This window comes from Pelagicoccus sp. SDUM812003 (assembly GCF_031127815.1).
Classification (GTDB): domain Bacteria; phylum Verrucomicrobiota; class Verrucomicrobiia; order Opitutales; family Opitutaceae; genus Pelagicoccus.
This window is the reverse complement of record NZ_JARXHY010000007.1, coordinates 115,343-173,013: the sequence shown is the minus strand read 5'-3', so window position 1 is coordinate 173,013 and position 57,671 is coordinate 115,343. Positions and strand designations below refer to the sequence as shown.

The following is a 57,671-nucleotide window of genomic DNA, read 5'->3' as shown; positions in this document are numbered from 1 at the left end:
CGAAAGCCCCGTTTTGAACCCTTGGTCGCGAAACACCTGCTCCAACATGGCGCAGGTCGACCCCTTCCCGTTGGTGCCAGCGACGTGGATTGACGGAAAGCTGCGCTGCGGCTGCCCAAGCGCATCCGCGAAACGTTCCATACGGTCGATTCCGTATTTCGACCCCGCATTCTTGAGCGAATACAACCATTCGCGGGCTGCCTCGTAGGAGCTGAGATCAGGCATGGCGTTCGACGGGAGGGCCGCGGCGCTCCCGCTTCCTTACGTTATGCGGACTCTGGCTCTTTTTTCAGGTAAAGAGCAGCCAGCAGCTCGTGCAGTCGGGCCCGCATCTCGGTGCGAGGCACGATCTGATCGATGAGTCCACGCTGAAACAGGAATTCCGCGGACTGGAAGCCTTCCGGCAGCTCCGCGTTGGTGGTCTCCTTGATCACCCGAGCCCCTGCGAAACAGATGCGAGCGCCCGGCTCGGCCAAGATGACGTCGCCCAACGTAGCGAAACTCGCCGTCACTCCACCCGCGGTCGGATCGGTGAGGATCGATATGAATGGCAGCCGGGCCGCCGAAAGCCGACTGAGCGCCGCGCTGGTCTTGGCCATCTGCATCAGACTGAGGATGCCCTCCTGCATGCGAGCGCCGCCAGAGGCGGAAATCACAATGCACGGGATCTTGTTTTTGATGGCCCGCTCGATGGCTCGCGTGATCTTCTCCCCGGCGACCGAACCCAGAGAACCGCCGCTGAACTGGAAATCGAACACCGCGATGGAAACCGGGATCCCCTGGATCTTGCCCAGACCGCTGATGAGCGACTCCTTTTCGCCGGTCTTCTTCTGATACTGAGCCACGCGCTCCGGATAGGGCTTGGAATCCACGAACTCCAGAGCATCGCCCGGCATGAGATCGCGGTCCTCCTCCTTGAAGCTATTCTCGTCAAGCAGACTCTGGATGCGCTTGCGGGCAGTGATGGGAAAATGGTAGCCGCTCTTGGGCACCACGTTCTGGTTCTGCTCCAGTTCCTTGTTGTAGATGATCTCGCCGGAAACCGGGCACTTCTTCCACATCCCCTGCGGAATGTCCTTCTTTTTGACGATTACGGTCGAGTACTTCGGTTTTTGAAAGAGTGCCATTGTCAGAGCCTTCTAGTTGAAAAATCGCTTGGGATCAGGTCTAGCCATGCCCGATAGTCAAGACATCTATGCGACCGGCCCCCGCCTGCTCCAGCGCGTGAGCGCAGGCATTGAGCGTCGAGCCTGTCGTAAAAACGTCATCGACGATAACATAGCGTCGGCCGGGCTGTATGGCACGGTTTCGGCGCAATGAAAAGGCATTTTTCAGGTTGCGCACCCGCTCGCGCCGGTTGAACCGCGTCTGCGAAACGGTATCCACGCGCCGCTCCAAGACGTCCCCCATCTCGCTGTCCGGAAACACCTTCGCCAGCTCGCGAACGATCAACTCGCTCTGGTTGTAGCCCCGCTCCCTCATTTTACGAGCGTGCAACGGCACCGGCAGCAGAATCGCGTCGCCGACGAACTCCCGCAATCCTGGCCCCAGGCGGGCCATGGCAGCGATGTCGCGCAAGGCCCAGAATCCCCGCTCATACTTCAACTCGTGAATCAGATGCCGCACCGGGCCGCGAAACAGCGACACCGACCAGCCTTGCCCAAAGACCGGGCTCAGGTGCTCGCAATGCATGCAGCCCGCCTTCGACTCCGTCTCGCCGAAAAACGGAAATCCGCAGGTCAGGCACTTCGGCTCCCGCACCAACTGGACGCGATCGCAGCACGCGACGCAGACGCTGGCAAAGTCGCTCCGCGCCTCCACCAATCCGCCGCATTCCACGCACTGGGACGGAAAGGCGGCCGCGGTGAAGGCTTCGAAACAACGGCTGAACAAACGAGGCAACATAAGGGTAACCTCTTAAACCTAAGCCCACTCGCCCCAGGCGCCACCCCAAAAAGGCGATCGCCTCCAGAGCAACTGTTATTTGCAACGTCGCAATCAACAGTTGCGGCCGTCGGCGCTCGGAGACGCCCCGGCGCGCCCGTGGGTCGATACAAATGAAAAGGGGCCTCCCCGGCGAAGGGAGGCCCGCTAAAAAACGGTCGATCAGCTGGAGATCGCTCGGCCCGAACGCTAAGCGGTTGCTCCGGTCGTTTCGGCTCGGGCCTTTTCGCCCAATGGAGTGCTGATGTAGCGCTCGCCGCAGCTGCAGGCCACCGTGACGATGGTCTTGCCAGCCATTTCCGGACGCTTGGCCAGCTGCAAGGCCGCCCATACGTTGGCTCCGGAGGAGATGCCGCCACAGATGCCTTCCTTGAGGGCGAGGTCCTGAGCGGTTTGGAACGCGTCTTCGTTGGTCACGGTGATGACGTCGTCGATGATATCCTTGTTGCAGTTCTTGGGGATGAAACCGGCCCCGATGCCTTGGATCTTGTGCGGACCTGGCTGACCACCAGAAATCACCGGGCTGTTAGTCGGCTCGACTGCGACGGTGAACAATTCCTTGCGGCTCTTGATGACCTCGGAGACCCCAGTGATGGTGCCACCTGTGCCCACGCCAGCCACGAAGGCGTCGATCTTGCCTTCAGTCGCTTCCCAGATCTCCTCCGCGGTGGTCTGGCGATGCACCTCCGGATTGGCCGGATTCTCGAACTGCTGCGGCATGAACGCCTTCTCGCCATACTCTTCGAGCAGCTCCTGGGCGCGAGCGATGGCGCCCGGCATACCCTTAGGGCCCGGGGTGAGCACCAGTTCGGCTCCCAACATGCGAAGCAGCACCCGACGCTCCATGGACATGGTTTCCGGCATGGTCAGCACCAAGCGATAGCCCTTGGCGGCAGCCACGAAAGCCAGCGCGATGCCCGTGTTTCCGGAAGTCGGCTCCACGATGATGCTGTCCGGACCGAGCTTTCCTTCCTTCTCGGCGGCCTCGATCATGGCGCGACCGATACGATCCTTCACGCTGGAGAGCGGGTTGAAGAACTCGCACTTCACGTAAACGTCAGCAGCCAAACCCTCTGTGAGACGGTTCAGCTTGATGAGCGGGGTGTTGCCGATCGCGGCGATTATGTTAGGGAATGCTTTTGCCATAGTGAGCGTATATTTGGGTTTCTTACTCTACTTAGTCAAGATTAGTTGAAGACGGGATTAAACGCTAAGCGATCCGCCTCGCAGGGTCGACTACGGAATGCGTTAATCTAATAGACGACTGGCCTGGGAAAACGGAGGCAGCGATTCCTCAGGCCAGGGAAAACGCTAGGGCGTCGTCGAGCTTGGGCAGCTGGAAAGGGTACTTGCTGTTTTCCAAGGCGCGCGGATAGATCTGCAAATCGCTCAGCAGAAGCTCATCGGCCATTTGGCCAAGGGCGCCGCGCAGGGCGAACTGCGGTGCGGGCAGGATCGCGGGTCGCCTGAGACGCGCCCCGAGCTTGCGAGCGAACGCCCCTTGGCTCAGCGTTTCCGGGGCGGTCAGGTTGACCGGGCCATGGAGTTTCGGCTGCAACAAAGTCCACGTCACGCCTTTCACCCAATCTTCCAATGCGATCCAAGGGAACCCTTGCTGGCCATCGCCCAGCGGCCCGCCAAGTCCGAGTCGAAAGGCTGGCAACATCTGAGCGAGGGCTCCACCGCGGGGATCGAGCACCACTCCGGTGCGCAGCAAGGCGACCCGACAGCCCAAGCTTTCGGCCCGGTAGGCGGCAGCTTCCCACGCGTCGCAGAGGTCGGCCAAGAAACCGGCACCCCGTTTCGCAGACTCATCCACCAGGCCATCGCTTTTCTGGCCGTAGAAACCGACGGCCGACCCGCCGAGGAAGCGATTGGGCGGACTTTCCAAGCGGGTGAGCGCAGTGATCAGAAACTGGGTGGCGTCCACGCGGCTCTTCCAAAGCCCCTGCTTTCGCTCCTCCGACCAACGTCCCGAAAAAAGCGACTGCCCCATCAAGGAAATCACCGCGTCGAAGCCTTCCAGCCGCGCCAGCTCGATCTCCCCTTTCGCCGGATCCCAACGGATATCGCCCGGCTTTTTCGGATGGCGCGTCAGCGTCTGCACCCGATGGCCTTGCGTGCCGAGGAAGGCGATCAGCTGCTGCCCGAGAAAGCCGCTGCCGCCGGCGACCAGCACGCGAAGCGACCCGGTGGCCGGCGCGGCTTTGCGAAAGGCGACATCGGAAGCGATCAGCTGATGGCGGTATTCGAACATCCGCTCCAGCTTTTCGCGAACCATCGAACCAGCGACGCCACGGCCCAAGCCTCCAAGCGGCAGTTCGTATTCAATCTCGTCCGACATGCGACAACGGGTATCGTTGATCCATTCGAATCGGTGCCGGTGGTTCCAGGAACGAAACGGACCTTGAACCTGCGTATCGACAAAATGGCTACCGTTTTCGCATTCGACGTGCTCCCCTTTCCAAGACCGCCTGCCAAAAGGCGTCTTTAAGGAGATCTCGATACGCTTGCCCACCCCCAGACCTTCGTCCTCGCGCAGCAGCTCCACCTTTTCCCAGGGCGGGCTCAGGCGCAAGAAGGCTCCGGGACGCCCATGCCAGGCGAAGAGCTCCTTGGCCGACAGAGCGACCTCGCTTTGCTTGCGAAACGTTTGAACCCCAGAGCTCATCCTAGGAAGCCTCCTCCTTCTTTTCCTTCATGCGCTGATAGGCATCGAGCGCGGCCTGGCGCCCCTCCGCATGTCCGACGATGGGACGTGGATAGGTTTCGCCTAACGTCACGTTCGCAGATTCCAACTCTTCCTCCGAAGCTTCCCATGGAGCAAACAGATACTTGTTCGGCAGTTTCGCAAGTTCGGGAACCCATCTTCGAACGTATTCGCCTTCCGAGTCGAATCGCTGCCCCTGCGTAATGGGATTGAAAATACGAAAGTACGGGGCAGCGTCCGCCCCGCAGCCACCGATCCATTGCCAGCCCATAGTGTTGTTAGCCAAGTCCGCGTCGACCAAAGTGTCCCAAAACCACGCAGCGCCCTCCTGCCACGGGATGAGCAGGTGCTTCACCAAAAACGAGGACGCGATCATGCGCACGCGATTGTGCATCCAGCCAGTGGTCCACAGCTGCCGCATGCCGGCGTCCACGATCGGGTAGCCGGTTTGCCCCTTTTTCCAAGCCCGCAGGGCCTTCTGGTTCTTTTTCCACGGGAAGTCCTCGAACTCCGGCCGCAGCGGCTTGCTCGGCGTATCCGGAAAATGGAACAGCAGATGGTGAGCGAACTCCCGCCAGACGATCTGTCGCAGGTAGGGCTCAGCCTCGTCGCTTTCCAGCTCGCGCCAAAGCTGCACCGGCGAGATCTCGCCGAAATGCAAATGCGGCGAGAGTCGCGACACTCCGTCCTCCGCAGGCAGATCGCGTTGGTCGTCGTAACGCGCCAGTCCTTGCTTCGCAAACATCGACAAGCGCTCGCGAGCTCCCTTCTCTCCAGGCGTCCAATGATCGTAAAAGGCTTCGTCCCAAGGGATTTCCGGCAGGAGATCGAAGGCCTCCAACGGATCGGATTGGGGCCATTTCTGCGGCGCCTCGAGCGTCTTCGGGGCATCCGAGAGCTGGCGCACCGAGCGCGGCTTCAAATGCTTCCAGAACGGGGTGAAGACCTTGAAGGGAGAGCCGGACTTGTTGGCGATCTGGGGAGGCGAATGCAGCAGGCTTCCATTGAAGCTCCGACCTTGCGCCCCGATGTCGGCCAAACGTTTCTTGATTTCGGTATCGCGATCCACAATGGCTGGCTCGTAGCGACGATTCCAATACACTTCCACCGCAGCTTCGCTCTCGACCAGGTCACTCAGAACCTGCCAAGAGGAACCGCGGCGCAGAATCAAGCGCGAGCCAAGCGACTCCAGCTGCTCGCCTAGGCGAGCCAGCGAATGATGCAGCCACCAACGGCTCGCTGCGCCGTCCGGCCATTCGCCCTCGCCTTCCTCATCGAGAATGAAGAGCGGCAGCACCGGGAGCCCGGATTCCCCTGCCTTGGCGAGCGCTGGATTGTCGGACAGGCGCAGGTCCTTACGGAACCAGACGATCACGCAACTTGGATTCGGCATGAGGCGAGCTTCACGGATTCGCCCGCGTCAAACAAGCGAATTCGAAAAGCAACACCCTGCCAGCCAGCAGCTTACGAAGTACTTCAACGGCAAGCCACACGTGCCCGGCCAAGCGATGGGCCTCAAATGGAATCCCTATAAAGCGCTTCGTACTCGGCGGTTACACGCTTCCAGGAGAAGTCGCGCCCCATGCCGTTCGCGATCACCTTGGCCATGCGTTTCTTGTCAGCAAAAAGCTTGAGGGCCGCTCTCAAGGCCCCGCGAAACGCCACGTCGTTTGGCTCGAAAACGATGCCGGTGCCGGACTCCGGATCCTCGACGATGTCGATCACCGTATCCTTGAGGCCTCCCACACCGGAGACCAGAGGGACCGTGCCGTAGCGCTGGCTGTACATCTGGTTGAGGCCGCAGGGTTCGAAGATGGACGGCATCAGGAAGAAATCGCTGCCCGCCTCCACCAAGTGCGACATCGCCTCGTCCAACTGGATGCTTAAGCCGACCTTGTTCGGGTGGGCCTTGGCCCAGCGCTTGAGAGCCTTTTCGTAGTCGGGATCCCCCTTTCCGAGCAGCACCAGCTTGCAGTCCTCCTTGGCGAAGAAATTCAGCTGCCGCAGCAGCAGGTCCAAGCCTTTCTGCTCGGTCAAACGGCAAACCATGCCGAAGACCGGGGACGCGTCGACCGGCAGGCCGAGCTTTTCCAGCAGGGCTGCCTTGCACTTGGCTTTTCCGCTCAAGTCCTTGGCGCTGTAGTGAAACGGAAGACACGGATCGGTTTTCGGGTTCCAGACCTCGGTGTCGATGCCGTTAGCGATGCCCACCAGGTCGTCCTCCCGCACCTTGAGCGCTCCCTCCAGCCCGCATCCGAAGCGCGGAGTGAGGATCTCGCGAGCGTAGTTCTGGCTCACCGTCATGATCTTGTCGGCGAAGAAGATGCCGCCCTTGATCATGCTGATCTGCTTGTAGAACTCCAGCCCATCGATGGCGTTGAACTCGTCCGGCAAGTTGGTGAGCTCGAAGGACGGCTGCGGGAAGAGTCCCTGAAACGCCAGGTTGTGGATGGAGAAAAAGGTTTTGAGAGCGAGGGAAATGCTATTGGCCTGCTCCTCCATTCTCAGGAAAAGCGGCAGCAGCCCCGCTTGCCAGTCGTGGCAGTGCAGGATGTCGGCCTTGATCCCCAGCAAGCGCATGGCCTGAACTACAGCCTTGCAAAAGTAGATGTAGCGCCGATCGTTGTCGTCATAGTCACGCTCCCGCGTACCGTAAAGGTTGGTACGATCGAAGAACTCGTCGCGGCGGATGATGTATAGCGTCTGGCGCCGCCCCAGGGAAAGCTCCCACACCTCGCCTCGCAGGTACTGTTCTCCCAGTTCCACCTGCAGCACGACCTTGAGCTTCGCCTTTTCGAACTCTTTGGATTCCAGAATCTTTCGATATCCAGGAAGGAAAAACGAGACTTCGTGACCTACACTAGCCAACGACTTGAATAACGACCCGCAAACATCCGCTAATCCTCCGGTCTTCACGAAGGGGAACATCTCGCTTGCTGCATGAACGACTTTCATAGATCACTCTGGTCTAGGGATTAGAAAATCAAATCCAACAACATTCTCCCGCCCTTGCAAGTTATCGGGCGGTTTATCACATGAAGAAACTCAGGGAACGAATTATCGCCCTCATGCAGACGCCGGACTACGCCGCGCTCGACAAGCATGGACTCTCCACCGAACTGAAACTCGGCAAAAAAGAACGCCGCAAACTCGACTACGAAATGCGTCTCCTTCTCGCCGAAGGGGACATCATCCGCATCAAGGGCGACCGCTTCTGCCTGCCCAAGGACGTGGATCTAGTGACCGGCGTCATCAAGTTTCGCCAGACCGGATCCGCCATCCTCATCCCCGACCCCAAGCCCACCAGCGACGAACAGCAGAAAGCCATCGAGGTGCGGGCCGAAGATACCGGCGTGGCCATGCATGGCGATCGCGTAGTGGTGCGCCTCGACGATCGCATCCCGCCCAAGCGCACGGTCTGGGATCGCAAAAAAGCCTCCCAGCCGCGCAATCGCAGCGACGCCCCGCAAGGCCGCGTGATCCGAATCCAGGAGAGAGCCCGAGAGACCATCGTGGGCACGCTCTGCAAGACGCGCTTCTTCCATTACGTCGCGCCTGACGATCCGCGCATCATCCACGACATCTACGTCCCGGATCCCGAACAGGCGAAAGTCGACCCGACGCCGGAAGTCGGCAGCAAGGTCGTGGTCAAGCTGCACGAATGGGAGCAGCGGCACGTCAATCCGGAGGGCGAGATCATCCTCAACCTAGGCAAGACCCACGAGCCGCAAGCCGAGCTCATGGCCATCCTGCACAAATACAATCTCGATCCGGAATTCCCGCCTAAGGTCATCGAGGAAGCGAAAGCGATTTCTCCGAAAGTCACCAAAAACCAACTACGCGGACGCCACGATCTTCGCGAGGTCTTCACCTTCACCATCGACCCGGACGACGCCAAGGATTTCGACGACGCCCTGTCCCTCGAATATCCGAGCAAGGACACCATACGCATCGGCATCCATATCGCGGACGTCGCTAGCTACGTGAAGCCCGGCACCGCCCTCGACAAGGAAGCCCACAATCGCGGCAACTCCACCTATCTGGTCGGCACCGTCATTCCCATGCTGCCGCACGCCCTCTCCAACGGCATCTGCAGCTTGGTGGAGGATGAGGACCGCCTCACCAAATCGGTTTTCGTGACCTTCGACAGGAAGAAGGCCGTCACCCAGATCGACTACGCCAACTCCGTCATCCGCAGCGACAAACGCCTGACCTACAAGCAAGCCTATTGCCTGCTGAAAAACGACGATTTGCAAGCGGCCCGAGACCTCAAACTTCCGCCCGCCCACCAAACCGGAGCGACCGGACGCGCCCTGAATTCGCTGAGCAACAAGGAGCTGTTGAAACTGCAGAAAAGCGTGCGCGACCTCTGGAGCATCGCCTCCAAGCTGCGAGAGGACCGCTTCAAGAAAGGCAGCCTCAACCTCGATATGGAAGAGACCAAGATCTTCGTAGACGAAAATGGATACGCGGATCGCTTGGAGAAAATCGTCAACGACGAGAGCCACCAGCTGATCGAGGAGTTCATGCTGCTGGCCAACGAATGCGTGGCTCGCGATATGAAGCGTAACAATCTGCCCTGCATCTATCGCGTGCATGAGGATCCGGACGAAGAGCGCCTCAACGAGCTACGCCAGTACATGGGAACCTGGGGCATCGAGACGGCCGACCTCAACAACCGAAACGATCTCATCAAGCTGCTGGAAGTCCTCAAAGACCATCCGCAAGGTCGCCTGCTGCGCACCCAGGTGCTGCGCTCCCTGAAGAAGGCTTGCTACAAGTCGTCTCCAGACGGCCACTACGGACTGTGCAAGAACGACTACACGCATTTCACGTCTCCAATCCGTCGATACTCCGACCTCGTGGTGCATCGCGTCTTCGAAACCTTCCTCGTGAAGGTCGGCGGCCAGAAACCGCTCGAAGGCAAAGCCGCGCGCTACAACGCATCCGCCGCCGCCTCGGTCGCCGAACACCTCAGCCACACCGAGGTCAACAGCACCGAGGCCGAACGCGAGTCCATCAAGGTGAAGCTGTTGGAGTTCTTCGAACGCGAGCTGGAAAAGAAGCAGCCCACCGTCTTCGACGCCATCATCACCGAAGTGCGCAACCACGGCATGTTCATCGAACTGACCGAGTCCAACGCCTTCGGCATGGTGCACATCTCGACGCTCAAGGACGACCTCTACCGCATCAACCCGAGCGGCTCAGCCCTCGTAGGCCGACGAAACAAGCGGGTCTACGGCCTCGGGCATAGCATTCCGGTGATGGTGCACCGAGTGGACCGATTCAAGCGTCAAGTGGACTTCCGTATTTCGGAAAAGGACTTGAAACCGCGCGACAAGGAATCGCCATTGGTGAGCGCTCGCTTCGAATCGCGGGTTGCGCCGCGAGACGCCAAAAGCGCCTCCAGCAAAGCGCCCTCTCGCAGGTCAGTCTCACGAAAGAAGCCGGCCAAAAAGGCCGCTAAAAAGGCCCGCGAGGCACCGCCCAAGCGGAAGCCAACCCCCACCAAGAAAGCCCGCCGCAACCGCCGCTCCCAAAAGCAAGGTAGGGCGTGACCGCCGGGCAGAGGTAGGGCGTGACCGCCGGGCAGAGGTAGGGCGTGACCGCCGGGCACGCCGCAGCGATTCGAACCGGCTCGCCCGGCGGTCGAGCCCAACCTTCGACGACTCACGAAGAGTGAGCTCTCAGTCCCTGATTCCACAGGCTGAGAGTTTTTTGCCCGCAGCGAGACTCTGGAAATTCGACTTTCAACAAAAGCCTGCAAAAGCTCGTAAAAAACGAGATTTCGCAGAGTGTTTAGCCTCTATGACCCACTACCACTACCAAGACCGCTTCAAGAAACTGTACCAGAAATCAGTCGAGCTCTACCGCTCGGGAAACACCAACAAAGCAAGCTGGTTCGACGCCGAGGAGTTGGCCTTCATCAAAGCGAATGGCTGGCGCGTGCAGGACTTCTTCGACTACGGAGAGGATCAGGCCACCGGGGGCGAGCCTTCCTACGAAATCGCCCAGTCCATCGAGCAGGCTCGCCGAGACTACTTCCTGCACATGCAAAACGGGAAGCGCTCGGGAAAAACCATCGATGCGTCGGAGCTGCCACCCAAGGACGCGGAAATGGACGGGATCGTCTGGCTTCCGCGCATCATTCAAAAGGCCATCGGCAAACTGCGCGGGGAGCTTTGCGAGGACATCATGTACTGCTGCGGCGGCGACCGCCATTTCCTGCAAACCCATGACATCCACCCGGCCGAATTTCTGCGTCTGGTTTGGGCCAAGGTCGACGAACCGGAAGCCATCGTCGACTTCGTCAAAACCCGCAGCCCGGAAACGGCGCCCGCTTAAACGCTCGAGAAAGCGATCCGACCTACCAAAGCCGTGGCTCTCGCAAGTCGCGGCTTTTTTCGCGCCCCTTTTCGCGCGGCGCAGTGGAGCAGAGCCTCACTGCCCTTCGGAGACTTCGACGCCGATCCAGCGATAGACTCCCAGGTACGCGACCAAAAGGCTGTTTTTCCCATCCCTCTTCAGGGCGAAAGAGACGTCTTCCGGAGTCGCCACTTTACGGCCGTTCACCTTTTGGATCACCATCCCCTCCGGCAAGGCTTCCGCGAAGGGACTGTTCGGGTCAACAGAGAAAACCACCACTCCCTCCAAGTGCTCGTCTAAGTCGAAACGCTTGCGCGCTTCATCGTCCAACTCTCCAAGCGACACGCCCTCCAGCTCGACCGGCACCTCCGGCTCGACCGTTTCGATGCGCGGAGCGCGCGGCTCCTCTCGCGACGCGATCTCGCCGTCTCGTTGAACGAGGCGCGCGAGCAAGCTCAGTCTCTCGCCATCTCGTATCACGATCACCGATACCTCGTCGCCCGGCTTCTTCTGGGCGATGGTCACCCGCAGATCGCTAGGCGATAGGATTTCGGCGCCGTCCACGGACACGATCAAATCGCCCACTTCGATCCCGGCAGCTTCCGCGGGGGTGCCTCGATTGACCTGATTCACCAAAGCGCCCTTCAGGCTCTCCACGCCGATCAGGTCCGCTTGCAGTTCGCTCAAAGGCTCGATGCCCACCCCGAGAAATCCGCGCATCACCGAGCCGACCTCGATCAGATCCGTCATCACGGAGTAGGCCAGATTCGCTGGTACCGCAAATCCGATGCCGATGCTTCCACCAGAAAGCCCATCGGTCTGAATCAAGGTATTGATGCCGACCACCCGACCGTAAGCATCCACCAATGCCCCACCGGAGTTTCCAGTGTTGATGGGAGCGTCGGTTTGGATGAAGCTCTCGAAACCGCCCTGGATGACGCCCATCTGCTGTCGTTTCAAAGCGGATACAATACCCATGGTGACGGTTTTCCCCACGCCTAGCGGATTGCCAATGGCGAACACCACATCTCCCACTTCCAGCAAGTCGCTATCGGCCAAGGTCGCATGCGGCAGATCGTCCTCATCGATCTTGAGGACCGCGATATCGGTGCGGGGATCCGCTCCTACCAAAGTCGCTTCGAACACGCGAAGATCATCCAGCTGCACTCGAATCTCGTCAGCTCGGCTGATCACATGCTCGTTGGTTATAATGTATCCGTTTTTTGAAACAATCACTCCTGAGCCGATGCCAAGTCGCGGCAGCGCCTCGACCTCCGGAGCGTTTCCGAACAACTGCTCCAAGAGGGATTCCTGATCAACGCTTTGGTCCCGAAGCGACTCCGCGTAAACGCTCACCACGGAGGGACGCGCCGTTCGCAAGGCCGCAGCGTAGCTGACGACAAACTCGGACTGGTCCCGATCCAGTGGGGTTGGATCGATCCGCACCAGCTCGTCCACCTTCGACGGGCTCGACGGCTCAGCCAGTAGAGCCATCGGAACGAAAATGAACGTGAAGCGAAACAGTCGGATGGTGGGGCTGAGAAACATGATAGGAGTAACGCTTCAACCCTAACCCTTGATCGCGCCGGGACAAGAAACCAAAGCCCGGAGTGAGAGTTTCAAACGCGCCCGGAGGTCGCGTTCCACCTCTCAAACGCTTTAGCCGCGACCGTTGCTCGCAGGCCCAAACGACTTTGTAGAAGGTGGAGCGGGACCTCCGGGCACGCTTTCGGCCGCGGTCAGCGACTGCGGCAATGGCTTTCCAGACAAAAGAAAGGGCGCTTAGAAGCCCTTCACGCGAAAGAGGCTGGTCACGCTCTCGTTGTTGTTGATGCGGATGATGGCTTCGCCGAGCAGCTTGGCCACGCTCAACACCTTGATGGGCAGACCGCGAGTATCCACCGGGATCGTGTCGGTGACGATCAGCTCGTCGATCGGGCCGTCCTTCAGGCGCTCGTAGGCCATGTCCTGCAGATTCGCATGCGTCACCGCGGCGAAAATGCGGCTAGCGCCCTGGCGTTTGATCAGTTTCGCGGCAGCGCAAATCGTGCCCGCGGTCTCCGTCATGTCATCGATCAGCAGCACGTCGCAGTCCTTGACATCGCCCACGATGCTCGTGGCCTCGACCTGGGTAGCGCTGTGCCGTTTCTTGGCCACGAAGCCCAGACCGCTCTTAAGCATGCGGGCGTAGGCGTCGGCCATCTTCACGCCGCCCACGTCGGGCGACATGACCACCAGATTCTTCAAATCCAACTTGGAGATGTATTCGTAGAGCACCGGGAAGGCCAGCAGATGATCGACCGGGATATCGAAGAAGCCCTGGATCTGTCCGGCGTGGAGGTCGACGGCCAGCACGCGGTTGGCGCCCGCAGAAGTCAGAAGGTTCGCCACCAGCTTGGCAGTGATGGGAACGCGCGGCTGGTCCTTTCGATCCTGCCGAGCGTACCCATAGAAGGGGATCACCGCCGTGATGCGAGCCGCAGAGGCCCGACGAGCCGCGTCGATCATGATGAGCAGCTCGATCAGGTTGTTGTTCACCGGTGGGCAGCTGGACTGGATGAGAAAGACGTCCTGTCCGCGCACGTTCTCGTTGATCCTGACAAAGGATTCTCCGTCGGGGAAACTCGTTACGGTGGCGTCGGTGAGAGGGACCCCCACGAATTGGCAAATGTCGTCGGCGAGCTGCCGATTCGAATTTCCAGCTATGATCTTCAGGTTATCCGCTCGCATGGCGTTTTGGTAAGTGTGTGGATTGGAGAGAAGAGGAAGGAAGCGCGTTTGTAGCAGAGCCACGCCGCATGCACAGAACGAAATGGCCTAATCCTGGAGCAGTTGGGCTTCCACTCGCTTGAGGCGCCTGAACAAATCGGGCAGGCGACGCCTCAACACTGTGATGCGCTGATGGGCGATGAGCGACACTGCCGGCGAGCCGCCGTATTTGCCGCCCCCCTGCACATCCGCGTAGGCCACGCATTCGCCCGACAGCTGAGCCCCGTCGCCTATGGTGAGGTGTCCTGCCGCTCCCGAGCGGGCGCCCATGACCACGTAGTTGCCCAACGTGGTGCTGCCAGCGAGCCCTACCTGGGCGCAGAGGATGCAGTGCTTGCCGATGTCGCAGTTGTGGCCGACCTGCACCAGATTGTCGATCTTGGTGCCCTCCCCGATTCGCGTCGGACCAAAGCGGCCGCGATCGATGGTGGTGTTTGCTCCGATCTCTACGTCGTCTCCGATCAGCACCGATCCGATCTGCGGCACCTTGCGATGGCGCCCGGCCTCGAACTCGTACCCGAAACCGTCCGCTCCAATCACGGTAGACGCATGGATTCGTACTCGTTTTCCCAATACGGAATCGCGTTCGATCGAGACGTTGGCTCCCAGCCAGCAATCCTCGCCGAGCCGACAGTTCTCGCCGATGCGAGATCCGGATCCGATGACGCATCTCGGGCCCACCACGGCCCCCTCGCCGATGGTCACAAACGCGGCGATGCTGGCGCTCGGATCGATCTCCGCCGAGTCCGCGATCTCCGCCATGCGGTGTATTCCCGGAGCCGGCTTCACCCACATAGCACGTTCGATGAGCTCGCAAAGCTTGGCGATTTCGATGGAGGGATGCTCCACTCGCAGAAACAGCTGCCCCTCCTTGGGGCTGGCTTCGACATCCTCGCCTAGGATGACCAAGGAGGCCTTGCTGGCTTCCAATTCCCGGGCGTACTTGTTGGAGGAGACGAAACAGGCCTCGCCCGTCTGGGCTTCCGTGAGCGAGGAAACTCCCGTGATGGCTCGCACCCCGAGCTCGCCTTCGTAGGAGCTGTAGGTGACGCGATCCAAGATGGTGTTGAGAGACAGAGAAACGTCCATGCGTGTGACTTTGAAAAGGAGATTGAGCGTGAGCGCCAAGGCTTCCGGAGGCAATCCGCTTGAAAATAGAAAAGCCCCGCCAGAAAGGCAGGGCTAGAAAGTGTAATCTACATGGAAAGGAACGCCCTATTCGGCGGCTTCCTCTTCCATGCCCTTGGTCGCGTTGATGCGAGTGATCACTTCAGGAGTGATGTCGTAGGAACCGTCGGTGTAGAGAACCGGGGCGCGGCCATCTCCAGCGCGAGCGGTGATGTCGATGACCAAGGTAGCGCTACGCTCCTCGGAGATCTCGTTCACCACTTCGGCGATGTCCTGGTAGAAGAGGTTGAGCTGCTGCTGGCGGCGAGCCGCGAACTGACGCTGCGTCTCGGATAGGAACTTGCGCAGCTCCTGATCCTTGGCCTGGATCTCCTGAGCTTTCGCCTGACCATCCTGCATGGCTTCCTTGCGAGCCTCCTCGGTCAAGATGTCGCTTTGAGCCTGCTCGCGCAGCTCTTCGAAAACGGTCACCTGAGCGTTGATTTCGGTTTCCATGGCGGTGGCCTTTTCGCGAGCCTTCGTTTCACTCTCTTCCATCTCGGAGAGGAACTGCTCAACCTTGTAGTACTTGTTCAGCGCCTCGTCGACCTTGACGGTTAGGATGACGTCTTCGGCAGCGTTCGCTGTTGCGGCAGCCATAGCGATGGCACTGAAAAGGCATAGGAGGGACTTGAAACGGGTCATAAATCGTAAGGGTTCGTGTTGGGGAGAGGAATTAGAATCTGCTTCCAAATGTAAAGTTGAATTGTCCGCCATTGTCGTTGCCGCCCTGCTCGGAAGGTCCGTCCGTAGTGAGCGGGATGGCGTAGTCGAGGCGTAGCGGAGTACCCATCATGGACATACGGATGCCGAATCCGTAGTTGTCATTCCAACCGCTTCGGTTGTTTCCAGCCAAGTAGGTTTCGCCTCCGTATTCGTAGTAAATGTTCTCGCGATCGATACCGAAATCGCCCGCTTCCTTATTAACGAAACCACCATCGTAGAAGGCCGCGATTCGGAAGTCCTCGGTCAAGCCGAAGGAATACTCGGCGCCAAACATTCCGTAGGTCTTGCCACCGATGTAGACTGGCGGCGTTTTCAACAACGACTTGGCTCCCGTGAAGGGGTTGGTGCGGATCTGGCCGCCGTACTCCCGCGGGCTGACGTCACGGTACTCGAAACCGCGCAAGGTGTTCGGGCCGCCTAGGAAGAAGCGCTCGTTCCAAGGCACTACGGACGTCGGATCGTCTTCGTCAAGTTCGTCAACGATGCCGAAGCGAACGAGAAACTCGAGCGTCTGAGTAAGTCGCTCGGAAAGCGGCAGGTAGAGGGCGTTGCGCGACTCGAGCTTGTAGAACTCGAAATCCCCCCCGAGGAAGTCGCCGGCGTAATGCATGTCGAGTTCCAGACGCATGCCGCGGTGGGAGTTAATGATGCGGTCGCGGGTATCGCGAATAAGCAGGAGATTGAGGCGAGATGTGGTGCCGATGCTGTTCAGCAGCTGGCGGCGAATCTGTTCCGGAGTGCCAGTGTTCGAATCGACCGCGGAACCGTAGTCCTGTTTGGAAAGTCCGTAGGATACGCGACCTTCGATCAGTTCGATCAATCGCTTGCGAAGGGAGATTTCAAAACCGCGGCGTTCGGAGTCATAGTAGTCAGACTCGTAGTCGGTCGTGGTGTTGAAAAGTTGGATACCAAGCGCCAAGCGCTTTTCAAACAGCCAAGGCTCCTCGAACGCTAGAATGGTGGAGGTGGAGCGGCCGCCGAGCTGAGCCTTGAGGCGGAACTTCTGACCATCGCCCTGGAAGGCGCCGCGCCAGTTGAGAATATCGAAGTTCGACTGCGTGAGCTCGATAAAGAAGACGCCCTTTTCCAGGGAGCTGAAGCCAGCGCCGAAGGAGAAGTTTCCGGTACGGCCTTCGCGGAACGTGATGCGCAAATCCTTGCGGCCGGGGATGTTTGTGGACTGGGAGGTGACGTTTGTGTCTTCGAAGTATCGCGTATTGTCCAAACGCATACGGCTGGACTCCATGCGCACGCTGTCGAAGGTGCTGCCTGGGCTGAGAGCCAGCTCGCGAAGCACCACCACGCTCTTGGTCTTAGTGTTCCCTTCGATGTCGATGGATTCGACGAGGAATTTCTCGCTCTCGCGCACCACGTACTGGATATCGATGTCGCCGGTCTGCACGTTGGGCACGCGAACCAGACGAACTCGCGTTTCCATGTATCCGAACTGGCCGTAGAAATCCTCCAGTCGGTTCACGTCCTCGTCCAGCTTTTCGGGTTTGTAGACCGATCCGGGCACTGAACGCAGCATCAGACGCAGCACGGAATCCTCGTAAATGTCGTTGCCCACGAACTCGATATTCCCGATGCGGTACTGCTTGCCCTCGTCCACTTGGATATCGATGCGCATGCGGTTGTCGCTCGGATAGGAGAACTGCACGTCGGTCGGATCGATTTCCACATCGAGGTAGCCCTCCTTGCGGTAGGCGTCCTTGAGCGACTCCAGGTCATCCTCGAACTGGTCGCGGTCGAAGCGGCCGCTGCCGGTAAAGATCGAGAGAAGGCCCCACTTGCGGGTCTCCATGGACTTCTTGAGCTTGCGGTCCTTGATGTTCTCGTTGCCCTCGAAAGCGACTTTGCCGATCTTGAACTTGCGCCCTTCCTTGATCTGGAAGGTCACGGTGGCGAAACCCGTGACGGCGCTGCGATCGATCTGGTAGTCCACGCGAGCCTGGGAGAACCCTTTTTTCAGATATAGCTCCTGCAGCGTTTCGGAAGCGGCCTTCACGCGCGGCTCGTTGAGGGTCTGGTTTTCCACCAGCTCGATCTCCCGCTTGAGCTTGCCGTCCTTGAGCTTCTCGTTGCCTTCGAAGATGATGGCGGAGATGCGAAACTTTGGGCGAATGTCGAAGATGACATCGATCTCGTCCTCGTCCACCGGAGCGACGCGAGCTTCGATGTATTCGAAAAGGTTGGACCGGTAGAGGGAGCGGATGTCGCGATCGACCATCACCGGGTCGTAGGGCTCGCCTTCGCGCAACGACATGTTGGCTCGAGCGACCTCAGCGTTCACGTTGGACAAGCCGGTGAAGTTGATGATCAGCTTTCGTATCGTGGGAGGCTCTGGCTCTTCGGTTTGAGCGGAAAGCGTCAGGATGCTGAGTGGGAGGAGGAACAGCGCGAAGGATAAGCGCGCCATATGGGAGAGGCTATTCCGTGTAGTCTTCAAAACGAGTGATGTCTTTGATGAATTTGAGCTTAACTTCGCCTACGGGTCCGGCACGTTGCTTGGCGATGATTAGGTCGGCCTCGTCAGCTGCAACGGAAAAATCGTCACCTGCGTCCTTAGGTCGAGCTAAAAGAAGGACCACGTCAGCGTCTTGCTCGATCGAGCCTGATTCGCGCAGGTCGGAAAGCTTGGGCTGACGCTTCTCCTTCTCGGAGTCGCGGTTGAGCTGACTTAGAACAATCACCGGCACCTTGAGTTCCTTCGCAAGCCCCTTAATTCCTCGCGAGATTTCCGCGATCTGCTGTTCTCGAGGCACGCGCGGATCGGTGCCGGCGAGCAGCTGCAGGTAGTCGACCACGATCAGTCCCATGCCTGGATTGCGGGCGAAAACGCGGCGCGACTTGGCTCGCAGCTGGTTGATGGTGACCTGCGAAGCGTCGTCGATCCAGAGCGGAGCCTGCTTGAGCTCGATGGCCGCGGCGGCCAGGCGCTGCTGCTCCTCCTTGTTGACGAAACCTTCGCGCAAGCGCTGCGAACTGACGCGAGCCCGGCCGGTAAGCATTCGCATGGCGAGCTGCTCGGCGCCCATTTCCAGGCTGAAGACCAGCACGCCGGCCTTTTTCGCCTTCGGGTCGCGGGGCATGGCGATCGCTTCGGCGATATTGAGAGCCAAACTGGTCTTGCCCATGGAGGGACGAGCCGCCAGCACGATCATTTCGGTGGACTTGATGCCGTTGGTCATCTTGTCCAAGTCGCGATAGCCGGTGGAGAGCCCGGTGAGCTGGCCCTTTCCCTCCAGCATGCGCTTCACCAAGTTCACCGCCTCGTCGACGGATTCGCGAATGGAGCGCGAGGTGTCGGCAACCTGCTCGTCGGAGATGGCGTAAATCTCCTTTTCCACTTCGTCGATGAGCATCTCGATGGAGCCGTCCCCGTTTTCGAAGCATTTCTCCAAGCTCTTGGTCGCGGTGGAGATCAAACGGCGACGCGTGAAGTGCTCGCGGACCTTGTCGAGAAAGTAGTTGGCGTGGGCAGTGGTCTCGATGTGGGAGGTGAGCTCCGCCACGTACAGCGGTCCGCCGACTTCGTCCAGCTTTCCTCGGCTGCGCAGTTCCTCCGCCAGGATCTGGGCGTCGAGCATGCTCTTCCCTTCGAAGAGCTCGCAGCAAACCTGGAAGATGACCTGGTTGGCCGGATTGTAGAAAGCCTCCGGCGGCAGCTTCTGGGCCATGCAGCGCGAGATGATCTCGGCCGGGTCCAGCAAACATGCGGCGAGGAGGCCTTTCTCCGCATTTGGACTATGCGGCAAGGTTCGCCCGGCGATCGTGGAGAGCGCCGGGCTAGAATTCATTGCAGGGGCGTCGCGCCCCGAAAACGGCTTGTTCGACATGCGGGATCGTCAAGCCTGATAAGGATTACTCTGCGGAAGCTTCTTCTTCCTTGGCTTCGGCTTCTTCAGCGTCCGCTTCGACGATCGGATTTTCCGAAACCACGTCGATCTTCATCTCGACCTCCACTTCAGGATGGATCTTCACGATGAAGACGTGCTGACCGAGCTCCTTGATGGGCTGGTCGAGGTGGATCTTCTTGCGGTCGATCTCGTAGCCCGCTTCGGAAAGCTTCTCGTGGATGTGGATGGAGGTGACGGCGCCGAACATGCGGCCCGCTTCGCCAGTCTTGACCGCGATGCCGATCTGAGTCTCGGCGAGCTTGGCCGCCTGAGCCTTCGCGTCTTCGAGGTTCTTGGCTTCGCGCTCGGCCCGACGGGCCTTGAGGGCTTCGATCTGCTTGCGATTGGAACGGTTGACGGGGATCGCCTTCTTGGTAGGAAGGAGGAAGTTGCGAGCGAAGCCCGCTTTTACTTTTACTTGATCGCCTTCGCCGCCGAGACCTTCAACGGGCTCGATGAGTAGTACTTCGCTGGTTGCCATGATATGCGAGTGGTTAAGTGTATGCTAAATTGTTGTTGCGAATCGCCGGCCGTTTCAGAATGGCACGTCTTCTTCGATGTCGTCGCTTGGAGCGGGTTTGTTTGATGAGGAAGGAGCGTTGGAGCGCTGAGCCGGAGCGTAACTGCCGGAGGACTGACCGCCCTCGCCGCCGCTGCGGCCGCCCATGAGCTGCATGTTTTCAACGATGACCTTCAGCTTGCTGCGCTTCTCGCCTTCCTTCGACTCCCAGGAATCGAACTTCAAGCGACCTTCCACAAAGAGCGGGTTGCCCTTGGTAACGTACTTGGAAATGATTTCCGCCTGCTTGCCCCATGCTTCCAGATCGACAAAGGTGGTTTCCTCCTGGGTCTCGCCACTATCGCTGGTGCGGTAGGTGCGATTGACCGCCATGCCGAACTGGCACACCGCGGTGCCTCTCGGAGTGGTGCGCAACTCGGGGTCGCGGGTCAGGTTGCCTAGGAGGATTACTCTATTGAAGTTAGCCATGGATCAAACGGTGGGGATAAGGGTTCAGTTGAGGCGTTACGCCTTCTGAATCATCTTGTGCGACACCAGTTTGTTCAAGCGAAGTTTTTCCAGAACGGCTGCCGGGGTCTCTGCGGATCCCGAGAACTCGTACTGCACGTAAACGCCACTCTCGTACTTGACGTCGGGAATCCGAGCGAAGTCCTTGCGGCCGAGGTCTTCCACCTTGGTCACTTCCGCGCCGGCTTCCGAAAGCTCGGCCTTCAGGCCTTCGATCAGGTCTTCGACGCTCTCCTCACGACCACGGGTGTCGAGGATGAAGGTTGCTCTGTAGTTAGATGCTGTTGCTGTCATCGTTTTTCTTTTTTCGATTGATATGATTCATGGCCATCTCCGGTCCATCCCGCAGCAGTCGTACCAGACTGTCCACGTAACGCTCCATCGAGGCTGCGACGATGGTTTCCTCGTCGCTGGAAAATTTGCTTAGAACGTAGTCCGCCAAGGCCATTTCCTTGAGCGGCTTTTGGCCGATGCCCACCCTCACCCGGGCGAAACGCGGGGCGATGCGGCTTAGAATGTCAGCTACGCCATTGTGCCCTCCGGCGCTGCCAGCAAGGCTGATCTTCACCTCGCCGAGCTCCAGGTTGAGCTCGTCGTAGACCACCGCCATCTCCTCGGGCGGAATCTTGTAGTAGCTGCAGACCTTTTGCACGCAGCGTCCGCTATCGTTCATGTAGGTCTGGGGCTTGAGAAGAATCACTTTGCCGAAGGCGTCGTCCACCATCGAGGTCAGCTCGCCTTTGAAGGATCGCTCCTTCTTCCAGGGCTCGGCCCCGCGATTGTCCGCGAAAGCGTCGAGCACGCGAAAGCCAATGTTGTGGCGTGTGCTGACATACTCGCTACCGGGATTGCCTAGACCGACTACCAACCGGAAGCTCATCTGCCGTTCTAAAAGTTGTGGAAAGAACAAAAAAGGCGAACCGCTGCGAGGCGTCGGTCCGCCGGGAAAAAGGTCAGCCCTACTTTACGACCGCGAACACCGGCTGGGCGGGAGCGTCGAGGTACTTGACGCCGTCGATGGCCGGGAGCTCGCTGACGTGCAAACTGTCGCCCACCTTGAGAGCGGTGACGTCGGCGTTGATGGACTCGGGAATGTCCTTGGGCAAGCAACGCACCAGCACGGTCTGGGAAACGGTTTCGATAGTGGCGTTCTCGTTCTTCACGCCCCATGCCTCGCCGACCGGGTGCACAGGCACTTCGATTTCGACCAGCTCGTCGTCAGCGACTTCCTGAAAATCGATGTGCGTGTAGCTGTCCTTGATCGGGTGACGCTGCACTTCCTTGATGATCGAGGTGCGCGCCGCGCTTTCGCCGGACTTGAGCTGCACAACAGGTGTGTTGTTTCCGATGGTACGGAGGAGACTGCGCAGCTCGCGAGCGTCGACGGAAAGGTTTTCCGGCTCCTTGCTCTTGCCGTAAACGACGGCTGGCACGCGGCCTTCAGCGCGAAGACGGCCAGAAGCGGCAGAACCCGCCTGGTTGCGATTGGAAGCGTTGATTGTGAGCGTTTTCATGGTTAGAAATTCGTTTTCTCTAGAGGGGATCTCCCGGGAAAAGGCGGAGAACCGTAAGTGCGCGCTGCCGGAAATCAATCAAAACATGAGCCATTCGCGTCTTTTTTTGCGAATAGCGAAAGCCAGCCTAGTTGAGCTGACGTTTTCCGATGCCGGAGCAGCTGCCTAGTTTTCGTTCGCGCCCTGGTCGATGCGGCGCCGATGAAGCTCGACAAACGAGCGTCTGAAACGTCCGTCGCGTTCCCGCAGCGGACACGGAAAAGCAGCAATCCATCGCGGGGGCTTTGTCAACAGACAAAACGGCTCCGGCCCGGCATAGCAGCATTCGAAATCGTTACCCTCGAACCAAGCTCTCCTTATAATGGCGGGCAAGCGCCCCCTCCACTTGCCAGTCTGGCTCCGCCGACGCATCTTCTTACGGCGCTGAAGCGAGAATCGCCGGCAAACTCCTCCGATGAAGACCGATATCACCACGCCCCCTAGCCTCCCCCCGGAGAGCATCTGGTTCGGCCATTGCGAGATCCCGCCCTGGAAGATCGCCTCCTTCGAGTTCAACGAGGACCCGAGGCCGCTTTCCCTGATTGGCGTACGGGCTACCAATCAGAGGCTCTTTCGCGAGCTCGACAAACTGAGCACCCGATCGGAGCGGGGAACGTTCTTCCACGATTACGTCTCGGTAAAATTCGGCCTGCACAACTGGAAACAATATTCGGGCCGCAGCGGCCAGTGCATCCGTAATAGCTACCTGCGCTACTTGACCAAGTGGGGCGTAGATAGCAGCTCGGTCGAGGGGGCCGTGCTCAAGTACTGGGTCCAGAGTCGTTTCGGGCTCTACCCGACCTTCCACCGCAAAAAGCTACGCATCGACCGCGAGGACGAGGACTACGCCTTCGCCCGCGACCGAGTGAAGGGGGCGGCGTTCACCAACGCCATCGAAGCCCAGCTCGATCTGGTGTATGAGTATTGCCAATACGAGTTGAAGCGAGCTCATCCGGACAAGCAGCACCTGCAGCTCTTTCGCGGCACCTACGACCCGGAAGAGCATCCGGTGATCAGCGTCGGCGACAAACGCCAGTCCTGCATTCGCCTCAACAACCTCTGTTCCTTCACCTCCGATCGGGAGCGGGCCTGGGAGTTCGGGTCGACCGTGTGGGGAGCCAAAGTACCCCTCGTAAAAATCCTCTTTTTCAGCGGCCTTCTACCAAACGATCTCCTGTGCGGGGAAGATGAATACCTCGTCATCGGCGGAGAATACTGGGTCAAGGAACACTTGTATTAGCGCAGCTCACCGCCCAGACCCACAGCGCATTTCATCGGTAGGTCGCCGCGCCGAGGCGACGATCCCATCCCCGCATGTAGGTCGCCGCGCCGAGGCGACTCCCCCACTAGCTCCACCACACAAAAGCCGACCTTCGGAACGGGAGAGAACCAAAGATCGGCCAGTTTGTATGGAGCGAGAAAACGTTTTCAGCGTCCGCTAACGCTTTATAAATCAACCCCAGCCATCGTCATCGTCGTCATCTTCCAGACCGGCGGAGGCTAGGGCCTCTAGCTCCGACCAGCGGGTGTCGACATGCTTCTGGGCCGATACTGCCAAGGCAGCCGCGCGTTCCGGATCGCTGCGCTGCAAGGAACGGAATCGATTCTCCTGCGACATGAAGTCCGATACGGGCAGACTCGGCTCGAAGGAATCCAGGCGGAAGGCCGGAGCATCGCCCGCGACGTTTCGCGGATCGTAGCGGTACAGCGGCCAATACCCGCTGGACACCGCATCCTTCTGGCGCTTCGGGCCATTGACCAGATCGATGCCATGAGCGGCGCAGGGGCTGTAGCAAATGACCAGCGACGGTCCGTCATAGGCTTCCGCTTCGCGCAGAGCGTCGAGGGCTTGCTGCTCGTTAGCGCCCAAAGCGATCTGCGCCACATAGACCTGGCCATAGCTGATAGCCAATCGTCCGAGATCCTTCTTAGGAGCGTCCTTGCCCGCTGCGGCGAACTTCGCGATGGCCCCTATCGGGGTCGCCTTGGAAGCCTGGCCTCCAGTATTTGAATACACCTCCGTATCAAGAACGAGAACGTTGATGTTATGCCCGCTGGCCAGAACGTGGTCCAGTCCGCCAAAGCCGATATCATAGGCCCAGCCATCACCACCCACGATCCACGTGGCCTTCTTCATCAAGGAATCGGAGAGCTTCAGCAGTCGTTTCGCCTTCGGCGAGTCCAGGCTTGAGAGGATCTCCTTCAGGGCTTCGATACGCCGTCCCTGAGCGCTTCGCTCAGCGAGGGACCTTGTATCCGCAGAAAGGATATCGCTGGTCAAGGCGTGCCCGACTTCGTCGGAAAGCTCAGTCAACAGGCGAAGCGCGGAACTGCGTTTCTGCTCCGCCGCGAGATGCAAGCCGAGTCCAAACTCCGCGTTGTCTTCGAAGAGCGAATTCGCCCAAGCCGGCCCTTTGCCTTGCTTGTTGGTGCAGTACGGCGTGGTCGGCAGATTGCCTCCGTAAATCGACGAGCAACCAGTGGCATTGGCGATTTGCATTCTGTCTCCAAAAAGCTGGGTCAGCATGCGCACATAAGGAGTTTGCGTACAGCCGGAGCAAGCTCCGGAAAACTCGAACAACGGCTCCACGTAGCTGAGGTTCTTGGCGGAGACCTTCGAAGGATCGAATTCCTGGTGCTCGATACTTTCGAAGAAGGCCAAGCTAAGCTTCTCCTCCTCGATCACCGCTTCGATCGGAGTCATCTCGATGGCTCGGCGTCCCTCAGCGTTCTTGGCTGGACAGAGCTCCACGCAAGCGGAGCAGCCGGTACAATCTTCTGGATACACCTGCAGTGTCAGTTTCTTGCCCGTGCCGCCTGGTCCCTTGTAATCGACTGACTTGAACCCTTCCGGAGCTCCTTCCAAAGACCCTTCTTCGTAGACCTTGGGACGAATGGCCGCATGGGGACAGAAGAGGCTGCACTTGTTGCACTGAGTGCAGGTTTCCGCATCCCAAACCGGAATCGCCGTCGCGATGCGACGTTTTTCGAAGCGCGAGGTTCCGGTGGGCCACACGCCATCAGCTGGAAACGCGCTTACTGGCAGCAAGTCACCATCCCCCGCCAAGAGAGAGGCCGTAACTCGATGAGCGAAATCGGGAGCATCCTCTGGCACCCAACGTACCGGAGCAAACTCCGCCGTCGCTTCGCTTGGCAAGGTCACTTTCTCGAGCTTCGCCGCTGCGGCATCCACTGCGCTGCAGTTCAAGTCGACGATCTTCTGGCCCTTCTTGCCGTAAGTCTTCTTGATGGCGGTCTTCACCCGATCGATCGCCTCCCCTACCGGAAGCAATCCGCTCAAGGCGAAAAATCCGACCTGCATGATGGTATTGATGCGTCGCCCTAGACCGAGCTCGCCAGCGAGCTTGAAGGCGTCGATCACATAAAACTTGAGCTCCTTCTCCAGAATCAGTTCCTGCACGTCACGAGGAAGATGATCCCAAACTGTATCCGCGGAATAAGGACTGTTCAGCAGGAACACCGCGCCTTTGCTCGCGTGCTCCAACATCTTGACACGACCGAGAAACTGGAACTGGTGGCAGCCGACGAAATTAGCTTCGTTGATCAAATAAGGGGCCTTGATGGCTTGTGGGCCAAATCGCAGGTGGGAAGTGGTCAACCCACCGGATTTCTTCGAATCGTAGACGAAATACGCCTGGGCGTAGAGATCAGTCGCCTCACCGATAATCTTGATGGTATTCTTGTTCGCGCCAACCGTTCCGTCAGAGCCAAGCCCATAGAATACAGCAGCTGAGTTGTCAGCGGGTTCGATATCGAAACTGGAATCGTACTCCAGCGAAGTCTCTGTCACATCATCTTGGATACCAATGGTGAAATGATCCTTGGGCTTCTCCGAATTCAACTGATCGAAAACGGCTTTCACCATGGCGGGCGTGAACTCCTTCGATCCCAATCCGTAACGCCCGCCGATAGTAACCGAAGGCGTGGCGAATTCGCCTGGGAAACAGCTAGCGCTCTTGCTCAAAGCCATCACCACATCGAGATACAGGGGCTCGCCTATGGAACCGGGCTCTTTGGTGCGATCCAGAACCGCCACACGCTCTACCGATTTAGGCAAGCATTCCAAGAAGGCCTTAGTGAAGAAGGGACGGTACAAGTGCACCGCGACCACCCCATACTTGGTTCCGAAATTGGCGTTGAGGTATTCGACCGTCTCGACCGCGGTTTCCACGCCTGACCCCATGGCGACAATCACGGAGGTAGCATCGGGCGCTCCATAGTAGTCGAAAATCCGATACTCGCGTCCGGTCAGCTTCGCCATTTCATCCATGCAATCCTGGACGATGCCTGGAACTTTCTTGTAGTAGCTGTTAACCGCTTCGCGACTCTGGAAATAGGTGTCCGGATTGTGAGCCGTGCCGCGGGTCGAAGGATGATCAGGCGTCAGAGCGCCTTCGTAGAAAGCCTCAAGAGCCTGATCATCGACCAACGCTAGCAAGGTTTCCGTATCCAAAGGCTCGACCCCGTTGATCTCGTGCGAGGTGCGAAATCCGTCAAAGTAGTGCATGAACGGAATGCGCGAGCGGATGGTAGCGGCATGAGCGATGGCTGCCATGTCGTGAGCCTCTTGCACGCTATTCGACGCCAACATCGCCCAGCCGGTCTGACGACAGGCCATCACGTCGCTCTGATCGCCAAAGATGGAAAGCCCGTTTGTCGCGATGGCGCGGGCCGTGACGTGCATCACGGCAGGAGTCAACTCGCCCGCCATCTTGTACATGTTCGGGATCATCAACAACAAGCCCTGGGACGCGGTGAAGGTGGTGCTCAACGAGCCCGCCATCGAAGACCCGTGAAACGCTCCAGCGACGCCCCCTTCGCTTTGCAGCTGCTCTACGCGAGGAACGTCACCCCACAGGTTCGGCTGCCCGGCAGCCGCCCATTCGTCGCATAGCTCCGCCATGGGAGACGAAGGAGTGATCGGAAATATGGATACAATTTCGCTAAACTGGTACGCGACGCGGGCCGCGGCTTCGTTCCCGTCGACGACCAGTCGTCTGCGAGCTATTTCTTTCGGTGTGGAGATCATTCGTCAATTGGTTGACTGTTGAGCTATGGGCGCGGTTAGAGACCTACCACGCGCAGTCCTATTTGATAAAATCGATTATGCAGTGACGCCATAGACGCCTGCCATGGTCTTCCAGAACTTCTTGGACCAGCCGATGTAGGAAACCATGAAATCCGAGCCGAGATCAGTGCGCTCGAGAACACGCTCGGCTCCCAGTTCGCTCAGCTTCGCATCGACTTCCTTGCCGCACTGGCAGTACAGCGGATACTCCGTATCGCCGAGAGCGAGTACGGTGAATTTCAGACCCGACAGATCGATGTCCACTTCCGCCAAAGCGTTGCAGAAAGGAGCGGCCTTGGGAGGTGGAGCTCCGTCGTCCCAGGTCGAGATAACCACGAGAACAGGATTATCAATTTCCTTCAACTGATCCACTGTGTATTCAGCCAGATCATACAAACTGACATCCACTCCGTTTTTCTCTCCCTTTTTCGCGACTTTTTCAGCCACGCCTCGGCAGTTTCCAGTTTCCGTTCCGTAAAGTACTGTAAGTTTCAATTCGCTCATCTTAATTTCGGGTTTGGGTTAAGTTTCGATTGTCAGGCGCTTGCTTCCATCAAGGCGTCCTGGCTTGAGAAGATCGCTCCTCCGATGTTCATCTTCGGTTGCGTCCAGAAAAAGCTCCCTCCCCGAACGCCTCCCTTGAGGCCCAGGGTTTCGAAGTCCTCTCGTTTGTCGAAGGGCCAGGCGACCTCGACCGCCTCCTTGTAGGCTTCGGCATTGCCTTGAACTGACTCCTGGAACAAGGGACGACACATCAGCACGACATCGCTATGCTCATCGAGGGACTGCCCGCGAATAGTGGTCACAAAACATAGCGACACGAGATTCGCCTTCGGATCGGATCTATCCGAAACCACCGCATAGTCGCATGCGCGAGCATTCGGATAGACCATGTTCACTAGTTCCGCCATCTCTAGCTTCCAAGCTAGCGGCGCGTCTACCTGCTGACACTCGGAAAGCATTCTTGCGATAATTCCGCCCGTTCCGCTCAGCTTTAGTTCAACATCCTTGCTGAAGCAGCTCAATCCTTCTCTATCCTCCCGTTTGTATATCCAAAAGCTCACTACGTATTCTCCGTTGAAGTTCTCGTCGATAGGATCCCAATAAATTCTTCCTGCGACAGCGCCCGCCCGAGCGAGCTGGCTAAACGGCGCACGCTCCTCAGAACGCCTTTCGCCTCCGATAAATCCAAGACCACGCCCATTGCAGCAGCCACGGAACGAATCGCCGCAGTGCCAGAATGGCGCCCGACAACGAAAGCCTGCGCTTGCTGGCCAACGGATTCAGGAGCGAAGACCTCGTAGCTGCTTCGATCGCTGAGCAGTCCTTTGCAATGAATTCCGGATTCGTGACGAAAAGCGGCCGCTCCGACCACCGGCTTGCGGTCAAAGATCGGCTGTCCTGACGCTTGGGCCACGCACTCGCTTAGGGCGGTCAAGCCCAAGGTATTGAGTCCGAGCTCGATCTTCGCGCTGTGACGCAAGGCCATAACCAGTTCCTCCAGAGCGGCATTGCCCGCTCGCTCGCCCAGCCCGTTCACGGTCACACTAGCGGCTTGAGCTCCGGAGAGCATCGCGGCAACCGAGTTGCCTACCGCCATGCCTAGGTCGTTATGTCCGTGAAACTCGATCTCTATGGTACAAACTTCGCGTACCGCCCTCACCATTTCCGCAGTGGAAAAAGGATTGAGGCAACCAGTCGTATCCGCTAATCGGATGCGGCGCGCGCCAAGCGATTGAGCCATCAATGCAAAGTCCTGCAGAAAGCCGCGATCAGCTCGTGACGCGTCCTGAGCTCCGACGCAAAAGTACTTAAATCGGTTTTCGGCCAGGCGGGCAATTCTCTCCATTTGATCGAAGACCCAATCCTCGTCTTTCGCCCAGATGCGCTGGTGGATGGAACTCGCAGGCAGTGAGAAGTGAAAGCCGTCGGCACCGGTATGAGCTGCCGCGTCCACATCGTCCTTGCAAGCCCTGCCCCATGTCAGAATACGGCAGGGCAGCTTCAGATCAACAAGCGAACGGATATGAGCGATCTCGTCATCGCCCATAGCGGGAATGCCTACCTCCAGCTCCGGCACCCCAAGGGCCGCCAGCTGCAAGGCGATAGACTTTTTGTCTTCCAAGCGAAACGCCACCCCTGCGGCTTGCTCTCCATCGCGCAAGGTCGTATCGATCAGGAAATGTTGATTACGCTCCATGAGGTTTTCTCGCTCCTCGGCGCTTAGTCCTTAATCAGATTGGTCTGGCAAACCTCGCCCTCTTCGATCGCGTCAAGGATCTCGTCGATGAGCTCCTCGGTCACCTTTTCGTAGAAGTTGCCGCTTGGGTAGTCGATGACCACCGGACCGCGCGTGCACATGTTCAAGCAGCCGGTCATGGAGACTTCCACCCCACCGAGCATGCGGTCTTGGACCTCGCTTTGGGTGTAGGAAAGGAGATCGATCGACTCCTTGTTGCAGCAGACGCCTTTCAGTTCCCCGTTCGCCCGAGCGCTGCCACAGATAAACAGATGATGTTCTGGCTTATTCATGATCTTAGATTCTTGATTTTAAGTATTCACTATTTGGGTATAAAACTCTTCACAATCAGCCGCATCCGGTTCCGTCGCCGCCACAGGTGACGCCTGCCCCGCAGCTTTTGAAACTGCGCATCAGCGTGGGAGGCAGTTCTTCGCCATGGAAAACGTGGGATAGACCGACATCGACCATGCCCTCCATCTCGATCACCTTGATGCCCGCCTTCTTGAGCGACTCTTTCGGCGATGGACCTGCAGCCGCGGCCAACAAGGCCCGGCAGTCTTTGAGCGACTCGGCCAACTGCGCCCAGCGATCGTCACGACCGCCGAGCGGTGGCGCCGGACGCGTTTCCACAAACTCGAATTCCTCCTCATCCTCGGGATCGACGCGGTAGATGGAAAAGACTTCCGCTTCGCCAAGGTGCTGATTCACCAGCATTCCTTCACGGGTCGCGACCGCGACGCAAGGGCGTTCCTGCTGCGGGTTGAGAGGCAGCTTGGCGCAGCTCTGAATCAGTTCGAACGCTTCGTCCTGCATGGGCTCGCTCAGCTTGCCGATGGCATCCGCCCGACAGCGAGCGCAATGCGTCATCTGGTTCATGTGCTCGCCACATTTGAGACGAAGAGCGAAACGCATCTTGGCGTCCGGTTCCGGCAGATGCTCGAAGGCTGTATCCGCTGTAGGGAGAAGTGGGATACAATTCATGATATCCGCGCCCATGGAGCCGACTTCTTTGGCGATCTCCGGAATGTGCTCGTCGTTGATGCCTGGCACGATGATGGAGTTCACCTTGGCGATCATACCATACTGCTTGATCCAGCGGATCGCTTGCAGCTGCTTGGATATCATCAATTCGCCGGCCTGCGTTCCGCGAAAGATCCGCTTCTCGTGCCGCGCCCAAGCATAGACCTGTCCAGCTACCTCGGGATCGGTAGCGTTCATGGTGATGGTAACGTGGCTGACCTTTAGCTCGGCCAGCTCTTTCACGTAATCCTCGGTCAAGCCCAGTCCATTGGTGGACAAGCAAAGAATCATGCTGGGAAAACGCTGACGAACCAAGCGGAAGGTTTCCATGGTTTCCTCCGGATTGGCGAAGGGATCGCCCGGTCCGGCGATTCCGACCACTGCAATGTCCTGTCGCTTTTCCATGATCTTCTCCAGGTAGGCCAAAGCCTGACCGGGAGAGAGCACGGTGGATGTCACACCGGGGCGACTCTCGTTTACGCAATCGTAGTCGCGATTGCAGTAGTTGCACATTATGTTGCACTTGGGAGCCACCGGCAGATGCACGCGTCCAAAGGACGAACAGGCCTCGCGGTTAAAACAAGGATGGTTATCCAGGTTGATGGCTTCAGGTGTCGGTGGTGTTTTCTCTATCGCTTCCATTTTTCTCTATCGCTCCATATTCGTCGTTCAATTCTCACTACAGATAGCTGTATCCGGTCTTCGAATCCTCCTGCTTGCTCTCCATCACTGCATTCACCAGCCGATCGAAGAGAGCCAGCGTGCCTCGATAGCCTACGCTCAGTTGTCGCTGACCGCCAAATCTGTCGTGTATGGGAAAACCGATACGCACCAACGGCACGTTCAATTCGCGAGCCAACGGGTATCCTTTGCTTGAGCCCAGCAGCAGATCAGGTTTCACCTCGCGCGCCGCCTCGGCGATCTTGGCGTGGTCGGCTCCACTGAGGGCCAACACGTCTTCCATGCCGCCTTCGATCTCGCTAGCAATCAGATCTTTCCAGCCCTTTCCCTTCGAGCCGGTGGCGCAAACCACTGGGCGAATGCCGATCTCGCTGAGGAAGGACGCAAGGCCGATCACCAGATCCGGCTCACCGTACACCACCGCCTTCTTTCCGGAAACATACTTGTGGGCGTCCACATAAGCGTCCACCACCCGGCCGCGGTCAAAAGCGATCGATTCCGGCATCCGCTTTCCGGATACGATAGCCAAGGAAGTGAACAGCTGGTCGCTTAACTTGATACCGATGGGCCAGCCAAGGGCATGCCGTCTGCTACCGGAACGCTTTTCCAAAAGCATTCCGGCAGAATCGATTCGGTTGGCAACGAGGTGACCAAATTCAATGGTGGCCGCCGCATCGCCCATGCTCTTGATCTCATCGATCGATGTGCCTCCGGGCGGGATGCGATTGTACTCTCCCCAACTGCTGCCTTCCAGTCGCGTGGAATAGTCCGGCAGAACCGTCGCTTCAAGACCGTATATCGTGCAAAGCTCCCTCAGGTGGCGAAGATCCTCGCAGGACATCATGGCGGGAAGAATGTTGACCCGCGTTACATCGCGTTCCTTGCAGGGCTCAGCGAACGCCGCCACTACCTCGCGAATGGCCGCGTAGTATCCATCGCTGTGCGTCCCGGTGTAAGCAGGAGTGGATACATGGATCAAAGGAGGTCCTTTATCAGCATGGTTCTTTTGAAAGTCTTTGATCATGCCGATCATGTTCTCGCCGATGGTTTCGGAAAGGCAGGTGGTCGCCACCCCGACGCATTCGGGCGAGTACTGGGCGATCACATTCTCCACCCCGTTTTCGAAATTCCGGGCTCCGCCGAAGATAGCGTCATCTTCCGTGAAGCTCGACGAGGCGATGTCCACCGGCTCGCGAAAGTGGCTGATCATGTAGCGGCGTATGTAGGTCGCACAGCCCTGACTGCCGTGCAAAAACGGCAGGCAGCCGCGGATGCCATTGAATACCATCGCCGCTCCGAGCGGACTGCAAAGCTTGCATGCGTTTCGCGTTGCCGCTTCAGGCGGCGCCCCTTGTACCCGTACTCCCGATACGGTGAACAAATCCGGATTCTTGTGCTCCATTCCCGAAATCATTTTCCCTCTCCTTTCCTCGCTTCCTCAAACGCGGCGACTGCTAGAGCCTCCCGTCTGGGAACAAATTTCCAAACGGGACTCAGAACGCTGGCTGCGACTTCTTCCGCAAAGCTCAGCATGCCCTCGAATCCGGCCAAGGGGATCTTGCGCTCGTGATTGTGATCGCAGAAGGCGACTCCCAACTTGTAGGCGACCGGCCGCTCCTTAACTCCGCCGATAAAGAGATCGACGTCCTTTTCGATGACGAATTTCGCCAGCTCCAATGGATTCGAGTCATCCACGATCACGGTGCCTTCGTCGCAAATCTCCTTGAGCTGCTCGTAATCTTCGGCGCTGCCGGTCTGCGTACCCGCAAGCACCGTTTTCATGCCAAGGGCTCGAAGCGCCAGCACCAAGGAAAAAGCCTTGAAAGCGCCGCCGACATACAGGGCCGCCTTCTTACCTTTCAGCTTCTTCTTGTAGTCACGAATCTGGGGCGCGAACTTCGCGATCTCGCTGCGAACCAGTTCCTGGGCCTTGCGCATGATCTCCGGATCACCGAAGAATTCCGCTGCTGCGTAGATGGCTCGCGCCGTATCCTCAAATCCGAAGAAGGAAACGCGCTGCATGGGAATGCCGTGCTCGTCCTTCAGCAGCTTGGCCAAATGAGTCATGGAGCCGGAACACTGCACCAGGTTGAGCTTCGCTCCGTGACAGCGGCGCAGGTCATCGACCCGCCCATCTCCGGTAATCGTAGCCACAACCTCGATACCGATTTGCTCGAAATAGCGACGAATCATCCAGGCTTCGCCAGCGATGTTGAACTCGCCCATCAAATTGATGGTGTACTTGCCGAGATTTTCCGTACTTCCTGTTCCTACCAGTCGATACGCGGCTTCGCAAGCGGCTTGGTACCCGCTACGCTTCGTTCCTTTGAAACCTGGCGAGTCGACGGGAATGACATCGATTCCGGTTTCCTTGGTAACGACTTTGCAAATCGCCTCCACATCATCGCCGATGACGCCAACGATGCAGGTGGAATAAACGAAGGCCGCCTTGGGCTTGTAGTAGTCAATCAGCTCGATGAGCGATGCCTTGAGCTTCTTTTCACCTCCGAAAACGACCTCCTTTTCCGCGAGGTCCGTAGAAAAACTGTTGCGGTGCAGCTGCGGTCCGGAGGAGAGCGCTCCTCGGATATCCCAGTTATAAACCGCGCATCCGATGGGCCCATGCACGATGTGCAGAGCATCCGCGATGGGATACAGAACAACGCGAGATCCACAGAAGGCGCAGGCCCGTTGAGTCACTGATCCGGCAGCGCTTTTCTTGTCGCAGACAAACGCCTTTCCGGACCCTTTGGTCCAGACCTGATCTGAACGATCAGACAAGACCTGTATGCCTCCTGTTGGATCTCCCGTATTCATTTTCTGATAACTCCTTCTCTCAGAACAAACTGTTTCCCTCTCCATCCCCGTTCCTAACCGTCATTCATCGGAAGCGAGCTCCTTGATGATGTGCCTGTCCAAACTGTAGGCAGCGCCGGGGCACTCCATTCGCTTGACCAGAGTCACCATTTTCTCGGTCCACGCTTCCTCTTCAACCTGCTCGTCTATGAACCAAAGTAGCATGCGCTGAGACTCGTAGTCCTTCGTCTCCAACGAAATCTCGTAGCACTTCTTGATCGCGTTCGAATTGGCTTTCTCGAGCTCCTCGGCCTTGAGAGCGATTTCGCTCAGCGAGCCGTATTCAGTTTGTGGAACAGCGATCGATGTCAGAGCCGGAAATCCGCCTCTATCTATGACGTGATCTATAAATTTCTCCGCGTGCTCGCGTTCTTCAGTCGCTTGTTCGGCGAAGAACTTGGCAAAGCCGCTGTAGTCTTTAGTTTCGCACCAGATCGACATGGCGTGGTAGCAATGAGCCGCATAGAGCTCGTGATTGGCCTGGTCGATAAGGGCTTTGGAAATGGAATCGTTCATAGGATGGTTGGCAAAAAGATGAAGGGATGGCGGCGTATTCAGTATGCGGGTGCAGGGGGAGCAATATGGCCCGAACCGTCTCCGTCGGCTCCCCCTGCTCGCATAACTAACTAAAAGGCTAGAAGATTAGCTCGGTCTCGTGATCTGGATCCTCACGGTCGCGCTTGTCGAAGAACTGATCGGTGATCTTCTCGATGAGGCGCATCGCTCCGACGTATCCAACAAAAGGGAACGCCCGGTGGCCTACCCGGTCGAGGATCGGGAAGCCGAAGCGTACGAACGGAATGTTTTCCGCCTTGGCAACCAGTTTGCCGTAGGTGTTGCCAATGAGAAGATCCACTGAGTTGTTCTTCATCCACTGATGCATGTAGTGCATATCGGAGAAGGCTCTCACTTCAGCGTTAGGGAGGAGCTCCTTCATCTGGCGCTCCCACTTCTTGCCAGGTGTTCCCGTGATAACGATGGCTGGCTCCATGCCAATTTCCACCAGGAACCTGACCATGCTATCGAGGTGGTCGGGATCCCCGAAGATCGCCACCTTCTTGTTGTGCAGATACTGCGACATATCGCTGATCATGTCCACCAAGCGGCCGCGCTCGTACTCGAGCTCGGTTGGCACTGAGGTATCGCCAGCGAGCCGGAGGGCATCGACGAACTCGTCCGTAGCGGATACTCCGATCGGGAGAGCCAAGGTCTTGAACGGAACGTTGCACTTCTTTTCCAAGGCTTTCGTACCGGCTTCAGTACCCGTTGGACCAAGCCCCAAAGAAAGGAAGCTATCGCCCATGGCCTTCAGTTCGGCGATCTTTGTACCACCATCTGGATACATGTGGTAGCTTCCGTCGGCTGGCGAGTCCAGGACATCGGAGGTATCCGTGGCCATGATGAACTCTACGCCAACTAGGCTGGCGAGACGCTTGATCTCACGCATGTCGGACGGGTCGACGAATCCCGGAAAGAGATTGATAACGTTTTTCTTCTCCTCGACGGTCGATTCCGACAGGTACTTCACGAAGGCTTCCAACTGATTGGCATAACCCGTGACGTGACTGCCAGCGAAGCTCGGCGTATTGGCGTGAATGACAGTCTTGCCCTCGGGAATCTTGCCGCTTTCGATCGACTTCTTGATAATCATCGGAATGTCGTCGCCAATCACCTCGGACAAGCAAGTGGTGTGAACCGCCACGATATCCGGATTGTAGATGGTGAAGATGTTATCGAGGGCGGTCTGCAGGTTCGCCAAGCCACCGAATACCGAGGCGCCTTCGGTGAAGGAGCTGGTGGTGGCAACGACTGGCTCCTTGTAGGTACGAGTCAAATGGCTGCGGTGATAAGCGCAGCACCCCTGCGACCCGTGGGAGTGCGGCATACACTTGTTCACCCCTAGCGCCGCGTACATGGCGCCGATAGGCTGACAGGTTTTTGCCGGATTGATGCGCAGCGCCTTGCGCTCGCGAATTTCAGCTGTGGTTCCGTCTAACATGGAAGAAATCTCCTTATTGATTGTTGTTCGCTGAACCGACTAAACCGTAGCGGGGACCTTCTCCTCCGATGCGGGAGATTCGCCGGCTCCGGCGTGCCAAGGAGCACGCGTCAGTTTCCAGACTTTGGTGGAAGTCATGCGATCGATCTCCTTGAAGAAGTTGATCGCGCCCTTGAATCCGGCATAAGGTCCTCCATAGTCGTAGGAGTGTAGTTGCTTACAGGGTACACCCATCTTCTCGATGACGTACTTGTCCTTGATACCTGATCCGATCACGTCCGGCTTGTAGAACTCGATGAGCTTTTCGAGCTCGTGGTGAGAGATGTCGTCGATGACCAGCGTATCCTTTTTCATCTGACGCATCATGCCTTCGTAATCGCTGAAGCTGAATCCCGAGTCCTCTAGGGACTTCTTGCGATCCACCGTCTTGCGAAGATTGAAGCGCTCAGGATCGGCTTCCACTTCGAGCTCCTCGATGTTTCGGCTGTCCGCGTCGATCTTGATGTTCGGCAGCACGTCGCGACCTTCGTAGTCGTCCCGGTGGGCGAACTCGTAACCGGCGGCGATCACCTTCATGTCCATATCTTCGAAGAGATCCTGATAGTGGTGAGCGCGACTGCCTCCCACGAAGAGGGCTGCGGTCTTGCCGGTCGTGCGAGTCTTCACATCGTTGATGATTGGACGGACCTCCGCCATCTCCGCGGCGATGACTTCCTCGACCTTGTCGATGAGTTCCTTGTCGCCGAAATATTGAGCGATCTTGCGCAGCGACTTCTTGGTACCCTCGAGTCCGATGAAATTCACCTTGAACCAGGGAATGCCGAACTTCGTTTCCATCATCTCCGCCATGTAGTTGATGGAACGGTGGCACATGACCACGTTTAGGTCGGCCATATGACAGTTGCAAATATCGCCGTAGCTCACACCACCCGATAGCGTACCGATAATCTTGATACCGCAGCGAGCGAAGATGCGATCAATTTCCCAAGCGTCTCCACCGATGTTGTATTCGCCCAGGATGTTGATCTTGTACTTGTGCTCTACTGGAGAGTCATCCAAACCGATCATGTGCTTGAACACGCCGTTGTTGGCGATGTGGTGACCAGCGGACTGGGAAACGCCTTTGTATCCTTCGCAAGAGAAGCCGAAGATGTTGATACCAAGCTTCTCCTTCATGGTGCGGCAGACCGAGTGAATGTCGTCACCGATCAAACCGACCGGACAAGTCGCATAAACCGAGATCGCCTTGGGCTTGAACTCGTCGTACGCTTCCTGAATGGCCTGAGCGAGCTGCTTCTCTCCGCCGAAGACGATGTGGTCCTCCTGCATGTCAGTAGACATTGAATACTGCAGGTAGTTGGTTTCGCCTTCGGCCCGGATCTTCGTCATGTTGCGACGGGAGAGCCAGCTATAGAATCCACAGCCGATCGGGCCGTGAGTGATATGGAGGATGTCGTAGATCGGTCCGATGACCACCCCTTTACATCCTGCGTAGGAACAACCACGTTGCGTGATAATACCTGGAACGGTTCGGCTGTTGGCACCGATCTCCGCTGGAGTCGATGGCGACTCGTTTACAAGCATCTGCTTGCCACGCTTGCGTTGAGTCTTGCGTGGGTAGGCCTCCAACATCTTCTCGCGAGCTTCCGCCGCAGATGGCCCATGTGGCCCCATTGGGCTTTCGTTATTTGTAGTTTCTTCTGACATACAAAATAGGTGTTAACTGGTTAACGGTTTGCGCTAGGGAGCCGGGCCACTGCGACGCAGCGGCTAAAACGGAGGCTCTCTTGTTCTGCGGAGTAGAGGTTTACTTGAAGAGGCCGTATTCCATGAGCAGACTTTCCAACTCTTCGATTTCGAGAGGAGTCGGGATGACTGTCATGCGGTTCTCGTCGATCTTCTGAGCGAGCTGACGATACTCGTTGGCCTGGTTGCAGTCCGGATTCCAATCGATCACGGTCTTGCGATTGATCTCCGCGCGTTGCACGTCGTTGTCGCGAGGTACGAAGTGGATCATTTGCGTGCCGAGACGACGGGCGAACTCCTCGATCATTTCCGCTTCGCGGTCGCAGTTACGACTGTTGCAGATCAAGCCGCCGAGGCGTACCACGCCGGTTTCCGCGAACTTCAGGATTCCCTTGGAGATGTTGTTGGCCGCGTACATCGCCATCATTTCGCCGGAGCAAACGATGTAGATTTCTTCCGCCTTGCCTTCGCGAATCGGCATGGCGAATCCGCCGCAAACCACGTCGCCGAGCACGTCGTAGAAAACGTAGTCGAGTCCTTGGTCGCCATCATAGGCGCCGAGCTGCTCGAGCATGTTGATGGAAGTGATGATACCGCGACCGGCACAGCCAACTCCTGGCTCGGGACCGCCGGACTCCACGCAGAGGCTGTTGCAGAATCCGTCGGAACGGATGTCTTCGAGCTCTACGTCCTCGCCTTCTTCGCGGAGGGTGTCGAGTACGGAACGCTGGGCGAGACCGCCGAGCAATAGTCGAGTCGAGTCCGCTTTCGGATCGCAACCAACAACCATCACCTTCTTGCCCATTTCGGCAAGGGCGGCGACGGTGTTCTGAGTGGTGGTAGATTTTCCAATGCCTCCCTTTCCGTAGATTGCGACTTTGCGCATTCTCTTCTCGGTGGTCTTGCTTGCTTCAGGTGCTTCAATTGTAGCTGTCATAAGATGTGCCTTCGTTAAGTTTGCTGGATGTCGTTGTTGACGCCTTCCTTAATCATCATCCGTGCCACCTCGCACCTGGACCCATGCAACACATTGCACATGAGCGTTTTAAAATTTTTATCTCTATTTTAACATCGGGTTTCCCCTCGAAAAAACCGGCCCGAGAATCCTACATTCACGTCAAATGTAGGACCAAATCCTACGTTTTGGTAGGATTGGAAAACCGTTAGATCCTTAGGCCCGACTTATGCTTCGAATAAGCGTTCCTGAACACTGTGCCCAGCATTAAGCAGAAGCTTGTCGAGGCGCAGAATTAGCTCTTCTAGCAGGTATCATGAATCACGATACAAACTGTCAAGTGGGGGGATGCGCCCTGGCCCGTGAGGGGCCATCGCTTGAGCTGTTGAATCGTTCGACCGGCGTCAACTGCCGATCCGTCCGCGAACTCGGAATGATGTTCGCCATCAGCCAAACCCTCGAAAAGAGCTTCGATCTCACCGAGGTCGTCAGCCCCGTGCTTCACCGACTGCGCGACTGGATGGGTCTAGAACGCGGCACCATCGCCATTCGAAACCGGGACACCGGTGGGCTACTTCTTTCAGAAGCGGTGGGCTTGCCGAGGGACTTCACACCCGAAGACTACCTGGAAATCATCGGCGACCGGTTGGAACGCGCCATGGAGAAACGAGAGCCTGTGGTCGTGCCAGACCTCGCGGTTTGGGCTGAAGAGAACGGTGTATCTGAAAATCTGATACAAAGCCTTCAACTCGCTCCTAGGACCGGCCTGATGTGCGTTCCCATGAAATTCGAGGAGGAAGCTATCGGCACCCTTAGCATCGAACGGCAGCACGACCCCAGATTTGGATGGGAAGCGGATTTGAGACTGCTCTCCATGATCGCCTCCATCATCGCCCAAGCGGCGCGCGTTCGGCAAGACGCCAGCGAGCAGATCCAGAGCTTGCGCGAAGAAAACGACCGCTTGCAGGAGGCGGTAGAGAAAAGCTTCCGACCGGACGGCATGATCGGCAATTCCGGAGCGATGCGCTCGGTCTACTATCACATCGATCAGGTCGCTCGCAGCGTAACCACAGTTCTGATACGCGGCGAAAGTGGCACCGGCAAGGAACTGGTGGCGAAAGCGCTTCACGAAAAAAGCGACCGAGTGAAGAAGCCCTTCGTGAAATTCAACTGCGCCGCCCTGCCTGACTCCATCATCGAAAGCGAGCTCTTCGGCCACGAGAAAGGAGCCTTCACCGGCGCCCTTTCCATGCGCAAGGGACGTTTCGAACTGGCGGACGGCGGAACCATTTTCCTAGACGAGATCGGAGACATCTCGCTCGCCACTCAGGTGAAACTGCTGCGGGTGCTGCAGGAAAAGGAGTTCGAGCGCGTCGGCAGCCAAACCACCCAGCGAACCGACGTGCGCGTCATCGCCGCCACCAGCAGGGATCTCGAAGAGATGATGGCCAACGGAACCTTTCGCGAAGACCTTTACTACCGGCTCAACGTCTTCCCCATCTACATGCCACCTCTTCGCGAACGCAAATGCGACGTGCTGCTGCTCTGCGACCACTTCATCGAAAAATATTCCAAACGTCAGCGAAAGACGCCTATCCGCATCTCCAGCGCCGCTATCGATTTGCTCATGAGCTACCATTGGCCAGGCAACGTGCGCGAACTGGAAAACTGCATGGAGCGGGCCGTGCTGCTTGCCAAAGGGCAGTCAGTCAAAACCCATCACCTGCCCCCGACGCTGCAAAAGAAGTCCCCCAAGGAGCGAAACGAGGAAGCCACCCTGGCCGACGCCATCGAAGCCCTGGAACGCGAGATGATCGTCGATTCGCTCAAGGACACCGGCAGCAACATGGCCGAAGCCTCCCGTCGCCTCGGCATCAGCGAACGCAAAATGGGCCTGCGGGTGAAGAAATACAATATCATGCTCGACCACTACAAGTCGTAGCTCCTCCCCAGTCACAGCAGACGAAGCAAGAGTCCAAGGTGGAACGCGACCTCCGGGCGCGTTCGAAAACGGTCACCCTCCGAGGAGGCTAGTTCGTATTCGATCGACGCCTCGTGAACGGAGCGCGGCTCTGAACGTCTCGAGGACGAGCCGTTCCACCTTGGAACCGCTTCGCTGGTTCTTCGTCCAGTCGCTGGCGCTGTCAGGACACAAAAAAGCCGTCCCTGGATGGACGGTTTCTGGGAAAAATGGCTGCCCCGGCTGGATGGGCGCTGCGCGCTGTCGTCGCGGCGCTCCTCGGTAACGAACCGCTTCGCTGGTTCTTCGTCCAGTCGCTGGCGCTGTCAGGATACAAAAAAGCCGTCCCCGGACGGACGGTTTCAAGAAAAAATGGCTGCCCCGGCTGGATGGGCGCTGCGCGCTGTCGTCGCGGCGCTCCTCGGTAACGAATCGCTTCGCTGGTTCTTCGTCCAGTCGCTGGCGCTGTCAGGACACAAAAAAGCCGTCCCTGGATGGACGGTTTCAAGAAAAAATGGCTGCCCCGGCTGGACTCGAACCAGCGACCAAGTGGTTAACAGCCACCTGCTCTACCACTGAGCTACAGGGCAAGAATGGACACGGAAGAAGTCGGTTTGTGGGGGTCTTGTCAACCCTTTGCTGCAAGAATTTCAAAAAAGTGAGCCCCCTCAGTCGTGCGTTGACCGACAGGGCTGATTTTGCAAATTTCGACCTCCGAACCTGACCGCAAACCATCTGTCTGACGTTGCCCATGAAATCTCGCCTAATCGCGTTTTCGTCGCTCCTAATCACCTCGATTCTCCTCTTCAGCGGCTGCGCCACCGAGCCCAGCCTCTACACCGGGAAAACAGGATACTACGCCTACACCTGGGACCAGGAACTGGCGCTGGGAAAGAAGTCGGACACGGAAATCGTGCAGCAAATGGGCCTCTACCCAGACGACGGCCTCTCCGAGTACGTGAAGGGGATCGGCCACGATCTGCTTGAGAAAAGCGCTTTCCATCAAGAGGATACACCCGAAATCTATCAGGATACGGATTTCGTCTTTCGTGTTCTCGATTCTCCGGTGGTCAACGCCTTCGCCCTTCCGGGCGGCTTCGTTTACGTCACGCGCGGTCTGCTCGCCCACTTGAACAACGAAGCTCAGCTCGCGGTGGTCATCGGGCATGAGATCACCCATGTGGAGGCTCGTCACGCCTCTCAACAGGCCCTCAAGCAGCAGTGGGGACAGATCGGCCTTCTTGCCGGCGCCATCATCGGCGAACAGGTGGCGGAAAACAAGGAGCTGGCCCGCCAGATGGTCGACCTCAGCGGCAGTCTCTTTCAATTGATGACGCTCAAATACGGTCGCGACGCGGAGCGCGAATCCGACTTCCACGGGGTGGAGTACGCCACCAAAGCCGGCTACGACGCGTCCGAGGGCAGCGCCTTTTTCCGGTCGTTGAAGCGCATCTCGGAAAAGTCGGGCCAGACCATCCCCTCCTGGATGTCCAGCCACCCGGATCCCGGCGAGCGCGAGACCACCATCGCGGAGCTTTCCCGAAAATGGGAGACCGGGGGCGGCGGGGAGCCCATCGTGGGCCAACGCCAATTCTTCAACCACATCGAGGGCCTGATCGTAGGACAGAATCCACGCGAAGGCTTCGTCTCGGAAGGACGTTTCCTGCATCCGGAACTCTCCTTTCAATTCGATATTCCCACCGGCTGGAAGGTGCAAAACGAGCGCTCAGCGGTGTACCTTGCCGAACCAAACGGAACCGCCCTCCTGGCCCTGACGCCCGCTAGCCAGGACTCCCCCTTCGCATCGGTTCAAGCTCTCGCGGAGCGCCTCAAGGTTTCCCCCAGCTACGCAGGCGAGGAACTGGTCAACGGTTTGCCTGCCTATGCCCTCGAAGGCACCGTAACCACGCAAAACGGACAGATTCCGATTTACGCTCAAGCGATCGAGTACCAAGGATCGGTCTACCAGTTTCTGGGATACGGGAGTCCCGCGAGCTATCCCGTCCACCGCCAGAGCATCGCGCAAACCGCTCGCTCGTTTCAGGAGCTGCGCGACGCCGCGGCCAAAAGCATACAACCCTACCGCTTGACCATCGAACCCGCCTCCCGCAGCGCCACCTTCCGCGAATTGCTGCCCGACCGACTTCCACCCGACATGGACGCTCAGGACTGGGCCATCATGAATCAAGTGGAGCTCGACGATCGCATCGAAAAAGGGACCTTGCTGAAGCTGCCCACCCAGTAGCGGCAAGCCAAGGGGGATGATTATCGAAAGGTGGGGTTGTTTTAGCCGCGGAGTTCGCGAAGATCGCTGAGGTTGCTTGCTGGGACGACTGCTCCGGACCAATGGGGCCGCAGAGAGTCTGGCTATCTAACCGAACGCTAACAACCTAGCGCCAAGCACCTCACACGACTATCGGCGCCATCGGTGCAAATCGGCGCCATCGGTGGTTTTAAGAAGTCTTCTTTGCGATCTCTAGCGAAGCGGGCGGTTTATTCTACGGACGGATCGTATGATCGGAGTGCAAGACTCGCCCGGAGGTCGAATCCCACCGCCAGAATCCGGTGGTTGTCGGATCGAGGCGCCGGCCCAATTTTGAAAGGCTGACCTTGCGGCGTGCCGCGGCGGGCGCGCCCTACCGATTCCTTAGATGGCTTTGGAGAAGCGTTTCATTTCGGTGCTGGCGTAGGCGTCGAAATGGATGGCGATGTTGCGTATGAGCAAGCGGCCGAGCGGAGTGACCTTGAGGCAGCCCTCTCCGAAGGCCACGAGGCCATCCGACTCCAGCTCCCTCAGGGCCTTCAGCTCATCGGCGAAGTAGGTGGTGAAATCGATTCCGTTCGCTTCGCCGCGTTCCGCGAAGTCCAGCTCCAGATCGCACATCAGACGCATGATCACCTCGCGGCGAATCCTATCGTCCTGCGTGAGCAGGTAGCCCTTTTCCAATGGAATGCGTCCTTGATCGATCATCTGATAGTAAGCCTCCAAAGTCTTCTGATTCTGGCGAAAGGCATTGGCGGACTGGCTGATGGAGGACATGCCGAAAGCGAGGATCTCCACGTCGGCGTGCAAGCTGTAGCCTTGGAAGTTGCGCTGCAGCGACTTGGAGCGCTGGGCCCCTACGATGGGGTCGCTTTCCTTAGCGAAATGGTCCATGCCGATGTGGGCGTAGCCGGCGGCGGTCAGCGTTTCCACGATCTGCATGAGAATCTCGATTTTCGAATCCGCATCCGGCAGCGGCGACTTCTCCAGGATCTTTTGAGCCGGCTTGCTCCACGGCACGTGGGCGTAGGAAAAAACGGCCAGCCGATCGGCGTCGTAGGTCAGGACTTCGGCCAAGGTTTCCCGAAAGCTGCTCTCGGTCTGATGCGGCAGACCATAGATCAAATCCACGTTGAGCGAATCGATGCCGCAGTCCCGCAACCAAGCGATGGCCCTCTTGTTCATCTCCGTCGGCTGCACTCGGTGCACCGCTTCCTGCACTTCCAGCTTCACGTCCTGCACCCCCATGGAAGCCCGGTTGACGCCCATGGCCCGAAACGCCTTCACCTGCTCCTGCGACAAGGTGCGCGGATCGAGCTCCACGCTCATCTCAGCTCCAGGCTCGAAGTCGAAGTTGTCGTGGATCAGCTCCGACAGGCGCTGGATCTGGGAAACGGACAGGAAGTTCGGCGTGCCCCCGCCGAAATGCAGCTGCACGGCCTTGCGCTCGGATCGGATCAGCGGCTTGTAGAGGGCGATCTCCTTCTCCAGATAATCGAGGTAGCGGTCTCCCAGCTCCGTCTTGGTGGAGATGATCTTCGCGCAACCGCAAAACCAGCACAGGCTGCGGCAGTAGGGAATATGGAAGTAGAGCGAGAGCGGCCCGGAAGCGTCTTCCAGGTCCGCCAGCAAGGCCCCGGCGCTGAAGGCGTCGTCCACGGATCGGAACTTCAGGGCCGTCGGATAGGAGGTGTAGCGCGGAGCCGGACGGTTGTACTTGCGGATCAGCTCGGCGCTCAGGCCCAGGGCTTCGCGGTTGGTATCGATTTTCGGTGTAAGCATGTTCGGTCTAAAACAATCGCGAAATCAGCTTCGCGAACGCCCGCACTATGGCGCAAAAACCGGCCTTCCCCTACTCGCTTCCTGCCCTTTATTCCGCATATTTTCTCTTAAATGAAATAAATACCATTGACTCTTTATTAGAAGCGAGAAGCGTGTTGCTTGATGGAAGCCTTTGCCAGCTACGCGGAAAGCGCTGACTGCGTCTCCCCCAAACGGAGTCGCGAGATCGCGCGACTGCTTCAAAAAACCCGGCTCTTCGCCAAGTACCAGCGTTCGTTTGAAGCGGCGTCGGGCTTGCCGCTCTCGATTCGCCCGCTGGAGTCGTTCCAGATGCCGGCTTGCGGCAGTCCGCGGGAGAACCCCTTCTGCGCCCTGCTGGCGCGCTCCCGCAAGGGCTGCGTCGCCTGCCTGCAAACGCAATCCGAACTGGAAGCGAAAGCGAAGCGGCGAGCCGTCTCGCTGCGCTGCCAGGCAGGCCTGCACGACAGCGTGGCGCCCATCGTCATCGGCGAAAAGCGGGTGGCCTACCTGCAGACCGGACAGGTGAGAATCGTTTCCGCGGACGCGGATGTTAGCCAAATCGGAGATTTCGTTAACAAGCTTGGCGACATCGATACGAGCAAGGCTCGCTGGGCCTACCTGCAGAGCCGCCAACTCACGTCGGAAGCCTACGAGGGATTTCTGAGCATGCTGGAGGTTTTCGCGGAAACGCTTGGCGCCGCGGCGAACACCTTGTTGCTGGAGCAGGATCGGCCACGCGAAAGCGCCTTGGTCAGCAGAACCGTTGAGCACGTCGAGCGCCACTACCAGCGCCGCATCCCACTCGGCGAGGTTTCGAAGGTCGCCGGAGCCAGCGAGCGGCACTTCTGCAAGGTCTTCAAGAAGGAGACCGGACTGAGCTTCGTGGCCTACCTGACGCGATTCAGGGTGCAACGCGCCCAGAAGGAGCTGCGGGAAACGGCTCGGCAGATCAGCGAGATCGCCTTCGACAGCGGCTTCGAGTCGATCGCCCAGTTCAACCGAGCGTTCAAGTCGGTATCAGGCGAAAGCCCCAGCGCCTACCGCAAGCGGGCCACCAGCTAGTCGGTAGCCGACTGCTAGAGCTCAGGGGGGGAAGGACGGCGCCTCCGAGCCCTCCTCGGCCTTCGGTTGCCCGAAGACCTAGCTAAATTCCTTCCACGCCCGCTCCAGGGGACTGTACTGGGTCAGGGCGCCATTGCTAATGTTGTAGTAGCAGGCATGGATCGCCAACTGATTGGTTGAGGCCGCTTTCATGACGCAGGGGTATTCGAGCAGACGCTCCGCCTGCATCACGACATTGGTCTTGATGAGCGATTCCAAGTCGTTGCCCATATTGTCTTCCAGAGCTGGCACCGCGTACTCGATCCAGGAGGCCAACATGCGGTCCATGGGCGTGACGCCAAGCTGAGAAAGCGCCTTCACGCCGCCGCAATCGGAATGGCCGCAAACCACGATGTGGTTCACCTTCAAGGACTCCACCGCGAAAACCAGAGCCGAACCGACCGAGGCCTCGTCCGCTTCCAACGGCGGGATGATGTTGGCCACATTGCGTAGAATGAAAAGTTCGCCGGGCTTGGCCCCAAGTATGAGTTCCGGCGAAACCCGAGAGTCGGCGCAGCCGACCCACATGACTTTCGGGGCCTGTCCCTCGCTCGCTAAGCGGGCGTGCAAATGCTCGTTGGCAGTGAAATCGTTCTGCAGGTACTTGCGATGGCCGCTGATGAGGGATTTAGGCAGAGTGTTCGATTCCTTGCTTACCAACATTTCACTATCCCTGCTACGGGAATACTCCAGTTGGGAGAAGCAAAAACGGTCCACGCGCGAAAATACTTTCGCGACTTGCGCGACGGGGCGACGACGCGTTCGTCGCAGAGCTACCCGATGCGAAGGACAGCTCAAACTGGCATGTCGCCCATCAGGGCCAACGGATTGCCCCACGGATCCTCGAAGAAGGCCAGCCAAGTGGACTTGCCCATGAACTCCTCCACGATGCAGCTCGGGCCGCTCTTGAATCGAATGCCATTGGCCTTCAGCTGATCGGCCACTTCATGCACGCGGTCGTCCACGCGAAAATAGATGGGGCAGCCGATGGGACGGGCGCTCGATTCCTGGACCAGGATAGTGATGTCTCCACACTGCAGCATCATGGTCTGCCCGAAGCAGGACTCCACGTGGATTCCCAAAACATCCCCGTAAAACGCCCGCGCTTCATCGAGGTTTCCCACCCTCAGTTCGAGTTGGCCAACGGTATCAAGGAGCGGAATGGTGGATTGAGACATAGTGCTACAGGAGGAGATTGCGAGGCTAGCGATCCCTATGATAACGACACGACCGCCAGCAACCTAAGCAAGGCAGCGGCTAGGCGTCGTTTTTTACGAATCAGGCCGACTCCGGACACGAAGAAGCCTGCTCCGAGGTCCCTCCCCAAAGCAGGCTCGCTTTGTTTGCCTTGGGCGCGCGTGACGCCCAGGATTGCTAGCAATCGTTATTCGTTACCCGAAAAAAAAGTGATCGCAGCATGGCTCCTCGCGAAGCGCCGAGAGCGTTTCCTCCCTCCCTAGGACGGCCGGCCCACGTTTCGCAACGAAGCCATGCTGCTGTTTGCTACCTCAAATGAAAGTTCTGATGACCGCCTAGCTTAGTAGGCCCGCTTCTTCGACTCCAAGGCGCTGAGCCCTGCCAAAGCGCCCGCAATGGCCAGCCCTGCCAGAACGCCTGCCGCCTTGGGCATGAGCAATGTCGCTACTCCGGCTAAGAGGATGGCAGCGGCGCTCCCTGCGATGATTCGTGTTTTCGTTGCTTCGTTCATGTTGTTTTCCCTCTGGTTTGTGTTTGTTCGCCAGTAGTATACGTCATGGCATCCATAATCGGAAATACTTACGAAGCATGCTATTCATAGGATTTACCTATTGTTTAGCCGACATCCCCTCAGATTGCTGTCTAGCAGGGTCTTGGAGAAGGCGAGAAACCGATTCTAGTCCTCGATTCCATCGTGATTTTGCGGAAATCGCTCAGAGCGGGTCGGCTCTTGAAAACCGTTTTACGCCGCGCGTAGAGGTTTTTAGCGAATTTAGTCATCAGATTTCCCTGATGGATCGCTCCCATGGCAAGGGCGTCCGCGTCGAGCTGGCGTTTCGGGGGCTGAAAGACGCATCCTGGGCCACGATTTGCCGAGGAAACGGGGCGCTCTAGCTGCTTTGGGCGAGGGCCAGCAGGGTCTGCAGGGAGCGCACCCCGCTCACCACCAGATCGGCGCCTTGATTTGACTCGCTGATGAGGGAATCGAAGAGATCGCGCTTTTCGGCCTGCAAGGCTTGGATCTTCTCTTCGATGGTGCCTTCGGCGATAAAGCGATAGACGAAGACGGTATTGGTCTGGCCGATGCGATGCACGCGGTCGATCGCCTGGCTTTCCACCGCTGGATTCCACCAGGGGTCGAGCAGGAAGACGTAGTCTGCGGAATGAAGCGTGATGCCCACGCTGGCCGCTTTGAGGCTGACCAGCATGGCGGCGGTCTGGCTCGACTCCTGGAACTCCCGCACCGGCTGCTCGCGGTTCTGGGTCGAACCGGTCAGCTCGAAGATCGGCAGTTCGGGAAACGAGGCTTCGATCATCTCCCTCACCCGCGCGAGAAAGCGTACGAACTGGCTGAAAATCACCACCTTGTGTCCCGTGCCCAGCACTTCGATCAGCTTTTCCAGCAGCACCATGAGCTTGCCGCTGTCCTCGATGCCCGCTTCCACCCAGGGCAAAAGCTGCGGATCGCAACTGGCCTGGCGAAGCCGGGTGAGCAAACTCAAGGTGGCGAAGCGATTGGTTCGCAGGGCGGAGCCGAGATCGTCGCCCAAGCGAGCGATGCCTTCGGTGCAGATGCGCGAGTACTCGCGAGCCTGGGCTGGCGTGACGGGGCAGGTCTGAGTCATGATCACCTTGTCCGGCAGCTCCAAGGCCACTTCCTTCTTGGTGCGGCGCAGCATGAAGGGGGAGATCTGCGTTTTGAGACGGGCCTTGAAGGCGCCCGGGTTTTCCGCGTACAGCCGCTCGAACTGCTGCCGCGAGCCCAGCAGGCCAGGCATGAGAAACTGGAAGGTGGGCCAGATATCGAGCGGCTTGTTTTCGATGGGGGTGCCGGTCAGGGCGATGCGCTTGTTGGCATGGATCCGGCGGCAGCTGCGCGACGCCTTGGAATCCGGGTTCTTGATGAACTGGGCTTCGTCGATGATGGCGAACTCGTAGGTCTCGCGCAGGATTCGTTCGATACGGGTGCGAAGCATGGCGAAACTGATTACGCTCACGTCGAGCTCCTTGTCCTTGCCGCGAGGCTTGGGTCCGAAACGCCCGACCTTCAGCTGGGGAGCGAACTTGGCGAACTCCGAGATCCACACCGGCACCACGCTAGCCGGACAGACCACCAAGGCGCGCTGCCCTTCCTTTCGGTTCGCCAGCAGCAAGGCGATGACTTGCACCGTCTTTCCCAGACCCATTTCGTCCGCCAGCAGGCAGTGGCAGCCGTTTCGCAACAAGCGAGACATCCACTCGACTCCACTTTTCTGATACGGACGTAGACAGTCCAGGAGCTTCAGCGGGGGCTCGTCAGAGTCCCCCTCGCCCAGCAAAGTCGATCTCCAATCGCTCAGCTCCGGCGACAATTCCACCGACGAGGAGCTATCGGCGAACAAGGAAAAGAGCTGGTAGAGCTGGCCGCTGCCATCGCCGTCCGATTCGATGTCGCGCCAGGTCTCCAGCAGGCGACGCGACTCGTCGGAAAGTTTCACCACTCCAAGTTCGGGCACCAGCATCGGCTCTTCCTCGCGACCGAGCAGTTCGTCCGCCAATCCCATGTCGAGCAGTTTCTTGCCCGAATCGAAAACCCATTGGATGTCCAGGCCTCCCTGTCGCGAGCGGCTGGCGCGGGCCCCGAGCTTGATCTCTGTCACCCCTTTCTGGATATGCCTCACGTTCTCGCGCTCCTCGGTGGAGAAGCGCGGCTTCCAGGTCGGCCATACCGACTGGATGAAATAGACCACTTCGCGCAGGTTTTGCAGCAAGTAGCCTCCGAACTCCGGAGAATAGACGAAATGCGACTTGCGGGCCCGGGCCGCCAGCATGATCAGGCGCCCGCGCTCCTCGGAGGTGTTGGCGCGCGGCGAACCATCTTCGAGGCTCAACGCCGAGACCCGCGTCCCGTCATCGCTCAGCCAATACGCCTCGCAGATGAGCCCTTTGAAGTGCGTGTCCAGAACCAGGTGCAAGGTGCGCGTCTTGCTCGATCCGTCTCCAAAAACGCCCGACAAGGCCTCTTTTTCCGCCCGTCCGTCAGTCGTTTCCCCCTCGCCTTCGTGCACCTCATCCACGGAGGCGTAGGAAAGGATGGTCAGGTCCTCGTCCGCCAGCAGCTCTTCGATCTCCAGCATTCCGGCCACCGCAATCGCCTTGCCCCAGGTTTCGTCCGAGCTGGAAGAGCGCACGCTCAGCCTGCGATCCCGCCACTCCACCACCGAGTAGCTCTCCAGCTTGCCCTGCTTGCAGGTCATGATCACGTCGTCCTCGTTGAGCGAGATCTCGCTGATAAGCCCTTTCTTGTAGAGGCGCCTGCCCTGCTTGAGGGCCTCCGGGGCGAAACCATGCTCCCAGCCGCCCTGCATGCGGGCGCTCCAGCGCTCGAGCGACTGTCGCGAATAAAGCCGATTTGCCCCTTTCCAATTCATAAACCGGCCATCTTGAAAAGCCGATTCCAGCCCTTCAAGCTTTTCGCTTTGCATCTATTTGGAAACCTCGTCCGTTTTGGGGTGTACCAAGCTGGACAAACCCGCAGTCTTTCCTCCCAGTCGTTTCCTCTGACATGCTTGCAAACATCCGAAAATCGTTTTTCTCCGGAATCGTTCTCCTCGCCCCGATCGGCATCACCTTCTTCGTCTTCAACTGGCTGGTGATCAAGATCGGAGGCAGCGCTCGCGACCAGCTGCTGTTTTTCATCCCGGAGGATCTGATTTCCCGCCAGGGCCTCGGCATGCTTTGGAACACCTTGGCCACCATCATCGTGCTGACCTTCATCACCGTGCTGGGCTTCATGTCCCGCTACTTCATCGCGAAGTACCTCATCAACCTAGGCGACCGCTTTCTCAACAACGTGCCTATCATCAACACGGTCTACACTTCGGTGAAGCAGATCGTGGAAACCTTCAGCTCGCAGAATCGCGCTGTCTTTCAAAAGGTGGTGCTCATCGAGTTCCCCAAGGCGGGCTGCCATGCCATCGGCTTCCTCACCGGCACCTCCAAGGGCGAGGTGCAGTACCGCACCGAAAAGGACCTGCACAACGTCTTCGTGCCTACCACGCCCAATCCCACCAGCGGCTTTCTGGTGATGCTGCCCGAAAGCGAGATCACGGTGCTGGACATGACGGTCGGACAGGGGATGAAACTGATCATCTCTGGCGGCGCGGTCGCTCCCGCCTACCCGCCCGTGGCGGAGTCGCTGGCCTTCAAGGACAAGGTCGTGACCAAGGACTAGTCTTCGTCGATGCCCAATCAAGCGGTCATCGTTCCGGATGCGATCGTGCTGAAAATCACCCCTTCGGGCGAAAAGTACCTGCGAGCGCAACTGCTTTGTCCCGACTTGGGCGCCCTCTCCGCAATGATGCGCAAGCCGGGCAAGTCCACGCGCTTCAGCATCGATCTCTTCGATCAAGGCGAGGCCAAGCTCGACCTGAAGCCGGGCAAGCAAACGGGCTTCCTGACCGATTTCAGCCACGCGAAAAAACGGCAGGGCATCGGGCGCAGCTATTCGAGCCTGGAAGCGGCCTCTCAGCTATCCAACTTCCTGCTCAGCAATCCGATTCACGATGACAACGCCCTCTCCACTTTCCGACTCGCGGAAAAGGCGTACGACGCGCTCGATCGCAACCTGCCAGGCGAAGCTATCCTGTTGAAGACCTTCTTCGTGTTCAGCCGCGACGAGGGCTATCCTCTGCTCGAGGAGTGGGCCAGCCAGCTCGACGCCCCCACGCGTCGTTCCGTGCGTGAAATCCTGAATACGCCGCTTGGCGAGCTGAGCATGGAAAAGTCCCACCAAAGCTCCGCTCTTCAATCCCTACGCCTCTATCTCGAGCGCCAGACGCACGTGCGCACCGGATAGAAGACCGCTCCGGCTCACGAAGCGGCGCTGGTCGTTTCCAGATACTTCGCGATGGCGTCCTTGAACTCCGAGTACGCCGCGGAGATCAGGGCTTTCCAATGTTCCTTTCGGATCGGCGTCCCTTCGTCTCCCGCGAGGATCTCCAAGCCTTTGGACAAATCGAGGATTCCCCGGGCCCCGAGCAAAGCCAACGCGCCCTTGAGCGAATGGGCACGCAAGCCGGTCTCCTTCCGGTCTCCGCTCTCGATGGTATCGAGCAGCTTTTGCACCTCCGCGTCGACGATCTGCAGCGCCGTATTCACAACCTCATTACGACTCGCGCCGCCGGACTTCATGCGAACGATATACTCCTCCAAGGTGTTGGCGTTGAAGGCATCGTCGCCCGAACGCTGCATGGATTCCTTGGCGGGCTTTGCTCTTCCCACCCGATCCGCATCCTTCTGTACCGGAGCCGGACTCTGCTTCTTCCCGTAGAGGTGAAAGTCCAGCACCTCGCGCAGGTGCTTGAAATCGACTGGCTTGTGCACCACTTCCGCCATGCCGGATTCGATGCAGCGCAGCTGGTCGCGACGAAAGACCTTAGCGGTGACTCCGATGATCGGCACTGGAGCGGGGCGACGCGACTTGGCTAGGATAGCTTCCGTGGCTTCGAACCCGTTCATCTCAGGCAGCATCACATCCATGAGAATGAGATCGTACTTATCATCCTGATACCTGTCGACGGCGGAACGTCCGTTGTCCACCAACTCGAAGGTCGCGCCGTAGTCGTTGAGAAAGTGGCTCAGGATATCGGCGTTGAGCTGGTTGTCCTCCACCACTAGGATGTGGCGCGTGTCCTCCTTCGATCTGGCCACGGGGGCCTTCGATCGCATCCTGCGGGGATTCGGGACGGTGGCTTTCCGGGGCTTCTTGAGGTCCACGCCCTGCGCCAAAGGCAAGCGAACGGCGAACAGGCTGCCGCCCGTCGCGGGCGTCGAAAATCGCAAGGTGCCACCCATCTTTTCCACTAGCCCCTTGCTGATGGCCAGACCGAGACCGGAACCTTCCGAGGAGCCCGAGTCCTTGCCGAACTGTACGAAAGGTTTGAATACAGACTCGCGCTCGCTTTCCTCGATGCCTGGACCGGTATCCTGCACGTCGAGGGACAAGGTCTCGTTTGTGACCGAAACCGCTAGCCCCACCCAGCCGACCTCCGTGAACTTTATGGCGTTCGAGATGAGGTTGCTCAGCACCTGAGTCACCCGAAGCTTCGAGATGGCTATAGTGCGGTCGACCTCGTCCTCGAGCGTTACCTTAAGCTCCAAGCCCTTTTTGCTGGCTCGCTCCCGAAAGAGCTCAGTGACGTCCCTAACGAAGCTCTCCAGGTGCACGGTCTCAGGGGTGAGATCGATCTTGGAGGTCGCGACGCGGGAGTACTCGAGCACGTCGTTTATCAGCCCTTTGAGCAGGAAGTTGCAGGATTGCAGCTTTTCGAGGATCGATCGCTGATCCTCGTTGAGGTTGCTCGATCCCAGCAGGTTGGAGAAGCCGATTACGCCATTGAGCGCGACGCGCAGTTCGTGGCTGACAGTGGTGAGAAACTCCAGCCCGCTCTCGTCCCCGCTCTGCGATTGACCGTTGGAGCGATCGTCTTTGTCGCTTGGCCGATCGAGCGTCACTTCCATGGCATACAAGCCGCTTTGCTTGTCGAGGCATTCGCAGCGGAATTGGGCCTCCACGATCTCCCCGCTTTTTCGCCTCAGGTAGCCGGGCTGGTCGATGGTCATGCCGGGCTCCGGCTTGAAGCGGGCCGAATCCTCCACCACGAAATTGCTGAAGTCGGACCCGCGAGCCTCGTTTTCCTCATAGTCCAACACCTTGAGCAACTCGCTTGAAAGCTTCAGGATCTGGTCCTCGGCGTTGAACAGGAAAAGGCAACTCATCTACTCGAGCAGGGCGAAGGGGGGATGAAAAGGTGGTATCTAGAGGGTGACCAATCCGGTGCGGACCGCGAAGAGCGTCACTCCGGCGATGTCGAAGATCTTCAGCTTCTTGGCGATGTTGCTGCGATGGGACTCCACCGTCTTGATGCTCAGACCGAGCTCCTGAGCGATTTCCTTGTTGGTCATGCCGGAGGCCACGAAGACCACGATCTGCTTTTCGCGATCGCTCAAGGTCTCCAGCAACTCCTTCTGGTCCAGCACATCCGGCGAATCCGAGACGGTCTGCGCGGAGGCTTTCACAAATATGTTGCCGTTGGCAACCGCTTCGATCGCCTGCTCGAAAACGGAAAACTCCTCCTTCTTGTTGAGGAATCCGGTCACTCCCATCTGCAGCAGCGAGCCGATGCGCTTCTGGTCCTCCACCGACGAGATGATGAGGATCTTCACATCGGGCTGCTCTTCGATCAAGCGCTCCGCTAGCTCCTGCCCGGTGATGCCCGGCAGGCGCAGGTCGAGGATGACCAAGTCCGGATGGTGATCGTTGCAAAGCCGGTACGCCTCCTCGCCTGTGGCCACTTCCCCAATGATTTCGAAACCGAAGCGCTGGCTTATGATACGTACGAGAAAGTCTCGGAAGAGCGTCTCGTCTTCCGCCACTACGACTTTGAGCTGAGATTTGGTCATGGGAGTGTTACAGGGGCGCGAACAATCGCGAAATTGGAGGGTGTTGCGAATGTGGTTTTCACGAAAACAGGTGAAACGACCGCAATCGATAGGGCCGCGGAAAGAAATTGTTCAACCTGTCTAGGGAATCCCCAACCCACGCGCAAGTTTCCTCTGCCGAGGAGCAAGCGATTTCGCATGCGCGTAGAATCGCGGAGCCTGGAAGCTCAGGAACCGCGGCGGATTTCGGAACCCTTGAAGCGGATCTGGATGCGCCAGACCTTCTTGGTGCGACAGCGAATGTAGCCCGTGTCGGTGTCGAATGCCTCCGGCACCTCGATCTTGTGCAGATCGACCGACGCGTGGTAGCCGCGCTCGGAAAAGACATCGATCAGCATGGCCATGGAGAGCGAGCTGTCCAGGCGCCGATCCTCGGTGTTGATATGGGCCACACCGGTGATAGCATGATGCTTCACGATCGGCATGATGTTCGTTTCGATGAAATCGAGGACCTCGTGAAACTGCTCGGTGTACTCCATCTCGTACTGGTCGAGACGACGCACCAGCTGCTGTCGGGCATGCTCCACGATCTTGCTGGCGATCGGCAGTCGATGCAGCGATTCGAAGGTGCGCGGGTCCAGCTCCAAGGAGCTTTGATACTGGAGCTCCTTGATGATGTTCTGCCGCACCTCGGCCAGGTCGCCCTGGGCGTTGATGAAATGGTAGTGAAAGATCTCCTTCAGCGATTGCAGCGCATCGTAGGTCCGCTCCTTGAAGACCTTGTAGCGTCGCTTCGCCGCCGAGGGGTCCAGGTCTGTGGCGCGCTCCTCGAGAAGGTCGCCCACGCCCGTCCGGCGCACCTCCTCGTTGTGGTCATGAATCTCGCGACCGCGCTTGAGCTGGCGGGCCACGCTCTCCTTCTCGTCGATGAAGAGCATCATGATATGGATCAGAGGCTGGCGAAATTTCGACCTGTATCCGGAGTTATAATACTCAGCCCTCAATTGAATCATCTTATGGTAGAGGAGCTTCATGCATTCCACCTGCACGAAGGTGCGCGGAAATCCGTCCAGGATAGCTCCGTCCTGATACTCCGGTTCCAGCAGCTTCTCCAGAAGGATGCCGATCACTTCCGTATCGCCGACCATGCCTCCCGAGTCCTTGATGCGACGCATCTCCGGCGTATCCAGCAGGGAGCTCACCACGATCGGTTCGCAGGTCAGGCCGCGCACTTCCTTGATGAACGGAGTGTTGGTACCCTTACCCGCCCCGGGGGCGCCGCCGAGCAGAATCAGCTCCTGCGGAAAGTGAAGTCGCGAGCGTCCGAACTTCTCCTCAAGACGGCTCCACACCGTATTGAAGATGATTTGGGCATCCTTCACCTCCAAATCCTGATGGCGGATGGGATTGTCTAAGGTTGGAGTCTTGCTGTCTTGGCTATCGCCTTCGGCGGTATCGCTCATCTAACTACTGGTTCGCTTTGAGTGGTTGGAGGTAGGCTGGAGCTCTAGCGCGAGATGTCTCTCCGCGTGAGCACCTTGATGTTTCTCGTATTCAAAATGTGGACTGCGAGATCGATATCCTCGATGCTCATGGCCAAGGCCGACTTTCCCATTGGGCGACTCACGAACGCGTAGATGTAGTGGATGTTTATCTCCGTCTCCAGCAGGGCGCCGAGCACGTTGCCGATGTCATGCTCTCCTGCGATCTCGACCGCGAGAATTTCGCTCTCGCTGTGAGCGATCGCATGCTCATGCAAGAGCTCCCTCGCCTGATCCGGATCGTCGACCACCACACGCGTGATGGCGCTATCGGTGGTGTCCAAAGTCGTCAAGGCGAGCACGTGGATTTCGCGCTGGCCAAACAGTCGGAAGATGTCCGACAAGCGCCCGACCTTGTTCTCCATGAAAATGGAGAACTGCCGGATCGGGTCAGGCACTACTGATTCGACGGATAGATTTTCCATTCAGCGACAAGCGATACGTTCAAAACTACGGGGGAAGCCATATATGTGATCACGCATAAGCTATTTAGCAAGATCACGCAGTCCAATCTTCCGGCCAAAAAACGCCTAAATCGGCTCCGCACCGTGATGGAGGCGTGGCCTGCCAAGGCAAAGAAACTGCGGATTGACCGTCTGACTCGACCTCCTCGCGCCATGGTCTGGCGAAGCCACCATCGCTGGTACTCCCGGCGGGAATCGAACCCACATCCTCGGCTCCGGAAACCGATGTTCTATCCATTGAACTACAGGAGCAATCGCAGACCGGAAGCTTTTCGCGAGCTGCGGGGGAAAGTCCAGTCCAAAGCGGCGCCGTTTTCCCCAAAGCGATTCTTTCCAATGCGAAAACGCCCGCGTCCCGTACTGGGAGCGAGCGCTTCGAAAAAACGATCCGGCGATGCGGCGATGACTAGATATGGATCGCCTCGTGGTGCGTATCCGCCGCGGCCTCGGCCAGAGCCTCGCTCATGGTCGGGTGAGCGTGGATGGTGCCGTGGATCTCGTCGATGGTGCCCTCCATCTCCATCGCCAGGCAGTATTCAGTGATGAGCTCCGTGGCGTCCCGCCCGATGACGTGGGCCCCGAAGATTTCACCGGTCTTGGCGTCGCTGATGACCTTGACGAAACCTTCCGAATGGTTGCCCGCCACCGCCTTGCCGGAGGCCACAAAGGGGAACTTGCCCACCTTGAAGTCCAAGCCCTTTTCCTTGGCCTGCTTTTCGGTGAGACCGGTGCTGCCAATCTGAGGCTGGCAGTAGGTAGCTCCTGGGAAATTCTTCACGCGACGCGGCTTGGACGCGCCAAACATTCCGTTGACTGCCTGCACCGCTTCGAAGGTCGCGACGTGAGCCAAAGTGGGCGGACCGATGATGTCGCCTGCGGCGTAGATGCCTGCCACGTTGGTCATGTACCTGTCGTCCACCACCAGGAAGCCCTTTTCGGTCTTGAGGTTCAAAGAGGGATTCACCGCGCCGTCGAGATAAGCGGCTACGCCGACCGCCTGGATCACCACATCCACTTCGAGGGTGGTTTCCTTGCCCTTCTTGCTGTACACGATCTGCACGCCGTCCTTGGTGAGCTCGGCGCTTTTGATTTCGATGCCCAGCTCGTTCTTGATCCCCTGCTTCTTGAACTCCTTCTCCAAGGTCTTGGCGATCTCCTCGTCTTCCACAGG

General features: G+C 58.3%; 48 protein-coding genes and 2 tRNA genes (2 of these 50 running past the window's edge). 8 read left to right on the top strand and 42 right to left on the bottom strand.

Annotated elements, in window-relative coordinates:
• From QEH54_RS11645 to glgA, 7 genes are all read right to left on the bottom strand, one after another.
• On the bottom strand, window positions 1–225 hold the 5' end (the start) of the coding sequence (locus QEH54_RS11645) for a folylpolyglutamate synthase/dihydrofolate synthase family protein (RefSeq protein ID WP_309018850.1). Its footprint begins 1,080 nt before the window's first position; only the first 225 of its 1,305 coding nucleotides appear in the window; it begins with the start codon at window positions 223–225; its stop codon lies beyond the left edge, outside the window.
• A 41-nt stretch (window positions 226–266) separates the two neighbouring features.
• Window positions 267–1,127 (bottom strand): acetyl-CoA carboxylase, carboxyltransferase subunit beta, encoded by an 861-nt coding sequence (gene accD, locus QEH54_RS11640; RefSeq protein WP_309018849.1) that lies wholly within the window; start codon window positions 1,125–1,127, stop codon window positions 267–269.
• A 40-nt stretch (window positions 1,128–1,167) separates the two neighbouring features.
• Window positions 1,168–1,905 carry a ComF family protein gene (locus tag QEH54_RS11635; RefSeq protein WP_309018848.1) on the bottom strand — a complete coding sequence of 246 codons (738 nt, stop codon included), beginning with the start codon at window positions 1,903–1,905 and terminating at the stop codon, window positions 1,168–1,170.
• A 228-nt stretch (window positions 1,906–2,133) separates the two neighbouring features.
• Window positions 2,134–3,090, bottom strand: a complete 957-nt coding sequence (cysK, locus tag QEH54_RS11630) for a cysteine synthase A (RefSeq protein ID WP_309018847.1) — start codon at window positions 3,088–3,090, stop codon at window positions 2,134–2,136.
• 148 nt (window positions 3,091–3,238) lie between these two features.
• On the bottom strand, window positions 3,239–4,615 hold the full coding sequence (locus QEH54_RS11625) for a TIGR01777 family oxidoreductase (RefSeq protein WP_309018846.1): 1,377 nt from the start codon (window positions 4,613–4,615) through the stop codon (window positions 3,239–3,241).
• Between the two features lies 1 nt (window position 4,616).
• Window positions 4,617–6,047: a deoxyribodipyrimidine photo-lyase gene (locus QEH54_RS11620; protein WP_309018845.1), complete on the bottom strand. Its 1,431-nt coding sequence runs from the start codon at window positions 6,045–6,047 to the stop codon at window positions 4,617–4,619.
• Window positions 6,048–6,169: 122 nt separating this feature from the next.
• Window positions 6,170–7,609 carry a glycogen synthase GlgA gene (glgA, locus tag QEH54_RS11615; RefSeq protein WP_309018844.1) on the bottom strand — a complete coding sequence of 480 codons (1,440 nt, stop codon included), beginning with the start codon at window positions 7,607–7,609 and terminating at the stop codon, window positions 6,170–6,172.
• Window positions 7,610–7,689: 80 nt separating this feature from the next.
• On the opposite strand from glgA, the gene QEH54_RS11610 reads away from it, so the two are divergent.
• Both QEH54_RS11610 and QEH54_RS11605 read left to right on the top strand, forming a co-directional pair.
• Window positions 7,690–10,212, top strand: a complete 2,523-nt coding sequence (locus QEH54_RS11610; protein ID WP_309018843.1) for an RNB domain-containing ribonuclease — start codon at window positions 7,690–7,692, stop codon at window positions 10,210–10,212.
• A 250-nt stretch (window positions 10,213–10,462) separates the two neighbouring features.
• A complete protein-coding gene (locus tag QEH54_RS11605; protein WP_309018842.1) occupies window positions 10,463–10,999 on the top strand; it encodes a hypothetical protein in 537 nt (178 codons plus the stop codon).
• A 96-nt stretch (window positions 11,000–11,095) separates the two neighbouring features.
• On the opposite strand, the gene QEH54_RS11600 is transcribed toward QEH54_RS11605, so the two are convergent.
• From QEH54_RS11600 to QEH54_RS11550, 11 genes are all read right to left on the bottom strand, one after another.
• Complete coding sequence (locus QEH54_RS11600; RefSeq protein ID WP_309018841.1) at window positions 11,096–12,568, bottom strand: trypsin-like peptidase domain-containing protein; 1,473 nt, start codon at window positions 12,566–12,568, stop codon at window positions 11,096–11,098.
• 234 nt (window positions 12,569–12,802) lie between these two features.
• Window positions 12,803–13,750 carry a ribose-phosphate pyrophosphokinase gene (locus QEH54_RS11595; protein WP_309018840.1) on the bottom strand — a complete coding sequence of 316 codons (948 nt, stop codon included), beginning with the start codon at window positions 13,748–13,750 and terminating at the stop codon, window positions 12,803–12,805.
• A gap of 87 nt (window positions 13,751–13,837) precedes the next feature.
• A complete protein-coding gene (gene lpxD, locus QEH54_RS11590; RefSeq protein WP_309018839.1) occupies window positions 13,838–14,878 on the bottom strand; it encodes a UDP-3-O-(3-hydroxymyristoyl)glucosamine N-acyltransferase in 1,041 nt (346 codons plus the stop codon).
• Between the two features lie 126 nt (window positions 14,879–15,004).
• On the bottom strand, window positions 15,005–15,556 hold the full coding sequence (locus tag QEH54_RS11585; RefSeq protein WP_309018838.1) for an OmpH family outer membrane protein: 552 nt from the start codon (window positions 15,554–15,556) through the stop codon (window positions 15,005–15,007).
• Between the two features lie 76 nt (window positions 15,557–15,632).
• Window positions 15,633–18,101 (bottom strand): outer membrane protein assembly factor BamA, encoded by a 2,469-nt coding sequence (gene bamA / locus QEH54_RS11580; protein WP_309018837.1) that lies wholly within the window; start codon window positions 18,099–18,101, stop codon window positions 15,633–15,635.
• Between the two features lie 10 nt (window positions 18,102–18,111).
• On the bottom strand, window positions 18,112–19,482 hold the full coding sequence (gene dnaB, locus QEH54_RS11575) for a replicative DNA helicase (protein WP_309018836.1): 1,371 nt from the start codon (window positions 19,480–19,482) through the stop codon (window positions 18,112–18,114).
• A 64-nt stretch (window positions 19,483–19,546) separates the two neighbouring features.
• Window positions 19,547–20,062, bottom strand: coding sequence for a 50S ribosomal protein L9 (gene rplI / locus QEH54_RS11570; RefSeq protein ID WP_309018835.1), 516 nt, complete (start codon window positions 20,060–20,062; stop codon window positions 19,547–19,549).
• Window positions 20,063–20,116: 54 nt separating this feature from the next.
• Window positions 20,117–20,569 (bottom strand): single-stranded DNA-binding protein, encoded by a 453-nt coding sequence (gene ssb / locus QEH54_RS11565; protein ID WP_309018834.1) that lies wholly within the window; start codon window positions 20,567–20,569, stop codon window positions 20,117–20,119.
• A 36-nt stretch (window positions 20,570–20,605) separates the two neighbouring features.
• Window positions 20,606–20,902 (bottom strand): 30S ribosomal protein S6, encoded by a 297-nt coding sequence (locus QEH54_RS11560; RefSeq protein ID WP_309018833.1) that lies wholly within the window; start codon window positions 20,900–20,902, stop codon window positions 20,606–20,608.
• Window positions 20,883–21,488: an aminoacyl-tRNA hydrolase gene (pth, locus tag QEH54_RS11555; RefSeq protein ID WP_309018832.1), complete on the bottom strand. Its 606-nt coding sequence runs from the start codon at window positions 21,486–21,488 to the stop codon at window positions 20,883–20,885. Before pth ends, QEH54_RS11560 begins: the two co-directional genes overlap by 20 nt.
• A 79-nt stretch (window positions 21,489–21,567) precedes the next feature.
• On the bottom strand, window positions 21,568–22,122 hold the full coding sequence (locus QEH54_RS11550) for a 50S ribosomal protein L25 (RefSeq protein ID WP_309018831.1): 555 nt from the start codon (window positions 22,120–22,122) through the stop codon (window positions 21,568–21,570).
• Between the two features lie 454 nt (window positions 22,123–22,576).
• On the opposite strand from QEH54_RS11550, the gene QEH54_RS11545 reads away from it, so the two are divergent.
• Window positions 22,577–23,401 (top strand): NAD(+)--dinitrogen-reductase ADP-D-ribosyltransferase, encoded by an 825-nt coding sequence (locus QEH54_RS11545; RefSeq protein WP_309018830.1) that lies wholly within the window; start codon window positions 22,577–22,579, stop codon window positions 23,399–23,401.
• A gap of 213 nt (window positions 23,402–23,614) precedes the next feature.
• Here the strand turns inward: QEH54_RS11545 and nifJ are convergent, their stop codons facing one another.
• The 12 genes from nifJ to nifH form a co-directional block, all read right to left on the bottom strand.
• The gene (nifJ, locus tag QEH54_RS11540) at window positions 23,615–27,211 is read right to left on the bottom strand and encodes a pyruvate:ferredoxin (flavodoxin) oxidoreductase (protein ID WP_309018829.1); all 3,597 of its coding nucleotides are present in this window, start codon (window positions 27,209–27,211) and stop codon (window positions 23,615–23,617) included.
• Window positions 27,212–27,286: 75 nt separating this feature from the next.
• Window positions 27,287–27,754, bottom strand: a complete 468-nt coding sequence (locus tag QEH54_RS11535; RefSeq protein ID WP_309018828.1) for a flavodoxin family protein — start codon at window positions 27,752–27,754, stop codon at window positions 27,287–27,289.
• A 32-nt stretch (window positions 27,755–27,786) separates the two neighbouring features.
• Window positions 27,787–28,161, bottom strand: a complete 375-nt coding sequence (locus QEH54_RS11530; RefSeq protein WP_309018827.1) for a hypothetical protein — start codon at window positions 28,159–28,161, stop codon at window positions 27,787–27,789.
• A 152-nt stretch (window positions 28,162–28,313) separates the two neighbouring features.
• A complete protein-coding gene (locus QEH54_RS11525; RefSeq protein ID WP_309018826.1) occupies window positions 28,314–29,450 on the bottom strand; it encodes a hypothetical protein in 1,137 nt (378 codons plus the stop codon).
• Between the two features lie 23 nt (window positions 29,451–29,473).
• Window positions 29,474–29,782, bottom strand: a complete 309-nt coding sequence (locus QEH54_RS11520) for a (2Fe-2S) ferredoxin domain-containing protein (RefSeq protein ID WP_309018825.1) — start codon at window positions 29,780–29,782, stop codon at window positions 29,474–29,476.
• 55 nt (window positions 29,783–29,837) lie between these two features.
• Window positions 29,838–31,154, bottom strand: a complete 1,317-nt coding sequence (locus tag QEH54_RS11515; protein WP_309018824.1) for a radical SAM protein — start codon at window positions 31,152–31,154, stop codon at window positions 29,838–29,840.
• 37 nt (window positions 31,155–31,191) lie between these two features.
• Window positions 31,192–32,607, bottom strand: coding sequence for a nitrogenase component 1 (locus tag QEH54_RS11510; RefSeq protein WP_309018823.1), 1,416 nt, complete (start codon window positions 32,605–32,607; stop codon window positions 31,192–31,194).
• Window positions 32,604–34,010 (bottom strand): nitrogenase iron-molybdenum cofactor biosynthesis protein NifE, encoded by a 1,407-nt coding sequence (gene nifE, locus QEH54_RS11505; RefSeq protein WP_309018822.1) that lies wholly within the window; start codon window positions 34,008–34,010, stop codon window positions 32,604–32,606. Before nifE ends, QEH54_RS11510 begins: the two co-directional genes overlap by 4 nt.
• A 60-nt stretch (window positions 34,011–34,070) precedes the next feature.
• Complete coding sequence (locus QEH54_RS11500) at window positions 34,071–34,565, bottom strand: ferritin (protein WP_309018821.1); 495 nt, start codon at window positions 34,563–34,565, stop codon at window positions 34,071–34,073.
• 118 nt (window positions 34,566–34,683) lie between these two features.
• Entirely contained in the window at window positions 34,684–36,048 is a 1,365-nt protein-coding gene (gene nifK / locus QEH54_RS11495; RefSeq protein WP_309018820.1) for a nitrogenase molybdenum-iron protein subunit beta, read from the bottom strand.
• A 39-nt stretch (window positions 36,049–36,087) separates the two neighbouring features.
• Window positions 36,088–37,722, bottom strand: a complete 1,635-nt coding sequence (gene nifD, locus QEH54_RS11490) for a nitrogenase molybdenum-iron protein alpha chain (protein ID WP_309018819.1) — start codon at window positions 37,720–37,722, stop codon at window positions 36,088–36,090.
• 133 nt (window positions 37,723–37,855) lie between these two features.
• Window positions 37,856–38,680 (bottom strand): nitrogenase iron protein, encoded by an 825-nt coding sequence (nifH, locus tag QEH54_RS11485; RefSeq protein ID WP_309018818.1) that lies wholly within the window; start codon window positions 38,678–38,680, stop codon window positions 37,856–37,858.
• Window positions 38,681–39,065: 385 nt separating this feature from the next.
• Here nifH and QEH54_RS11480 point away from each other — a divergent pair, with 385 nt between their 5' ends.
• Entirely contained in the window at window positions 39,066–40,691 is a 1,626-nt protein-coding gene (locus QEH54_RS11480) for a sigma 54-interacting transcriptional regulator (RefSeq protein WP_309018817.1), read from the top strand.
• Window positions 40,692–41,224: 533 nt separating this feature from the next.
• Here QEH54_RS11480 and QEH54_RS11475 read toward each other — a convergent pair.
• Window positions 41,225–41,299 (bottom strand) — tRNA-Asn (locus tag QEH54_RS11475).
• Between the two features lie 161 nt (window positions 41,300–41,460).
• Between QEH54_RS11475 and QEH54_RS11470 the strand changes: the two genes are divergently transcribed.
• Window positions 41,461–42,954 carry a M48 family metalloprotease gene (locus QEH54_RS11470; protein WP_309018816.1) on the top strand — a complete coding sequence of 498 codons (1,494 nt, stop codon included), beginning with the start codon at window positions 41,461–41,463 and terminating at the stop codon, window positions 42,952–42,954.
• A gap of 402 nt (window positions 42,955–43,356) precedes the next feature.
• Here the strand turns inward: QEH54_RS11470 and hemN are convergent, their stop codons facing one another.
• Window positions 43,357–44,754: an oxygen-independent coproporphyrinogen III oxidase gene (gene hemN / locus QEH54_RS11465; protein WP_309018815.1), complete on the bottom strand. Its 1,398-nt coding sequence runs from the start codon at window positions 44,752–44,754 to the stop codon at window positions 43,357–43,359.
• Between the two features lie 162 nt (window positions 44,755–44,916).
• Between hemN and QEH54_RS11460 the strand changes: the two genes are divergently transcribed.
• The gene (locus tag QEH54_RS11460; protein ID WP_309018814.1) at window positions 44,917–45,837 is read left to right on the top strand and encodes a helix-turn-helix domain-containing protein; all 921 of its coding nucleotides are present in this window, start codon (window positions 44,917–44,919) and stop codon (window positions 45,835–45,837) included.
• A gap of 78 nt (window positions 45,838–45,915) precedes the next feature.
• Here QEH54_RS11460 and QEH54_RS11455 read toward each other — a convergent pair whose 3' ends face one another.
• The 4 genes from QEH54_RS11455 to QEH54_RS11440 all read right to left on the bottom strand — a co-directional run bounded on the left by QEH54_RS11455 (window position 45,916) and on the right by QEH54_RS11440 (window position 50,483).
• On the bottom strand, window positions 45,916–46,539 hold the full coding sequence (locus QEH54_RS11455; protein WP_309018813.1) for a carbonic anhydrase: 624 nt from the start codon (window positions 46,537–46,539) through the stop codon (window positions 45,916–45,918).
• 131 nt (window positions 46,540–46,670) lie between these two features.
• Window positions 46,671–47,054 (bottom strand): VOC family protein, encoded by a 384-nt coding sequence (locus QEH54_RS11450; protein ID WP_309018812.1) that lies wholly within the window; start codon window positions 47,052–47,054, stop codon window positions 46,671–46,673.
• A gap of 359 nt (window positions 47,055–47,413) precedes the next feature.
• Window positions 47,414–47,584, bottom strand: a complete 171-nt coding sequence (locus QEH54_RS11445; RefSeq protein ID WP_309018811.1) for a hypothetical protein — start codon at window positions 47,582–47,584, stop codon at window positions 47,414–47,416.
• Between the two features lie 379 nt (window positions 47,585–47,963).
• Window positions 47,964–50,483, bottom strand: a complete 2,520-nt coding sequence (locus QEH54_RS11440) for a DEAD/DEAH box helicase (protein ID WP_309018810.1) — start codon at window positions 50,481–50,483, stop codon at window positions 47,964–47,966.
• A 134-nt stretch (window positions 50,484–50,617) separates the two neighbouring features.
• Between QEH54_RS11440 and QEH54_RS11435 the strand changes: the two genes are divergently transcribed.
• Both QEH54_RS11435 and QEH54_RS11430 read left to right on the top strand, forming a co-directional pair.
• Window positions 50,618–51,286: a DUF502 domain-containing protein gene (locus QEH54_RS11435; protein ID WP_309018809.1), complete on the top strand. Its 669-nt coding sequence runs from the start codon at window positions 50,618–50,620 to the stop codon at window positions 51,284–51,286.
• A 9-nt stretch (window positions 51,287–51,295) separates the two neighbouring features.
• Window positions 51,296–51,910, top strand: a complete 615-nt coding sequence (locus QEH54_RS11430) for a hypothetical protein (protein WP_309018808.1) — start codon at window positions 51,296–51,298, stop codon at window positions 51,908–51,910.
• A gap of 14 nt (window positions 51,911–51,924) precedes the next feature.
• Here the strand turns inward: QEH54_RS11430 and QEH54_RS11425 are convergent, their stop codons facing one another.
• The 6 genes from QEH54_RS11425 to lpdA form a co-directional block, all read right to left on the bottom strand.
• Entirely contained in the window at window positions 51,925–53,832 is a 1,908-nt protein-coding gene (locus QEH54_RS11425) for an ATP-binding protein (protein WP_309018807.1), read from the bottom strand.
• A gap of 39 nt (window positions 53,833–53,871) precedes the next feature.
• Window positions 53,872–54,516: a response regulator transcription factor gene (locus tag QEH54_RS11420; protein WP_309018806.1), complete on the bottom strand. Its 645-nt coding sequence runs from the start codon at window positions 54,514–54,516 to the stop codon at window positions 53,872–53,874.
• A 206-nt stretch (window positions 54,517–54,722) separates the two neighbouring features.
• Window positions 54,723–55,958, bottom strand: coding sequence for a nucleoside monophosphate kinase (locus QEH54_RS11415; protein WP_309018805.1), 1,236 nt, complete (start codon window positions 55,956–55,958; stop codon window positions 54,723–54,725).
• A gap of 44 nt (window positions 55,959–56,002) precedes the next feature.
• A complete protein-coding gene (locus QEH54_RS11410; protein ID WP_309018804.1) occupies window positions 56,003–56,461 on the bottom strand; it encodes an acetolactate synthase in 459 nt (152 codons plus the stop codon).
• Window positions 56,462–56,677: 216 nt separating this feature from the next.
• A tRNA-Arg gene (locus tag QEH54_RS11405) sits at window positions 56,678–56,752 on the bottom strand.
• 154 nt (window positions 56,753–56,906) lie between these two features.
• Window positions 56,907–57,671: the 3' portion of a dihydrolipoyl dehydrogenase gene (lpdA, locus tag QEH54_RS11400; protein WP_309018803.1), read on the bottom strand. It continues 633 nt past the right edge of the window; only the last 765 of its 1,398 coding nucleotides appear in the window; its start codon lies off the right edge, out of view — the gene reads right to left on this strand; it ends in the stop codon at window positions 56,907–56,909.

Excerpts from the sequence above, each read along its gene's own strand:
- pth (WP_309018832.1), bottom strand. The coding sequence starts at position 21,488 with ATGAGCTTCCGGTTGGTAGTCGGTCTAGGCAATCCCGGTAGCGAGTAT.
- QEH54_RS11500 (WP_309018821.1), bottom strand. The coding sequence starts at position 34,565 with ATGAACGATTCCATTTCCAAAGCCCTTATCGACCAGGCCAATCACGAG.
- QEH54_RS11415 (WP_309018805.1), bottom strand. The coding sequence starts at position 55,958 with ATGAGCGATACCGCCGAAGGCGATAGCCAAGACAGCAAGACTCCAACC.
- QEH54_RS11450 (WP_309018812.1), bottom strand. The coding sequence starts at position 47,054 with ATGTCTCAATCCACCATTCCGCTCCTTGATACCGTTGGCCAACTCGAA.
- QEH54_RS11445 (WP_309018811.1), bottom strand. The coding sequence starts at position 47,584 with ATGAACGAAGCAACGAAAACACGAATCATCGCAGGGAGCGCCGCTGCC.
- bamA (WP_309018837.1), bottom strand. The coding sequence starts at position 18,101 with ATGGCGCGCTTATCCTTCGCGCTGTTCCTCCTCCCACTCAGCATCCTG.
- QEH54_RS11525 (WP_309018826.1), bottom strand. The coding sequence starts at position 29,450 with ATGGAGCGTAATCAACATTTCCTGATCGATACGACCTTGCGCGATGGA.
- QEH54_RS11435 (WP_309018809.1), top strand. The coding sequence starts at position 50,618 with ATGCTTGCAAACATCCGAAAATCGTTTTTCTCCGGAATCGTTCTCCTC.
- QEH54_RS11420 (WP_309018806.1), bottom strand. The coding sequence starts at position 54,516 with ATGACCAAATCTCAGCTCAAAGTCGTAGTGGCGGAAGACGAGACGCTC.
- QEH54_RS11595 (WP_309018840.1), bottom strand. The coding sequence starts at position 13,750 with ATGCGAGCGGATAACCTGAAGATCATAGCTGGAAATTCGAATCGGCAG.
- nifJ (WP_309018829.1), bottom strand. The coding sequence starts at position 27,211 with ATGATCTCCACACCGAAAGAAATAGCTCGCAGACGACTGGTCGTCGAC.
- lpxD (WP_309018839.1), bottom strand. The coding sequence starts at position 14,878 with ATGGACGTTTCTCTGTCTCTCAACACCATCTTGGATCGCGTCACCTAC.
- dnaB (WP_309018836.1), bottom strand. The coding sequence starts at position 19,482 with ATGAATTCTAGCCCGGCGCTCTCCACGATCGCCGGGCGAACCTTGCCG.
- rplI (WP_309018835.1), bottom strand. The coding sequence starts at position 20,062 with ATGGCAACCAGCGAAGTACTACTCATCGAGCCCGTTGAAGGTCTCGGC.
- QEH54_RS11530 (WP_309018827.1), bottom strand. The coding sequence starts at position 28,161 with ATGGCGGAACTAGTGAACATGGTCTATCCGAATGCTCGCGCATGCGAC.
- nifD (WP_309018819.1), bottom strand. The coding sequence starts at position 37,722 with ATGGGGCCACATGGGCCATCTGCGGCGGAAGCTCGCGAGAAGATGTTG.
- QEH54_RS11440 (WP_309018810.1), bottom strand. The coding sequence starts at position 50,483 with ATGAATTGGAAAGGGGCAAATCGGCTTTATTCGCGACAGTCGCTCGAG.
- QEH54_RS11560 (WP_309018833.1), bottom strand. The coding sequence starts at position 20,902 with ATGACAGCAACAGCATCTAACTACAGAGCAACCTTCATCCTCGACACC.
- QEH54_RS11480 (WP_309018817.1), top strand. The coding sequence starts at position 39,066 with ATGAATCACGATACAAACTGTCAAGTGGGGGGATGCGCCCTGGCCCGT.
- cysK (WP_309018847.1), bottom strand. The coding sequence starts at position 3,090 with ATGGCAAAAGCATTCCCTAACATAATCGCCGCGATCGGCAACACCCCG.
- QEH54_RS11515 (WP_309018824.1), bottom strand. The coding sequence starts at position 31,154 with ATGGAAGCGATAGAGAAAACACCACCGACACCTGAAGCCATCAACCTG.
- nifH (WP_309018818.1), bottom strand. The coding sequence starts at position 38,680 with ATGCGCAAAGTCGCAATCTACGGAAAGGGAGGCATTGGAAAATCTACC.
- QEH54_RS11620 (WP_309018845.1), bottom strand. The coding sequence starts at position 6,047 with ATGCCGAATCCAAGTTGCGTGATCGTCTGGTTCCGTAAGGACCTGCGC.
- QEH54_RS11635 (WP_309018848.1), bottom strand. The coding sequence starts at position 1,905 with ATGTTGCCTCGTTTGTTCAGCCGTTGTTTCGAAGCCTTCACCGCGGCC.
- ssb (WP_309018834.1), bottom strand. The coding sequence starts at position 20,569 with ATGGCTAACTTCAATAGAGTAATCCTCCTAGGCAACCTGACCCGCGAC.
- accD (WP_309018849.1), bottom strand. The coding sequence starts at position 1,127 with ATGGCACTCTTTCAAAAACCGAAGTACTCGACCGTAATCGTCAAAAAG.
- QEH54_RS11430 (WP_309018808.1), top strand. The coding sequence starts at position 51,296 with ATGCCCAATCAAGCGGTCATCGTTCCGGATGCGATCGTGCTGAAAATC.
- QEH54_RS11585 (WP_309018838.1), bottom strand. The coding sequence starts at position 15,556 with ATGGCTGCCGCAACAGCGAACGCTGCCGAAGACGTCATCCTAACCGTC.
- glgA (WP_309018844.1), bottom strand. The coding sequence starts at position 7,609 with ATGAAAGTCGTTCATGCAGCAAGCGAGATGTTCCCCTTCGTGAAGACC.
- QEH54_RS11545 (WP_309018830.1), top strand. The coding sequence starts at position 22,577 with ATGAAGACCGATATCACCACGCCCCCTAGCCTCCCCCCGGAGAGCATC.
- QEH54_RS11625 (WP_309018846.1), bottom strand. The coding sequence starts at position 4,615 with ATGAGCTCTGGGGTTCAAACGTTTCGCAAGCAAAGCGAGGTCGCTCTG.
- QEH54_RS11460 (WP_309018814.1), top strand. The coding sequence starts at position 44,917 with ATGGAAGCCTTTGCCAGCTACGCGGAAAGCGCTGACTGCGTCTCCCCC.
- nifK (WP_309018820.1), bottom strand. The coding sequence starts at position 36,048 with ATGTTAGACGGAACCACAGCTGAAATTCGCGAGCGCAAGGCGCTGCGC.
- QEH54_RS11455 (WP_309018813.1), bottom strand. The coding sequence starts at position 46,539 with ATGTTGGTAAGCAAGGAATCGAACACTCTGCCTAAATCCCTCATCAGC.
- QEH54_RS11610 (WP_309018843.1), top strand. The coding sequence starts at position 7,690 with ATGAAGAAACTCAGGGAACGAATTATCGCCCTCATGCAGACGCCGGAC.
- nifE (WP_309018822.1), bottom strand. The coding sequence starts at position 34,010 with ATGAATACGGGAGATCCAACAGGAGGCATACAGGTCTTGTCTGATCGT.
- QEH54_RS11470 (WP_309018816.1), top strand. The coding sequence starts at position 41,461 with ATGAAATCTCGCCTAATCGCGTTTTCGTCGCTCCTAATCACCTCGATT.
- QEH54_RS11605 (WP_309018842.1), top strand. The coding sequence starts at position 10,463 with ATGACCCACTACCACTACCAAGACCGCTTCAAGAAACTGTACCAGAAA.
- QEH54_RS11550 (WP_309018831.1), bottom strand. The coding sequence starts at position 22,122 with ATGAAAACGCTCACAATCAACGCTTCCAATCGCAACCAGGCGGGTTCT.
- QEH54_RS11600 (WP_309018841.1), bottom strand. The coding sequence starts at position 12,568 with ATGTTTCTCAGCCCCACCATCCGACTGTTTCGCTTCACGTTCATTTTC.
- QEH54_RS11535 (WP_309018828.1), bottom strand. The coding sequence starts at position 27,754 with ATGAGCGAATTGAAACTTACAGTACTTTACGGAACGGAAACTGGAAAC.
- QEH54_RS11410 (WP_309018804.1), bottom strand. The coding sequence starts at position 56,461 with ATGGAAAATCTATCCGTCGAATCAGTAGTGCCTGACCCGATCCGGCAG.
- QEH54_RS11425 (WP_309018807.1), bottom strand. The coding sequence starts at position 53,832 with ATGAGTTGCCTTTTCCTGTTCAACGCCGAGGACCAGATCCTGAAGCTT.
- QEH54_RS11510 (WP_309018823.1), bottom strand. The coding sequence starts at position 32,607 with ATGATTTCGGGAATGGAGCACAAGAATCCGGATTTGTTCACCGTATCG.
- hemN (WP_309018815.1), bottom strand. The coding sequence starts at position 44,754 with ATGCTTACACCGAAAATCGATACCAACCGCGAAGCCCTGGGCCTGAGC.
- QEH54_RS11520 (WP_309018825.1), bottom strand. The coding sequence starts at position 29,782 with ATGAATAAGCCAGAACATCATCTGTTTATCTGTGGCAGCGCTCGGGCG.